The sequence below is a fragment of the Idiomarina loihiensis L2TR genome, assembly GCF_000008465.1.
Lineage (GTDB): Bacteria > Pseudomonadota > Gammaproteobacteria > Enterobacterales > Alteromonadaceae > Idiomarina > Idiomarina loihiensis.
Window position 1 is genome coordinate 2,131,911 of sequence record NC_006512.1, and the last position, 57,671, is coordinate 2,189,581.

Consider the following 57,671-nt stretch of genomic DNA (forward strand, 5'->3'; position numbering starts at 1 on the left):
GTCACTGGATAACGCCGTGCTCGGACTTGAGTTTTATCTGGTTCCCGACTTTTCAAAAATTGATGGTTCAGTAATCAACGGCGCATTATCACAGGCCTTTTTCTCGTTATCTCTCGGTATGGGCATTTTAATAACCTACGGCTCTTATTTCAGCCGCAGGGACGACATTGTGACCTCTGGAAAACTGGTTGCTTTAACAGATACAGCCGTTGCTTTTACCGCCGGTTTAATGACTCTGCCCGCGATATTCGCCATCAATCCCAATACCAACCCGGATTCATTGAGTGACTCCTCGGTTAGTATGATTTTCTCTTTCTTTCCGCAAATCTTTATCGCTCTGGAAGGCGTTGTCGGCTATGTTGGCGCAAGCATTGCCGCTACTATCTTTTTCCTGCTGACCTTTATTGCTGCTATTACATCTTTGGTTTCTATTCTTGAAGTACCAACCGCAGCGGTTATTGAGCAAGCGAAGATAAGCCGTAAAAAAGCCCTGCTGGTTATGGGTATCGCCGTTACTGTACTGACTCTTATTGCCGCGACCTCTTTTGGTTTTGTTCCGGCATTCACTGAGTTTACTTTCTACGCTGACACGCCTAAGTCAGTTTTTGATGTAATCTACGACGTTTTTTACGACACCATCTTGCCACTGAATGGCCTTTTGATTTGCTTGTTTGTCAGCTTCCACTGGCGCCGTAAAAACCTGGATGCAGAACTTGCTGAAGGCAACCCCGGTTATCCGAATACACTACTGGCCAAATATGTACGTCTATCTATCTGTACATTCATTCCCTTGATATTAGCGGCGGTATTTATTAATACAGTGTTAACTAAATTCTTCGCTTATCCTATTTTCTAAAATGGCAGAGCGCAGCGGTTACCGACAACTTCAACTGCTGCAAGATGCGAGCCTCTGGCGCGAATACTGCGAGGCTCGCTCTGAAAGTTCTATCTACTTATCAAACCTACAGACTCATGCCGATGCCGTACTCTCCCGTTACCGCGATTATCTGGGGCATGAGTTTGAACAAGTCTGGATAGACTGCCACGACGGTTTGCACGCCGACGCCATAGCAGCGCTTTGTGGCACCGTTACCGCCGGTGGTCTGTTGTCTATTTTACTCCCGGCTGAGAGCAACGCCATGAGTCACCGCATGGAGCGTTTTGCCGCAAAGCACTTTGCCGAATCAAACATCAAACCCTATTCATCGGTCAATAAAACTGAAACACGCTCAGCAAATGAGACGCTACAGCTAACGAATGAGCAGAACTCTATTTTTAACGCTCTTACACAAAGCACAGCAAAACCATACGAAACTCATATCATTACCGCCGAACGCGGCCGCGGTAAAAGTACCCTGTTAGGCCAGGCGCTTGCCCAAGCAAAAGAGCACCGCTCGATTATTGTGACGGCACCGCGAAAAGCCAATGCGAAAGTTTTACTACAGCAAGCGCCGGAAGCTCATTTCGTCGCCTGGGATAAGCTGCTGGAACAACCCGGTAATTCGGAAGTAACATTAATTATTGATGAAGCTGCGGGTCTGCCATTGTGGGCAACAGAACAGCTATGCCAAAAATTTAATCCCTGGTTGCTTGCCACAACCGTTGCTGGTTATGAAGGTTGTGGTCGTGGTTTTGCTGTGCACTTTACCGACTGGGCCAGGAAAACCTTGCCACAGGTATCTGTTCACCAGCTAACTCAACCATTACGCTGGCCCGCAAATGATCCATTAGAGCAGTGGCTGACCGAGACTTTTCTACTGAACGAGCAACCAGTAACACAATTCGGGAACCGGGAGTCCGGCACTTTTATTAAACACGCATCGGAACTTGAAGAAGCTTTGCTGCAACAATGTTTTCAACTTCTTCTCAGCGCACATTACCAAAGTAGCCCGAATGACCTTAACCTGCTGCTGACCGAACCCGGACATAAGCTCGCATATCAGTCCACAAACGGCGAAGTTACTGCGGTTGCCTGGCTTATGAGTGAGGGACCCATTTTATCGCCATTAAAAGAAGAAGTCAGACAAGGGCAAAGACGCCCCAAAGGAAATTTACTGCCTCAGGCCATAGGCTACTTTCTGCAACAAGACTGGGCTATGGATTTACATTGGCTAAGAGTTGCACGTATTGCGGTACCAGCTGCGAAAAGACGACGTAAAGCCGCCTCCGAATTGCTGGCTGAGATTTACCGGTGGGCACTGGACAACAATTACCAAATGCTGGGCACCAGTTTTGCCTGGTCACCGGGACTAGATAATTTCTGGAAGAAAAATGGCTATGCCCTTTGGCGCCTCAGTAGCCGTATAGACAGTGTGTCCGCACGGCCGGCGGCTATTTATGCACTCCCACTAACCAATGAATTCACTGAATTATACCGGGTATGTCAATTGCTCGGTCAGTGGGGACAAAACCAGCTACAATGGTTGTCAGGCGGTAAAGAAACTCTGCAGCTAACAGAAGAGCGCAATAAGATAAGAACAAGCCTTATTCAAGCCTATCGCAGTAAGACTATCCCGTTTGACGCGGCACATTTTGCCTTAGCTCAGTGGTTCTACTGGCAACATAGTAATCACCCTCTAACCGAACTGTTGTGTAACTCATCGACAACACTCAAACATCTGGGCGAGTATTGGGGTGGAGTATCTCAGCGTCAGGCGAATGAAAATCTCTGTAAAGAAGTATGCTTACTGCACTAATGTGACTTGTTGTTTTGACAGCAAATTCCTATGATCACCGCAGAACCTAAACAGGAAGCCCAACCATGACTCGTTATTCAGCTTTTATTCTTTGTTCAACTGTGTTGATACTGAGTGGCTGTAGCTCGTTTGAACAGGAAAAGGAACAACCTAAAGGCCCTTACCCCGAAACTAAAACCGTCGAGCAGCAAGATGATTATCACGGTACCCGGGTTGAAGATCCTTACCGCTGGCTAGAGCAGGACAATCAGGAAGTGTCTAATTGGGTGGATGCACAAAACCAGTTATCTACCCCTTTATTGCAAAATCTTCCGGCGTTCGCGGACATTAAAGACCGCATGACTGAACTGTGGAATTATGAAAAAGTCAGCACGCCTTTTCGCTATGCTGACCGGTATTTCTACTTCGCAAATGACGGCCTTCAAAATCAGTCCGTGCTATACACCATGACCGATTTAAACAGTGCGCCGGATATTCTGATTAATCCTAATAACTTCAGCGACGACGGAACCGTGTCGCTGGCACGTATTAACGTTTCTCCCGACGCTACCTATGTTGCTTATGCCACTTCTGACGGCGGCAGCGACTGGACGGAAATAAAAGTCCGTAATGTAGAGTCAGGAAAAGACACCCGCGACGTTATTGAAGGGGTTAAATTTACCGAAGTTGCCTGGCTACCAAATGAACGTGGTTTTTATTACAGCCGTTATCCTGAAAATAAAGACGGCAGCTTTGATGATACAAAACCCGTCAGTGTTTATTTTCATAAATTGGGAACCGAACAAAGTGACGATGAGCTGATTTTTGCTTTTGACAACCAGCCCGAACTAAACCCTTACGCCAAAGTATCAGACGACGGTAAATACTTACTTATTGATGTTTTTAAAGGCTACGACGCTAATGCCGTCTACCTGCGTCCGCTAGCACAGGAAAATGCACCTTTTAAAGGGCTTTTCACCAAGTGGGACGGCCAATATCAGTACGTTACCAGCCAAAAAGGCCTGCTGTATTTTAAGACTACTAATGAAGCGTCGACAGGTCGTGTCGTTGCCGTTGATCCTAAACAATCTGAACCTGAGAACTGGACAGAAATTATTGCTGCAAAAACTCATACACTGAAAGACGTACATGCAGTAAATGGTCAACTATTTGCGCATTATTTGCAGTCAGCGCGCTCGCGAGTGGCTATCTTTGATATAAAAGGAACCATGCTTCAGGAGCTGGCTTTACCCGGTATTGGCTCAATTAGCGGTTTTGAAGGCAGCCATAAAGCACCCGATGTATTCTTTTCCTTCAAAAGCTTTACCGAACCGGGAAAAATCTATCGCTACCAGCCTGACCAGCAACGTACCACCTTGTGGTATGAAACCAAAGTGCCAGCCGAATTAGATCAATATACAACTGAGCAAGTGGTATACAACAGTGCCGATGGCACCGAAGTTCCAATGTTTTTAGTGCACGACAAGAACATTGAGCTTAACGGCGAAAACCCAACGCTGTTATATGGTTATGGCGGTTTCAATATTTCTATTACGCCAGATTACGACACAACCCGTCTTGTCTGGTTAGAAATGGGCGGCGTACTAGCCATTCCAAATCTTCGCGGCGGCGGTGAATTTGGTGAAATGTGGCATCAACAAGGCACTAAAGAAAACAAGCAAAACGTCTTTGACGACTTTATTGCCGCGGCTGAATGGTTAATAAACAACAACTACACCAACAAGAACAAGCTGGCTATTCAGGGACGCAGTAACGGCGGTTTATTGGTCGGCGCTACCATGACTCAGCGTCCTGAGTTGTTTGCCGCAGCCCTTCCTGCCGTTGGTGTTATGGATATGCTGAGATACCAACTGCCCAGCGCCAATGCACGAGGCTGGGGTAGTGAATTTGGTTTAAGCGAAAATAAAAAGGACTTCAAAACTCTTTATGCTTATTCGCCGGTGCACAATACCGAGAGCGGCACCTGTTATCCGGCAACACTCATTACCACCGGTGACCACGATAATAGAGTGGTTCCATGGCACAGCTACAAGTTTGCGGCGGCATTACAACGTGACCAAAGTTGCGACCAGCCGATACTGTTAAACGTAGAGACTCGCGCTGGTCATGGAGCCGGTACGCCAACCTGGATGCGCATTGAAGAACACGCGGAAAACTGGGCCTTTTTATACAAGCATTTAGGTATGAACTCAGAGGTTGTACAAAGCAACGCTTCTGAATGATGATTTCATAAAAATATGCTATCTTTCGCAGCAACTTTATTAGTTAAAAGATTTCTGTGAAGGATAGCATTCATGTCTAAAGTTCTAATTATTGGTGCCGGCGGTGTTGCTGGCGTAGTCGTACAAAAATGTGCAGGCCTACCTGAAGTATTCTCTGAGATTCATCTTGCCAGCCGTACCCTTTCCAAATGTCAGGCTCTGCAGGAAAAAGCCGGTAAAGACCGCGTTGTAGGAGTGTATCAGGTAGACGCCGATGACTCTGCAGAAGTAGCTGAGCTTATTCGCGGCATTAACCCGTCACTGGTTATTAACGTTGCGCTTCCATACCAGGACTTACCTATCATGGATGCGTGCCTCGAAACCGGCGTGCACTACCTGGATACCGCAAACTACGAACCAAAAGACGAAGCTAAATTTGAATATTCGTGGCAGTGGGCTTATCAGGAACGCTTTAAAGAAAAAGGTTTAATGGCCTTGTTGGGTGCCGGTTTTGATCCGGGTGTGACCAACGTTTTTACCGCTTATGCCGCCAAGCACTACTTTGACGAAGTGCATTATCTGGACATTGTTGACTGCAACGGTGGTGACCACGGTCAGGCCTTTGCAACCAACTTTAACCCGGAAATTAATATTCGCGAAATTACCCAAAAAGGTAAGTATTGGGAAAACGGCGAATGGCACGAAACCGACCCTATCAGTGTGCGTAAAGATCTGGACTACCCTAATGTTGGTGTTCGCCCGTCTTACCTGTTGTTTCACGAAGAGTTGGAATCGCTGGTTAAGCACTTTCCAACCATTAAACGCGCGCGTTTCTGGATGACTTTCGGTGAGCAGTATCTGACTCACTTACGGGTACTTGAAAACGTTGGCATGACCTCTATCCAGCCGGTAGAGTTTGAAGGCAAAAAAATTGTACCGCTCGAGTTTCTGAAGGCGGTACTGCCTAACCCGGGTTCTCTGGCGGAAGGCTATACCGGAAAAACCTGTATTGGTACCTATGTCACAGGGCTGAAAGACGGTCAAGAGAAGACTATTTTCATCTACAACAACTGTGACCATGCCGAAACCAACAAAGAAGTTGGCGCCCAGGCAGTCTCGTACACCACCGGCGTACCGGCAATGATTGGCGCATCGATGATGTTGCAGGGTCATTGGATGGAACCAGGCGTCTGGAATATGGAGCAGTTTGACCCGGACGAGTTTATGGAGCGGCTAAACAAATATGGCCTTCCATGGCAAGTCCTGGAATGCGATAAGCCATTTGAGAAGTAACAGAGAAGACAACGCATGAGTCAATATACATCGCCGGAAATTCCGTCTCCTTGCTATGTGCTGGACGAAAAGCTGCTACGCAAGAACCTCGAGCTGATGCAAAAGGTACAGGAGCAAAGTGGTGCCGACATTATTCTGGCACTGAAAGGCTACGCCATGTGGTCAGCTTTTCCGCTTATTCGTCAGTATCTGAAAGGCTGCACAGCCAGTTCTGTCTGGGAGGCAAAGCTGGCAGCGGAGGAGTTTTCGCGCGAAGTTCATGCTTATGCGCCAGCTTATAAACAAGAAGACATCGACGAACTGCTGCCGTTAGTGAATCACTTGTCTTTCAACAGTGTCTCTCAATGGCACAAGTACCGTGAACAGACAGCTGATGCCGGAGTTTCCGTTGGTCTGCGTATTAACCCGGAGCATCAGGAAGCTGAAACTGAGCTTTATGATCCCAGCGCACCGGGCTCTCGTCTGGGTATTCGTGCCAGCGAACTTAATCAGCAGGACTTAACCGGCGTTGAAGGTTTGCACGTGCACAACCTGTGCGAGTGCGACTCTTTTGCCCTTGAGCGCACACTGGACGCCGTGGAAAACCGTTTTGGCGAACAGCTAAAACAAATGAAATGGTTGAATCTGGGTGGCGGACATCTCATGACCCGTCAGGGCTACGATGTTGATCATCTGATAAAACAGTTAAAGCGCCTGCGCGAAACCTACGACCTTCAAGTGATACTGGAGCCCGGCTCTGCCGTTGCCTGGCAAACCGGTCCGCTGGTCTGTGAAGTGGTGGATATTGTTGAGAACCAGGGGCAAATTGCTTTACTGGATATTTCAGCCACAGCGCATATGCCGGACGTGCTGGAAATGCCTTATCGCCCGGTCATTACCGGAGCAGGTTTACCAGCAGAAAAAGCCTTCAGTTATCGCTTAGGCGGCAACAGTTGCTTAGCCGGTGATGTTATCGGTGAGTACAGTTTTGATCAGCCGCTGGCTGTTGGCGACCGCCTGGTGTTTGAGGACATGATGCATTACACCATGGTGAAAACGTCTTTCTTTAACGGTGTTCAACACCCAGCCATTGGTATTTTGCGGGAGAATGGACAGTTCGATTGTGTACGACAATTTAGCTACGAAGATTTCCGCAATCGCTTGTCTTAAACACAAATAAGCTTTCGCAGTTCAAATCAAAGGCCACTTAGTCCTATATACTCTAATCAAGTGGCCTTTTTGCTTTCTCAACCACCGAAGGTGGCATTCTCTCAGCCAGCTTTGCAAGCTTCTGTTCAATATCCGCATAAGTCCGCTTATCAGCGGTAATTGAATTATGCAGCCAATGATAAGCTTTTTCATAATCATAAGGGCTGCCTTCATCGGCCAGCAGAATATCGGCAAAGCGTCGTTGCGCAGGCAAATTTCCTAACGATGCGGCTTCACGAAGGTACAGAATGGCACGCTCAATGTCTTTTTGCACCAAAACCCCTTCATGGTAATAGCGACCTAACTGCTCCAGAGCTTCCAGTAAGCCATGCTGAGCTGCTTTCTCCATATACAGCAGGCCAAGTTCGGGGTCACGGTCATAACACACACCCCAGGCCATCATGTCGCCATAAAGAAACTGATAAGTCGGTCGGCGCTCAAGCTCGGCCTGAGCTTCAATATCCTGTGCCAACTGGCAGCGATCGGTATCGCGTACCCGTTTCAGATGCGCATTAGTTGCAAACATCTCAACCAGTTCCGCGTCTGAATATAACTGTACCGCTTCAACATCCTGCGCCTGCGCCTTGTGCATAGCGGTCAATCCGGCTACAGCAATCAGCATTGGAATGACTATCTTCATAAAGTTGCCTGTGGTCTCTCTGAATATACCTAAAAGCTTAACTGTTTAGGTTATCGGCACAGAGTCGCAAACCCTTAAACAACAAATCGTCATAACGACAGAATTCAACCGACAAGGTTCGCATCAAATGCTCACCGTCACCACCGGTGACCACCACATCAAAAGGCTGGTCAGAAAAATAGCGGCCGGACAACTGAATCGCTTGTGCAATAGCACCGGTTAAAGCCGCTTCAGCCCCTTGGGTAATACCATCAAAAGTATCCAGCCCGGCAGCTAAACCATCACGCTCAATATCATTTACCGTAATGCCCTTTAAATTAGCCGTACCCTGACCCAAGGCATTTAGCATTAACTGTCGTCCGGGAACAATCCAGCCGCCAAGATGACGGCCATCAGCCATCAACCAGTCAATGGTCAGCGCAGTACCCGCATCGACAATCAGTGCGTTCTGTTTCACTTGCTCATGACAACCGAGTAAGGCCATCCAGCGATCCGAGCCGAGGCGCTCAGGTTCTTTAGTGTAACCATTAGTAACCCCTGCTTGCTGTGCTCTGGTTTTTTGCCAGAAAACTTTTATACCCAGTTCCGCCAGCGAGCTATTTAACGTATCCATCACCTGAACAGCGGCTACACTGCAACCAATGGCCTGTTGCTCTCGTTCTAGCTGGCGAGAGCTTACAACCTCAAGTAACAAATCTTTTAGCGGCTGACTTAAATCGTTTAGCCAGCTTTGATGAGGAATCGCACCCAGAATCTCAATTTTGTCGGTGTCAGCATCCCACCATGCAAATTTGCTGCGAGTATTGCCCGCATCAATTAGTAGCATCTTGCGCCCTCAATGAAACTTCACCACCAAAATAACGACGTACGCCCTGCTCATCTTCTACCAGTAACGCACCATTTTCGTCGATTCCACGACAGGTTCCTAAACAAACTCTCTGCCCCATAATGAGCTTCACCGGCTTGTCCAAAAAGCAGTCGTAGCGGCGCCAGCTTTGCTGAAACGCAGCCAGCCCGTGTTGCTCGTATTGCTGTAAAGCCGACAGTACAGAGGCACGTACCTGCGCCGCAATATGATTACGCGACATTGGCTGCGGCAATTCGGAGTTCAGATCCGTCCAGGCCTGATCAATGCTCGCACCAACATGCTCTGGCATGGTTAAATTAATGCCAATGCCAATAATGCTGTGCGCAGCGCCTTCCGGCGAGGTTTCAAGATCGACCAGTATTCCGGTCACTTTCTTCCCGCGAATATAAACATCGTTAGGCCATTTTACGCTAACGCCTTCAATACCCAGGTCGGTAAAACATTCCGCTAAGGCGACCCCAGCCGCAAGGCTTAACCCCATGGCGCCATGAATACCTTCATCCAAAGGCCAATACACACTAAAGTAAAGGTTATTGCCAAAGGGCGAAATCCATTTTTTTCCACGACGCCCACGTCCGGCGGTCTGAGCTTCGGCGAAAATAGAAAAACCCGCTTCTAAAGGCCCTTCTTTGGCCAGTTCTTTAACCCGGTCATTGCTGGAATCAACCACCGACTTCACTTCAAACTCCGGCGACTGCCGCCACTTTTCCGGGCTTTCATTTTCAATAACCCTGGCCTGCAAAAGCTCAATCGGCCAGGCAAGCTTATAGCCTCGCCCGGTAACCGAAAACAGCTCCAACCCAAGCTCTTCTAGTTTATGAATGTGCTGGTTTACCGCTGCCCGAGATATAGCCAGAGACTCACCAATAGCCTGCCCGGAATGAAACTCACCATTAGCCAGTAAAGTAATTAACTGATCAAGACGTTCCGCCTGCTTCATTTCTCTACCGCCAACTGCACAAGGCCATGTTGGCCCACCAGACGAACTTCAGGTTCCAGCATAATGCCACTGGCATCCGCCACTTGTTTCATAATTTTCAGTGCCAGTTGCGTAATATCACTGCCCGTGGCCTGTGCTTTATTAATCAGTACCAATGCCTGATGCGGGTTAACAGCAGCATCGCCGACAAACGCAGACTTCAGACCTAAATGCTCAATAAGCCACCCAGCCGCCACTTTCACATGGTTATCGGCTACCGGGAAATAGACCATGTCCGGCCATTTCTGCAACAGCCCATCAAGCTGCGCTTTGTTAATAACCGGGTTTTTAAAAAAGCTGCCTGCATTGGGTATAACTTTTGGGTCCGGCAGTTTTTTCTGACGCACTTCCACAACCGTATCGAAAATTTTCTGGGCACTCACATGCCCCTGAAGTTGGTTCAACGGAGCATAGTGAGTAACCGGTTGCCAGTCTTTGGGCAAGCGAAACACCACCGAAGTTATCAACCAACGCCCAGGGTGTTGCTTGAATACACTGTCGCGATACGCGAACTGGCAGGCTTCTTTATTCATAGAAACCCAGCACTTTTCTTTAATATCCCAGGCGGTTACCTGCTCAATAAAGGTTGACACCTCGACACCATATGCCCCGACATTCTGTACCGGAGCAGCACCAACTGAGCCCGGAACTAGCGCTAAGTTCTCCAGCCCGTCGATACTTCTTGCGCGTAAGTCAGCAACAAAGTTATGCCAGTTCTCGCCTGCTGCGGCAGTAATTAAATACGAGCTTTCCTGTTCTTCAATACAGACACCCAGTAGCCGGTTGCAAATGACGGTTCCATAAAAGTCATCAACAAATAAGGTGTTACTGCCCTCACCAAGCAAATAATAAGGTTCTTCAAATGCTAACTGCTCAACGTCGTCGCTGCTTTTCAGTTCAATTAACGCACGGCATTGTGCCGGGAGTTTAAATGAGTGTCGCTCGGCAAGCTCTATCAACTTCTGGCTCCTCCCGCCTTTCGGGTACTAATGTATTTTAAAAATGCTTTTAATGCGGCAGGTTTAGCGGGTTTAGGTAAAAACTGCAGCCCGCTTTTGCGGGCCGCCTGCTTCACGGCATCGTCACGCATCGCTGTCACCAAAGCAGCCGGTATCTGTTGCTGCCAAATATCACGTAGTTCCTGCGCCAACTGCAAGCCGTCACCGTCACCTAACTGGTAATCTAATAACAGTCCGTGCGGCGCTTTGTTCTGGCTGTGAGCCTTAGCATAGGCTAAAGCTTTGCTATAACGATTAAATGTCAGGGCTTCGCACCCCCACTTATTCAGCAGCGCACTCAACGCACTTAAATTTTCATTGTCGTCATCGACCACAATAAGCTGTAAAGGATCAGATAAAGCATCTTCCAGTTGTTTTTTCGGTCGGCTGACAACCTGAGCAGCATTGCCTAACGGCACTCGTACCGAAAAACACGAGCCTTTACCTTCAACCGACTCAACCTGTACGTCACAGTTTAACTGCTCACCCATACGTTGCGCGACACTTAATCCAAGGCCGACACCGTCTACGGTTTGGTTCTGCACTCGATAAAATGCATCAAATACCTTATTTTGCTGCTGCGCTGCAATGCCCGGCCCGGTATCCCACACGGCTATCTGAAGCTCATCTCCGCGTTTGCGCACGCCCAACAGCACGCTGCCCCTTTGGGTGTATTTTATGGCATTAGACAAAAAGTTCTGCACAATTCGGCGCAAATACGTTGGGTCGGTATACACCGGCCGGTCTTTATAGAACGCACGAAAATCCAGCTTTCGTTGCTCTGCCAGCACTGCATATTCTTCAACCAAAGGCTCCAATAATGAGCTAAGTTGCACATGCCGGAACTGCGGTTTTAAAGCCCCCTGATCCATTTTTGCTATCGACAATAAAGTAGAGAGTAAATGCTCTGTTGAACCAAGCGCGGTGTCCAGCTTGCCAACCAGAGACAAATTCCGCTCCGAAAGTTCTTTCTCCTGAATAGCCGAAAGGTACAACCGCGCCGCATTAAGAGGCTGCAAAATATCATGACTGGCCAACGCCAGAAAACGTGTTTTAGAAGCATTAGTCGCTTCCGCTTCAGCCTTGGCTTTTTTCAGCTCGTCCTCAACTTGCCGGCGCCTGTCTATTTCCGCTGTCAGCTCCTGGTTTATCTCGCGTATTTCCTGGGTCCGAACGTCAACCCGCTGTTCCAGATCAATATTGGCATCTTCCAGTGCCTGCTGGGTTTCAACGTGCGAAGTAATGTCGGTAAAGCTGGTAACGAAGCCTCCGGTCGGCAAAGGGTTACCTACCATTTCTATAACCCGGCCATCGGCGCGCCGGCGAATAAACCGGTGTGCCGATCCCAGCTGCATATAGCGCAAACGCTTATTCACCAACCCGTCAACGTCACCGGGACCACATTCTCCGCGCTCTGCGTTATAACGAATAAGGGTCGCTATGGGCTGTCCGGGTTTCACCATGCCCTCAGGGTACTGGAATAAATCCATATAGCGTTTATTCCAGGCCACCAGCCTCAGCTCCGCGTCAACAACACTAATGCCCTGAGCCAGGTTCTCCAGTGAGCTAAACAAAATAGATTGCTGAGTTTGCAGAGCTTGCGTTGTATCGTCAAAGAAGTGAACAACTTCTTCTAAATTTAGCTGCTTATCGCGCAGTGCAGCATCGACAAGAGAGCGCGCCGTGGCAGAGCCAAGTACACCAGCTATCGCTCTTTCCACAAAACTGATAAAGGTTTTTTCAGCCACACCTTCCAGCGGAAGCTCAGTGTTTTCCGGACGCTGATAATACTGCATTAACTGCTGAGCCCGTTCCGCCCCTAAAAAGGTCCTTAACAGCAACAACATATCGGCATTGGTAGCACTGTCGTTTTTGTTGAAATGCAAATCGGGTAAAGCGGCTCGGGGTTTAACAAAAGCCGTTGCCTGAATACGATCAACCAGACGTGGTTTTGCCAACAATGAAAATACAATGAACCCGAAGCAATTTAAGGCTAAAGAAACCACAGTACCGCGGGTTATTATTTCCACATCGGTCAGTTGCAAGTCGGTGTAAAGTGGTATTAGTACCGCTAAAACCCAGCCGACTGAACCTGCAGCCAACCCGGCGTAAACACCCCGCGCGTGGCCTTTACGCCAATACAGAGCGGCCAGCAACGCCGGCAGCAACTGCAACACCAACGAGAACGCCAACAAACCAATACTGACCAGGTTAGTCCGGGCTGCCCAGAAGTAATAACACAAGAACGACAGCACCATAGTAACGGCAATAGCCACACGCCGAATTAATAGTAAGGCCCGGTCGTATTCACGACGCCGATGTTTTAGCGGCAAGCGCGACTCGCGCTGCAGCAAAATGGGCATGATAACGTCGTTAGTTATCATGGTGCTTAAGGTTACGGACGCGATAATCACCATGGCTGTTGCTGCGGATATACCACCAATAAAAATAACCAGTGATAACCAAAGCTGGTCTTTGAGTAACGGCAGTTGCAGCGCAAACGTTGAACCGTCGGTGGTTGCTGACAAATAGAAAGTTCCTGCAATAGCAATGGGGACAATTGCGGCAGCGGTCAGCGCCAGATACAGAGGAAAGCCCCAACGAGCCGTGCGTAAATGCCGGACATCAACATTGTCCACTACCGCCACATGAAACTGTCTGGGTAAACACAAAATTGCCCCGGCCGCCATCAGGGTTTGTACAATGAACTCAAACTCGCCAAAGGCTGCAAATGACCACTGAGGTTTCGTTGCGTCACTGAATGAACTGAATAAGTCCGATTGCGCGTCTCCCTGAATCAGGAACCAGGCAAAAACACCAGCTGCCAGCAATGCAACCAGTTTGATCATCGACTCAACAGCAATAGCCAGTATCATGCCACTGCGATATTCAGTGACTTCGACGTGGCGGGTACCAAACAACATAGCAAAAATTGCCATTAGCGCAGCAGCACCCAGTTCTTTTATCGAAAACTGTGCCATCACTCCAGAGCTTTCAGTCAGAACCGCAAAGCTAATGCCCACAGCTTTTAACTGAAGCGCAATGTAAGGAATAATAGCAACGGCAGCAATGGCGGTAACAGCCACGGCAAGCCGGCGGCGTTTACCAAAGCGGGAAGAAATAAAGTCGGCTATTGAAGTAATATTTTGTTGTTTACTAACCGAAACCAGCTTTTCCAGAATTCGGATACCAAACAAGAACAGCAAAATTGGCCCGAGCAAAATAGGAAAGAACGCCCAACCGTCAACTGCTGCATTACCCACAGCGCCGTAATACGTCCAGGACGTGCAGTAGATGGCCAGCGACATAGAGTAGACAACTGGCTTGTGACTGATTTTATTCGCCCACGAGCCTAAACGGTCGCCCCAGGTGGCAACTGCGAAGAGGAAAATCACATAAGCCAGCGAGGCAAATATCAGTAACCAGGTCATAATTGCAGACGTTCAGCCACCAAAACTGCCTGGGTACGACTGTACACTCCCAGTTTGCGGAAAATTGCCGTAATGTGTGCTTTGACTGTTGCTTCAGTAATGCCCAGTTGATAGGCAATTTGTTTGTTCAGCAAGCCTTCATGAAGAAAGTGCAAAACCCGGTACTGCTGCGGGGTAAGCTCCGAAACCTTTTGTGCAAGCTGCTGATCTTCGTCCGAAATCACATCGAGACGTTCTCTGTTTTCTTTCGGAACCCAGGTGTCGCCCTGCAGGATGGTATCTATTGCTTCGGCTATTTCTGCAGAGGGTAATGATTTTGGAATAAAGCCCAAAGCCCCAAAGCCAATGCACTTGGCCACAATCGAGGAATCCTCACTACCGGAGATGATGGCAACAGGAAGCAGCGGATAGTCTTCTCTGACACGAATAAGACCATACAAGTCACCACTGCCGGGCATGTGTAAGTCCAGCAGCAATAAATCGACATCGTCGTCGTTATTCAGTGCAGTCAGAGTTGAGTCTAAGTCTTCAGCTTCGCGTAAGGTCAGCTCAGAAAAGTGATTCGCGAGAGCGCCCTGCAGCGCCTCGCGAAACAATGGGTGGTCATCTGCGATTAAAAATTTCGCCATGAGATTCCAGATTAAGTGACATTATTTATTCATTCGATTCTCTATCAAAGAATCTACCACACTTGGATCGGCAAGCGTAGAGGTGTCACCAAGGTTTTCGTACTCATTAGCGGCAATTTTACGCAGAATACGACGCATAATTTTACCGGAGCGGGTTTTTGGTAAGCCTGTAGTCCAGTGAATTAAGTCTGGAGTTGCAATTGGGCTAAGTTCAGAGCGAACCCAGTTACGAACTTCTTTAGTCAGCTCATCAGTAACTTCAACACCTTCAACCGGCGTGACATAAACGTAGATGCCCTGACCTTTTAAGTCGTGCGGATATCCGACAACAGCTGCTTCGGCTACCGCTTTATGCGAAACCAGAGCACTTTCAATTTCAGCGGTACCCAGGCGATGGCCGGAAACGTTCAGTACATCGTCCATACGACCGGTTATCCAGTAATAGCCATCGGCATCGCGGCGTGCGCCGTCGCCACTAAAGTACATACCTTTAAAGGTAGAGAAGTAGGTTTGCTCAAAGCGCTCATGGTCACCCCATAATGTGCGCATTTGACCCGGCCAGGAGTCTTTAATAACCAACCCGCCTTCGGCTTCACCTTCCTGAATGTTGCCTTCGCTATCAACCAGCGCGGGCTGAATACCGAAGAAAGGACGAGTTGCAGAACCCGGCTTCAAATCCGTGGCGCCCGGCAGCGGAGTAATCAAAATACCGCCGTTCTCGGTCTGCCACCAAGTATCCATAATTGGGCACTTACCGTTACCAATAGCGCGGTGATACCACTCCCAGGCTTCAGGGTTAATCGGCTCGCCCACGCTGCCCAAAATACGCAAGCTTTCGCGGGTTGAGGTTTTGGCCGCTTCGTCGCCTTTAGCCATTAACGCGCGAATAGCGGTTGGCGCCGTATAAAGAATATTCACTTTGTGTTTATCGACAATTTCGCCAATACGACCAACACCGGGATAAGTAGGCACACCTTCAAACATCAGGGTCGTTGCGCCGTTTGCTAATGGTCCGTAAACAATATAAGAATGGCCTGTAATCCAGCCAACGTCCGCTGCACACCAATAGACTTCGTCTTCATGATAATCAAAAACATACTCGTGGGTCATGGATGCGTACACCATATAACCACCGGTGGTGTGCACAACCCCTTTAGGTTTTCCGGTTGAACCCGAGGTATAAAGAATGAATAGCGGATCTTCGGCATTCATCACTTCTGCCTGACACTCGTCGCTGACGTTGCCAACCAGCTCGTGCCACCAAACATCACGACCCTCAGTCCAGTCAACATCACCCTCTGTTACACGGCACACAATGCTGTGCTCCAGCGTTGGACAAGCATCGTCAGCAATGGCTTTATCAACATTAGCTTTCAAACCAATGGTGCCGCCACCACGACGACCTTCATCAGCGGTAATAATGGCTTTTGCCTGACAGTCGTTAATACGGTCAGCAATGGCGTTCGGAGAAAAGCCACCGAAGATAACCGAGTGAACCGCACCAATGCGCGCACAAGCCAACATGGCATAAGCCGCTTCCGGCACCATTGGCATGTAAATAGCAACGCGGTCACCTTTGCTTATACCTAGTTTTTTCAGGCCATTAGCAAAACGGGATACCTCTTTATGTAGCTCGCGGTAGGTGATGTGTTTGTCTACACTAGGGTCGTCGCCTTCCCAGATAATCGCGGTTTTATCGGCTTTATCAGCAAGGTGACGGTCGACACAGTTGTAACAGGCGTTTAGAGTGCCGTCTTCGTACCACTTAACACTGACTTTACCCGGTTCGAAACTGGTATTTTTAACTTTGGTGTAAGGTGTGAACCAAGTAATTCGCTGTCCGTGTTCACTCCAGAAACCTTCAGGATCGTCTACTGACTGTTGGTAAAGTTTCTTATAACCGTCATTATCGATTTTGGCTTTAGCTTTGATATGTTCAGGAACTGAATACAGTTGCGACATTACCTCTTCCTCCTTATTCGCAAGATGGTATCTGTTGTACGTTTTAAAGGGCTTAAACACTATTAGACCATAGTCTAGATTGATAAAAATTGACCAGTTAACGAGAATTAACAGCGTTTATCTTTGGCATAACAATAAAATGCACGATCAAAACGAACACTTGGCTTACAGGGGAGAACACCATGGCTAAAGCAAGTATCGCAAAGAAATTCACCGTATCAGCAGCAAGCGCTGCCGTACTCGGTGTTATGAGCTTAGGAGCTCAGGCAAACGAAACTGACATCGATTTTGGTGGTTTTGTTAAACTGGACATGATGGTATCGGACTACACCGATGGTCAGGCACCTTCAAGCGGCAGTATCGCTCGGCAACAGTATATTCCAAGCCTCACCCCTGTGGGTGGTGAAGGCGACGACATGGTCACCGATTTTCACGCACGTCAGTCGCGTTTTTTCCTTACCACCGACACTGAGTTAGATAATGGTGAAACGCTGACCGGCCATATCGAAATGGATTTTATGTTGACCCCTGACGGTGACCAACGTATTTCAAACTCTTATAATCCGCGTCTACGTCACGCATTTTTAAAATATGGGAAATGGACTTTTGGTCAAACCTGGTCTAACTTTCAGGACCTAAACATTCTGGCTGAATCCGTCGACTTTATCGGCATCACCGATGGCATTATCTTCAACCGCCAGGCACAAATTCGTTACACCTCCGGTGGCTTTAGCGCCTCAATTGAAAACCCTGAAACAACCGTAACACCGGTTGGTGGCGGTCGTATTATTTCCAGTGACGGTTTTGCACCGGACGTAACCTTTAAATATACCGGTAAAACTGACAACTTAACCTGGCAGGCTTCCGCACTTTTACGCCAATTAACGTACGATGTCAGTCAAACTGGCGATGATGAAACCACCTTTGGTTACGGTGTCAGCTTTGGCGCTAAATACACCTTCGGCATGGATGATATCCGCGCATCAGTTACCACAGGTTCAGGTTTAGGTCGTTATTTAGGTCTAAACACCTGGAATGGTGCTTATATTGACAGCAATGGTGAGTTAGAAGCCATTGACTCAACCGGTGTATCCTTTGCTTATCGCCACTTCTGGTCAGAGAAATTACGTTCTAACGTGGTTTACTCGCGTGGCTGGGCAGATAACGATGAAGAGTTATTAGCATCTGTCAACCCAGCGACTTACACTGAATACACGCAACGTCTGGCATTTAACCTGATGTATTCACCAGCGTCTAACCTGACTTTTGGTGCTGAAATTTCACAAGCGAACCGTGAAACTGAAGCCAATGTCGACGGTGACTTAAACCGTTTACAGCTGATGGCTATGTATAAGTTTTAATCAATAAAATAAATACGGGCGCACAAAGAAATGTATTTTATTTTGTGCGCCTGCTGTTTTCAGCAGACTAGCAGTTCATAACCTAATTTCTGCATAACGTTGGCCTCGGACTCAAGTTGCATAGTAAGCACTGAATCCTCTTTAGCAGAGCCTTTCAGCTGCAGTTTCAACGCCCCGTCTTCAATAACAGCCTTATCCAATGAGCTCGAGTTTTGTCTATCGCTGTTTAAAATAACGCCCAGACGCATAATTATCAGCATTTTAATAAGCTGATTCTGGCTAAACAAAATCAAGTCAGGAAATTCTGCGGTTTGTATTTTTTTACGAAAGTACCGGACAATGGTCGATAGAAAACGCTGCTCTTCGGCATTAAACCCTGGCATATAAGCGTGAGCTAAAATATAACCAGAATGCTTTTGTACACCACTGGCACTAATACTAAGTCCCACCTCGTGTAACTTAGCTGCCCCCTCTAATAACACTTCCAAATCTTGTCCGGTGAGTCCCCAGTTTTCAGCTACGCTCCCCCAAATTTGCTGAACCGTAGATAACACCCGCTGAGCTTGAGCTGAATCAACCGAGTAGCGTTGCGCTAAACTGTTAATAGTGCGCTCACGTACGTCCTGGTGCAGCAAGACTTCACCTGCCAGTTCATACAACACGCCCTCTCTTAACGCGGAGTCGTGAGGAACCAGACGTTCGATTCCCAGTTCTTCGAAAATACCCAACAGCACCGCAACACCACCGGCAATAGATTCTCTGCGCTCGGGCGAAACCCATTCTTTATTCAGTTTTTTTAACGACTCAGCAGCAATAAGGTCTGTTCGGCACCCCTGAAGCTGGGAATAAGTTATGCCCAAAGGTTGTTCACCATCGCGTTTCACAATCCACTGATAAATAGCCTTAATGGTTCCCGACGTACCGAAAACACTTTCTACCTGGTGCTCCGCCAAATAGTTAGCTATTGGCTCAACATGCTGACGAGCGGATACAACCGCCTTATCAAAGCGTTTGGGGGTAATTTTCCCTGATGAAAAAAACTCTTTTGAAAAAGCCAGGCTTCCAATACTGCGGGAGCTTAAGAACTTCGGTTGGCGATTTTTTCCAATAGCGAATTCAGTACTGCCCCCGCCAATATCAATAACCAGCTGAGAACCGGTAGATTCGGAACTGGTTTCCGCTACGCCACGAAAAATTAACCGGGCTTCTTCCCTGCCTGAAATGATTTCGATAGGGAAAGGTAACACTTTGGCGGCTTCAGCCAGAAATCGCTTACGATTCTTAGCTTTTCGCAAGGTGTGTGTAGCCACAACTTTCACGGTATCGCGATGGAAACCTTCCAGCCGAACAGCGCATTGCCGGAGTGCTTCAACACCACGGTAAAGCGCAGCATCACTCAGGTGCCGGTTAGAGAGGCCTTCTCCCAGCTGTACGGGTTGCTTGAATTTGAAAATAGGCTGAAGCTGACCTTCCACTAAACGCGCAATAATTAAATGAAAGCTATTGGAGCCAATATCCAAAGCAGCAAATTGCTTCGGGTCATTATTAGAGGTCTTTTTGTTGGCTTTCATAATCTCTCTTACGTCGCTTAAGATATCGGTGAATAGCGACTTGTGAAGGCACCAGCGAACGGCCTTTAGGAGGAGCCAGTCGATCCGACTCAAAACAGTATTTGTTCCGTTGTTCCGCATCAATAAAGCGTGACTTGGCTTTATCCTGCCACTGCAAGTTCATAATTTTCAAAATATCAGTTTTCACCTCATCATCATAGATGGGTGCGGCAACTTCCACACGATGATCTAAGTTACGTGTCATTAAGTCGGCCGAAGCAATAAAGACTTCTTTCTTGCCGGCGTGCTCAAAAACGTACACCCGGGCATGCTCCAGATAGCGGTCAACAATACTACGAATTTCAATGTTCTCGCTGAGATTTTCGATTCCAGGGCGCAAAGAACACATGCCTCGCACTATGCCTCTAATTTTAACACCGGCGCGCGACGCTCTATAAAGTTGCACAATCAGGCTTTCGTCTTCTAAGTTATTCACTTTAAAAAACAATTCGGCAGGTTTACCGGCTTTGGCCTGGTCTATCTCGAACTCGATAAGATCATTTATTCTCTGGCGCATGTTGACCGGCGCCACCATTAAATGACGAAACTTATGTGCCCGGTAAGGTTGCTCAAGGTAATGAAATACCGATTCAACATCGGTACAAACATCCGGCTGACAGGTAAATAAACTAAAGTCAGTATAAATTTGTGCCGTTCCCTCATGAAAGTTACCGGTTCCAATTACCGCGTACCGTCGGTCGAGGCTACCCTCACTGCGATGAACTAGCACCAGCTTTGAGTGCACTTTAAGCCCGTGAATGCCAAAACTGACACGAACACCTGAGTCGGTTAATTCTTTAGCCCATTCAATGTTTGCTTCTTCATCGAACCGAGCCTGAAGCTCAACCATAACAGTCACATGCTTACCGTTTTGTACCGCGTCCATCAACGAGCGAACCACCCGAGAGTTAGGCGCCACACGATAAATACACATTGAGATTCGGGTAACTTTAGGATCGTAAGCGGCCTGCCGGACAAACTCCGTAAAATGCGAAAACCTATGATACGGGTAATACAAGGCAATATCGCTTTTCTGAATGGCATCAAACACATTATCAAAATGCGAAAATTTTGGATGAAACAGTGCAGGCAGAGCTTTGTGCGTCAGTGATTTTTTGCCCAAATGCGGAAATTTAACGAAATCTCGTGTGTTACGATAACGGCCGCCAGCGACAAAGGAATCAAACTGGGTTAACTGCAGCTTTTCACTCAAAAAAGAGAGCATATCTTCAGGCATTGCGCGATCATAGACCAAACGCACAGGATCAGCCTTTACTCTTTGCTTTAAGCCTTCTTCCATACGTTCAAGCAAGCTTTGTTCAATATCATCTGAAGGACGGTATTCGGCGTCTCTGGTGGTCTTAAATGAAAAAGCCCGCAGCTGCTTAAACGGAATAATTCCCTTAAACAGTACTTCTAAATTCAGTTGCAGAATGTCATCTAAAAACAAAAGCTTGTGCTTTTTACTGCGCCCCTTAGCAGGCAACTTAATAAAGCGATCCATTTGATCAGATGGCACTTCCAGCAGCGCATACTGTTTGCCGTCAGCGTTAATAATTTCAACACAAAGATAGGTTTCATCTTCGCGGATAATATTAGAAAGGTTCCCTTTACCATTAACCCATATAGGCACAATAAAACGCTGTACTTTTTCCGTGAAAAAACGCTTCAGCCTTTGCTTTTCTTCCTCGTTCAGCTGGTCAATGCTTAGTAGTGAAATACCATTTTTTCTTAAGGTTTCTAAGACTTCTTCCAGTACTTCATCAAAGCGTTTTTGCAGCAACACAACTTTTTTTTGCAACTGTGCCATCAACTGCTCATATTGTTCACGCTCTTCTGTCCCCTGGCTAAAGAAAATACGGCGCTTTACGTCAGCCACGCGCACCTGAAAAAACTCATCCATATTACTGGAAAAAATTCCGAGAAAGCGAATTCGTTCAATTGCCGGAACCGTGCTGTCAGCAGCTTCTTGCAACACTCGTTCGTTAAAGGAAAGCCAGCTTAGTTCTTTATTAAAAAATTTCATAGCGTAGACATGGCAACAGATACATCATGCCACTAGCCTAGCGTACTCGGACTGTATTTTTATGACAGTAATATGACAGTCGCGTTATAAAACGCGACTGTCGGAGGGAACTTACAAAGAGGGATTATTTAACGACTTTTATTAGCTGCTTGCCAATATCAGTATTGTCCATATAGCCACCGAAGTTCTCGCTATACGGGCCGTCGGCGAAGACAGGAACATCAACGCCGGTGTGTCCGCTGGTTGTCCAGCCAGTGCCGGTAATATCGCCCGTTATATAGACCAATGCCTGATGCAGAGCCTCCTGCTGCTCTTCACCTTCTTTTTCAGCAGCAATAGCAAGTTCATCAAGATACTCCTGAGTCAGCTCAAAGTTAACTTTGTCAGCTACATACTCCGCCCAGCTATCCGTATCCATGGTCAGCATTTCCTTACTCATGGACGCAATAGAGCTTTTAATTTTCATAACACGGTCAGAATGCCAGGCATACTCGCCGTCACGCCCTAGTGTCAGACCGCCAGTTGAGTGATCAGCCGTCATAACAATTAAGGTATTGGGGTTGTTTTCGCGGTATTCACTCACCACTTTCAAGGCGCGGTTTAGCCCGTCCATTTCGTGTACGGCACAAGCAATGTCGTTAGCATGACCACACCAGTCAATTTCGCTGCCTTCAATCATTAAAGCAAACGGCTGCTGCTTTTTATCCAATAAGCGCAAAGCGGTACGTGTCATATTGGCCAACGCATCAACATCGCCATCAATAGCAAACGGCAGACCTTTTTCTGCAAAAAGCCCCATTACAGGCGTAGAGTCAACCGAGTTTAGCTTTTGCATATCGGTTACTACCTGCATGCCATGCTCTGGCAATACATCCAGCCAGTTTTTGTCGTCACGGTTAAAATAGCTTTGTCCGCCACCTAGCATGACGTCAAAAGACGGCTTACCTTCAACCACCTGAGTCGCAATTTTGTCGGCTATTTGATTATATTCGTAGCGCGACGGGTGATGAGTGAAAAACGATGCCGGTGTTGCATGATTAACTTGTGATGTCGATACCGAACCCGTTGACCAGCCATTTTCACGAGCCAGTTCCATGATACTCTGCAGCGGATATTTATCTGAATCGACCGCAATAGCGCCATTGTAACTTTTAACGCCTGTAGCCAGAGCGGTTGCACCCGCAGCTGAGTCAGTAACCCAGGTATTATCATCAGGATAGGTTGTTGCGGCGCCTTTCAGCATGGCATCAAACTCAGTTTCAGCAATCGTTTTGCTGTCTAAATCAGACATGGCATAACGGTACGCGCTAATATATTCAAATCCCATACCGTCACCAATAATATAAATAATATTGGGTTTCTGTTCTTCTGCCTGCACCATTGTAGATGCCAACGCCAGTCCAATACCGGCTGCCAGTGCTTTGAGTTTCATACCACGACTCCTTTGTGAATAACCTAGTCAGTATAACAAAGCGCGAATGTCAGGAATATGACAATAGCCGCAGAATCATTGCCGTTTAGCGGTAATATTACCGTCAGCCAGACGAACTTCTATTGATTCACCCACAGTCACTTGCTTCTCGCTACGAACCACATCACCCTTTTCTGTACGGACAATAGCGTAGCCCCTTTCCAGAGTATTCAAAGGACTGACAAGGTTCAGAGCCTGCATCAACTGTTGCTGCTGAGTTCGCTTGTCTTTTAAAACTCGTTGCATAACCTGCGGTAATCGTTGCTGCTGCGTCTGAAGTTTTTGCTGCAAACGCTGTAACTCTTTTTGCGGATGCATTGCCTGCAGGCGCCCATGTAAATATGACACTTGCTGCTTCTGCCGCGCCAGCCGGTTCTGCAAAGCCCGGTTAGCTCGGGCTTGCAGTTCATCGGCTAATTGCGACTGTTGTTGCAATTGTCGTTGCGGGTGCTGCTGTTGCAGCCGGGTTTGTAAAAATTGCCAACGTTGCTGTAAACGCTGCAGCAATCTTTGCTGCGCCAGCCCTAAGCGCTGTTGCAGTGCCTGCGCTTTTTGCTGTTGTTGTTGTTGATCTCTGGTAACTAACTCAGCGGCTGCGGAAGGTGTAGGAGCGCGGACATCGGCAACAAAGTCGGCAATAGTGAAATCAATCTCATGACCTACAGCGCTAATGGTTGGCATGGGCGCGGTTGCCAAAAGACGCGCAAAAGTCTCATCGTTAAAACACCACAAGTCTTCCAGAGAGCCACCGCCACGGCTGACTAACAGTACATCCACTTCATTACGTTCAAATGCCGTTTTTAGCATAGCCTGCAACTGCGGAACCGCTGCCTCTCCCTGTACCGCGCTCGGATAAATAATCACTTCGACGCCGGGGTCGCGGCGTTTCATCACCGCCAGAATGTCTTTGATAGCAGCGCCGGTGGGTGAGGTCAGCACGCCGACTTTGCGAATATGGTCGGGTAGTAAGCGCTTGCGTTCTGCCGCAAATAACCCTTCGGCTGACAATTTCTCTTTTAGCTGTTCATAACGCTGCTGTAAAAGCCCCTGACCAGCGTCTTCAACCTGCTCAATAATCAGTTGGTAGTCGCCCCGCGGTTCATAAACCGTGACTTTGGCTCTTACCAGTACCTGCATACCATTTTGCGGCCGAACCTTTGCACGCTGATTCGCATTGCGGAACATAGCGCAGCGAACCTGAGCCCGCTCGTCTTTTAAAGTGAAATACCAGTGTCCTGAACCCGGCGCTGCAAAATTTGAGATTTCTCCAACCAGGCTTATTTGACCAAAGCCTTGCTCTAACAGTTGTCGAATCTCAGTATTTAACTGTCTGACCGAATACACCATGGGCATCACTCTTATTTTGAAATGAAAGATAAATCATACCATATTCCGCTCGCACTCAAATACGCCCAGCCAATTTGGACGTCTAAATGTCTTGACGTCCTGATATCTATTTATTACAGTCAAAACCTCACTCAGAATATTGAGGTTAACTATGGTTCAGCCAGTTGCCCGCAGTTTTTATGCAAACACTCCGTTCGCACGTCTTAAAGGTTATCGCTATGGCGATCCTGATAAACCGGTCGTTGTTGTTCAGGGCGGGATCAGTGCCAGTGGCCAAATCTGGAAAGCTGATGAAAGTGGCTGGTGGCAGTCGCTGCATCCGCTCTTTTCAGAGCTGACTGATGTGCAAGTCATCAGCTTCGATTACCCCGGCGGCATAGGAGGATCAGAGTGTCCGTCGGTGCCTTTAACGGTGCAGCAACACAGTGAAGCCATACGACACGCACTTAAACAGGAAACCGACAACTTACAGGCATGGATCGGGGGGTCTTTCGGTGGCGTTCTGGGACTTCAGTATGCCGCTGACCACCCAACTGAGTTGCCACGTTTAAGTGCTATTGGCGCCGCTCATAAGCCGTCAGTACATTCAGCGTTACTGCGCTACTTTCAGCAAGCGCTCATTCAACGATGCGATGATAAACAGTCAGGCATTATTCTGGCGCGGGCGCTGGCCATGCTGAGTTATCGCACCGCGGAAGAATTCGAACAACGTTTTAATCATGCGGACGATGCCTTTGAATACTTACTGTATCAGGGCGAAAAACTCTTGAAGCAAAACGGCAATGGCTGCCGCAGCTTATTTACGCACCTTACGCCAATACTCAATGATTACAGTATTAATCCAACCCGCGTGCAGGCAAAAGTGCAGCTAGTCGACTTTAACAACGACGCTATTGCCCCGCCCAGCCTGGTGAATGAACTGGAAAGCTTACTTCCCAACCCATTTGGCCGGGTCACTATTGAAACGCCGTTCGGCCACGACGGGTTTATCAAGAATGTTGAACAGTACCAATCGGCTTTAACGCATTTTTTAACTGAATCTGAACTGGAGTCCGTATGAAAGACGAAACATTGGCCATCCACCACGGCTATGAAACTGACCCAACGACTAAGTCAGTAGCTACTCCCATTTACCAAACCGTTTCCTACGAGTTTGATAACGCACAGCATGGCGCTGACCTGTTTGACCTGGCAGTTGAAGGGAATATTTATACCCGCATTATGAACCCGACCAACGATGTTCTGGAAAAACGTGTCGCAGAACTTGAACATGGTGTCGCCGCACTTGCCGTAGCCTCAGGCATGGCAGCCATTGAGTACGCATTAATTACGCTTGCCCGTCAGGGCGATAACATAGTGACGACACCACAACTCTACGGCGGAACCTACACACTATTCCAGCATATGTTGCCTTCATTTGGCATTGAAGTCCGTTTTGCCGAATCGGATAAAGCGGAAGACATAGGCAAACTTATAGACGGTAAAACTAAAGCCGTATTCTGTGAAAGTATTGGCAACCCGGCGGGAAACATCGCCGATTTAGAAGGCTATGCTGAGGTCGCTCACCAGCATGGAGTTCCACTGGTCGTGGACAACACGGTTGCTACACCGATACTTTGCAAACCCATTGATTTTGGCGCTGACATTGTGGTGCATTCACTAACCAAATACATTGGGGGTCATGGCAATTCAGTTGGCGGATTAATAGTCGATAGCGGAGGGTTTGACTGGGTTAAACAAAAACAACGCTTTCCTCAGTTTAGCTCACCGGAGCCAGCTTATCACGGCGTAGTCTATACCGACGCTTTTGGTCCGGCGGCTTTCATAGCCCGCGTTCGTACTGTCGCTTTGCGTAATACCGGTGCTTGCTTGTCACCCTTTAACGCCTTCCTGTTACTGCAGGGTTTGGAGACTTTACCTTTGCGTATTGAGCGCCACTGCGAAAACGCGCTGAAAGTGGCTGAATACTTACAGTCGCACCCAAGCGTAGACTGGGTAAACTTTGCAGCGCTGCCAGAGCACACTAACTACGAGCGAGCGAAAAAGTATATTAAAAATGGGGTTCCTGCGTCGCTGTTAACTTTTGGCGTTAAAGGCGGCTACGATGCTGGCGTTGAGTTTTACGATAAGCTGAAACTGTTTAAACGCCTGGTCAACATTGGTGACGCAAAGTCACTGGCCTGCCACCCGGCCTCCACAACTCACCGGCAGTTGTCTGCTGGCGAACAGGCCGCGGTTGGCGTAAAACCAGAAGCTATTCGTTTATGTGTTGGCATTGAAAATGCGGAAGATATTATTGCCGATATCTCTCAGGCACTCGCTTGAGCACCCACAAAAAAGGCCACTGTTGAAGTGGCCTTTTGTCAGAACAACAATACGTTAGTCGTCTTTTTTCAGGTGAACGTCCATTTGGGGAAAGGGAATACCAATGCCCTCCTCATCCAGACGGTCTTTAATTCGCTCTAGTAAATCCCAGCGGGTCGGCCAGTAGTCCTCATTTTTCGTCCACGGGCGAACATTAAAGTCGACCGACGAATCGCCAAGGTTGGTCACCGTAACAACAGGTTCAGGATCTTTTAATACCCGCTCATCGCTGGTAATCACATCCATCAGTGCTTTCTTCGTCTGCTGTAGATTCGCACTGTAACTTACACCAATAACCAGGTCGATACGGCGCAATTCTTCTCGGTTATAGTTAACAATAGGGCCACCGATAATTTCAGAGTTAGGCACAAAAACCACCTTACGGTCAGGGGTTTTCATAATGGTCTGAAAGATATTAATTTGCTCAACGGTTCCTGAAACACCACCAGCATCAACATATTCACCCGCACGAATTGGACGGAACATAATAAGCAGAACGCCCGATGCGATATTAGACAGGGAGCCCTGCAACGCCAGACCAATTGCCAGACCTGCGGCACCTAGTATGGCAATGAAGGAAGTAGTTTCAACGCCCACATGCGACAGTGCCATCATGATAGCGGCAATGAATATCACCGTTTTTAAAATTGCACCGACAAAGCTGATAACAGCACCGTCGACCTGACGCTTTTTCATGCCTTTGGTCATTACACCTGTCACGGTGTTAGCGACGATTTTACCGACAATTAGTATCGCAATAGCGATGACAAATTTAATCGAGAAACCTATCAGCATGTCCTGATTATCATTAATCCACTGGACGATGTTATCCATACAAATTATTCCTTATTCCGCAGAGACTTTAATTAGTGACTTATTATTACAGTAATCATAAACGTTTATGCCCGCAAGTGGGATCACAAGCGAAATGAGTAACGTCCGCGCGAATCCGGCGTTCCCATGTATTCCATCATTTTAGCCAGCCCTTCAGGTGTTTCCAGATTCGGCTTCACTGTGCCTTCAGCATTGAAACTCTGGCTGTTAATGCTGCCCTGAAAGTCTAACCCTAAACTGTTATTACCATTCATGGCTAAGCCCACCGAGTTATCGTCGTTACAGCTAAGTTCTACCGGAAAATCTCCCAGCGACTGCCATTGATTATTAACCAACACCCGAATCTGCTCGCCCCGGGCCTGACCTTTCAACTCGTCGCACCAACGTACCGGGCCGGGCGCAGTAACGACAAAACTGTCTAAGGACAAACGCCAGTTACCTCCGGTTTTTAAAGGCAAGCGGGTGTTTGCCAACTGCAGCAGAGCATTAACATCACCACTGGCTGTTATATTTTTGGCTCCAACTTTGGTGGACCCTGCCAGTAAGCGTCCATTCAGCGCAAACGGGTTACTTTTGGCAGGCAAGTTAACATCCATGACCAACTCTCCCAGAAATACAGAAGACACCTGCCAGTTCCAGCTAAGATTATTCAGTACGATATCGTCAACTGCGACCTGCCCGGCAACGCCATTCCATAAGCTTCCGCTGACCTGAGAGAGCCTGATGTTATCCGGTAAAGGAAACCAGTAAATAACCCTTGCCGGTAACATCACCAGCATGGCAACCAGATACACGACCACTAACCAGGGTATCCAGCGTTTTAAGTTCATGAAGCCTCACTTACTAATAGTTTACGTAAACGCACCTGTCCGGGCGTATTTAATTTCGCAATATCAACAGCTTTTAGTGATAACCCCTGGCGTTGCTCCAGTTCGGCTAAAAAGCTTAATAAATCAGAAAAAGCCACCTCATCAACACTTAACAGATACTCCTGCCCCTGAGGCTGCAAACGCGCGATTTGAATATCCTGCGCAGCTGCAGCACGGTTGATACGTTGACTGACAGAGCCTGATGCACTTTGTTGTTCAGAGCTGCTCTCTTCCAGTTTTTTATAGCGCGCTATTGCCTGCTGAACCCATTGGTATTGCTGCTGTTGAGCTGCAAGCTGACGCTCTGCATTGGCTACTGCCTGGGAGCTGGGCTGCCAAATGACAAAGTACAGAAAAGCAATAAACAGTACTCCTGCCAAAACAGCTAACAAGCTCTGCTCGCGCTGGTTAAACTGTTGCCAGCGTTGCTTGCCTAAGTCCAGATAAGGCATTAACTGACGAGTAATTCTGTTCATGACTGCGCTCCCTGACCATCAAGCTGCACGGTTAAAGAACCCGAAACTTGTTCACCACGGTTACTCATTGAACCCGCTTCAACAGTTAGCCCTTCGGCTTTCGCCGCCTGTTGGAAAGCCTCAAATTGAGAAAAGCTACTGGCAGTTGCCTGTAAGCGCAACTCGTTGTTCTGAAAGCGCAGTAACTCAAGCTGCAGTTCAGGCTGCGACTTAAACGCCGGAGCCAGTTGCTGCAAAACCGCAAGCACTGAAGCTTCATCCGCACTGCCTAGTCCAAGGCTTTCCAATTGTCGTTGCAACTGTACTTTTAAATTCACAATACGAGTCTGACCCGGAAAGGCATCACGATAAAGTTGCTCAGCCTGAGCTTTTAAAGCGCCCCGCTGAGACTCCAGTTGCCAATAGCGTACGCCGTTTAACAACACGGCCAAAACAAAGAGTACACTCGCAGCAGTAGCCAGCCCCTTCCAGGGTAAATCAACTGAACGTTTTGCCCGTTGTGAGCGATAAGCCCCCTGCCTTAAGTTAATACGATTTCCTGTCGCGATACTTTGCACCGCGATAGTAAAAGGCACTTCAATATCAGCAGGGATTAAAGGTGCTGGCGATTGCGGCCAGTTTAGCGCGCCATAGTGAATAATTTCTGTTGGACTGTTCTGTTCAGCAGCAAAAGCTGGTGCTAACTGAGCAAACTGCTCTTTTTCTATGGTAAAGCCCTGCCACTCACCAGTTCTGACAATAACACTGTCGGCAAGCTCAATGGCCTGCCAGGTATCGTTCTGATGCGGCAACAAGAAGCAGTCGGGTACCCAGAAAGCAGAATCAATGCCGGCTTCGGTTAATACCTGCAGCCAATAATTCATTCGTTCTTTGGCGACTACAGCAACTGGCAATTCTGTGTTTTTTAGATCCGGCCAGGCAAAGTGCAGTTGCTCAATGTCTGTCGCCAGCTCTTCTTCCAGAGCATAAGGAATAATGCGCTGCAGATGCCTTTTTGTGCCTGCGGGCAAAGTCACTCTTGTCATCGAAACATCTTGCCCGGGCAAGGCCACAATGACTTCGCAACGGTTGGCCTTATCTTTTAACTGAACAAGCTCTGCTACCGAACTCAGCTCTCCACTGGCTATTAACTCTTGCTGCCCTTTATGCCAGACCAACCAGGGTATGGGTTCTTCGGTACCATAAGCCGGTAACCGCAGAATCAGTGTTTCATGCATAAACTAATCTCCCATCGCCCGGTACAGGGTTTGTACTCGACCTTCGTTTAAATGTAATACCGAGCGCGCTCTCATTTCTACCTCGCCCCACTGAATCATCGCAACCAGCTGAAAATACTCACTACTCACGGTCAGTTCCGGCAACTCACCTTCTAATTCCGACCTCACTCCCGAAAGCTCAGCCAACTCAGCGAGTTCCTCATCGGATTCGTAGCCTTGAGGCGGCCGGTTATTCAACAAAGCCATAGCATCAGCAAGTGCTAGCTTACCTTCGGTAACCCCGGTTAAAACCGCAGCCTGATCCTGTTCCAGAGTATTAATATTAATTTTTAAGTCTGTCTCATTGGGAATAACGCAAGCAACAGAGTTTAAAGAATTGACAACTTTAGCGCTGTATCCACGCACCATTCTTAGTTCACTCATCTCAAGTAGTTGACTGTTTGCGGCCAAATAAGGCTTAGGTAGACTCTCGTAATCAGGGTCTTCGGCACCGTTACTGCCCGACAACTGACTGTCTTCATCCAGCCAGTCTACCAGACTGTCGGTTAAAATTTCGGCCTGATAGTTATCAATTTCCAGTGCTTCCAGCAGCGCTTTGTATTGTCGTTTGCGCTTTTCCAGAGTTCCGGGATCTTCTGCATCGGTAACCAGGCTATTAAGGTTAAAGCAACTGTATAAATCCCTGACTTTCGCGGCAATCTGCCCACCTTCTACCGGAAAAGGTCCGCTGCGCTGAGCCCAGTTTTGCTCTTTGTGCGCAACTCCATCGTTCTCTTCCAGCTCAGTTTGCAGCACTTCTTTTAGCACATCCTCTGCGCTTAACCACATCCAGTAGCTTTGTTCAGCTTGCTGCAAGTTGCCCATACGGGTTATTTGCAACTGCAGTTTGCCGCCTAAATTCACTGCAATAACCGACACAATAGCAATAACCAGCAAGACGGTTATCAGTGCCGCTCCGGCTTGTGATGACTTACGCGGGCTAATTGGCACGTTGCAGCCCTCCGCTATTACTTTCCACTTGCTGTCCTACTGCGGCTATCAAAAACACGCGTCTGATGGTGCCAAAGTTTTTGCTACGAATGGTCACTTCAACGGCTTGAGGCAAATCACCTGCGCTTTCCCAGTTGTCGCTCCAGCCTTGTTCTAACCCCTGATTCGCGTTACTCACGCCATCACTGCGGTAAAACCGAAAAGACAGTTCTTCAACGCCTTCTAATAAGGTCTGAACGGATGGCTCTGAGGAGCGATCGTTAACGAAAGTCTCGGTTACCCGTTGCAAATTCCCATCCCATAAACGGTAAACTACCGGCTGCAATTCGCTGCGGGGCATCATGTTACCGGGGTTATCAAAACCACTTCTGACAAAGGCCAGCACACCGCCGTCAGAATCGAAGTAACTCGGATCATTACTCAGGTATTGATGAGTCACTTCGACACCCGATGGTCGTGTTGGTTTAGCGACCATTTGCCGAATATCCTGCTGTATCAGCAACTGGCTAAACTGCAAACGTTCCAGTTGCTCGCGCTGTTTTTGAGATTGCTCTTCGGTATTGACCATTTGGTTCAGAACCTGAAAGCTGGCAATACCGATAATGGCAAATATCACCATGGTCACCAGCACTTCTACTAAGGTAAAACCCTTGTTTGCGGAGTTAACGACCATTGCTCGTTCCTCCCGCTGAATCCGGTTTACGCACATAGCGGGTTAGCCGAAAGTGCTCACGACCGTCCTCGTTTTTCATCACTTTCACCGTCACTGCAACAACATTCGGCGTGACGGTTTCAGTCACTTGTTGCTGCCAGTACCAGGTAACATCGGCCTGTTCCTGCTGGCCGCTCCGTTTATCTTCAAGTGGCCACTTTTGTTCAAGCGACAATTCTGCGAGGCGGTTAGAAGCTACGTACTGAGCAAAGGTTTTATCCTGCAAAGCACTTAACCCGGTCAGATGCCCACTAGCGGCCTGTAGTGCAGCAAGTGCCGCCAGACTGAACACCGACAAGGCAACCATCACTTCAATTAAGGTAAAGCCACGCACCCACCGCATAGTTACTCCGGAGCCTCGGCAGAAATACTGACTTGCCAGCTGTTTTCAGCAATAAGCCAACGTTCAGCATCGGGGTCGTTTAAATGCTCAATATGAACTTCAAATAGTGTCATTTCACCACTAGGTAGAATCAGAATATCGGGAATGATGCTGTCTTCGTCACTTTCCTCAGCAAACAACCCGCTACTCAGCGATTCGTTTTGTTCCAATATCTTCAGCCCCCGGCTAGTAAACTGCCAGCGTAGTGGCCATTCTGTTTCCTGCGCCCGCAAACCACGAGCGTTTTGTTCGCGCCATTGCTCATCTTTCCAGAATAAGAAACGATAGCCATCTTCTTGAAACTTTAATCCGAGAGGTTGTTGTCGAACCATGGCGTATTCGCGTGCATAGTTTAGCTGTTGACGTAAACTCACGGCCGCATTTTGAGGAGAGTCCTGCCCACGATCACCACCGGGCAGTGTAAACATGACAGCGCTGGCGATGAGACCAAGAATGGCCATCACCAGCATGACTTCAATTAAAGTAAAACCAACTGAACAACGCTTATTGATCACGATTGTTGTTGCCAATCATCCAGTTGCCAAAATCATCATCTGTTCCGGGCTGACCGTCCGGGCCCGGGGAAAAAATATCAACATCATCGTACTGACCCGGGTTCAGGAGTAAATAGTCATTGCCGTAAGGATCCTGCGGTAAACGACGAATATAACCGCCGCTGCGGTAGCTGCGAGGCTGCGGATCCATGTTCGGTTCATTGACTAAAGCCTCAAGTCCCTGCTCGGTCGTTGGAAACATACCGTTGTCTAAGTGATACTGAGCCAGTGCGTTTTCTAAAGCGACAATATCGGCTATCACTTTTTGCTCGTTGGCCTTTTCCTGATTACCCAGTACATTTGGTAACACCATAGTGGCCAAAATACCGATAATGGCAATAACCACCATTACTTCGACCAATGAAAAACCTTGTTGATTACGTCTCATACCTAAAGCCCTACACTATTATTTAATTGTAAAATGGGTTGAATGATAGACAGCACAATAAAGAAGACGATACCTGCCATCGTCACTATCAACACCGGCTCAAATACTTTTAAGCTGACCGACACCAAGTTTTCAAATTCTTTGTCCTGATTATCGGCTGAACGTTTTAACATTTGTTCCAGTTCACCGGACTTCTCACCTGCCGCTATCATGTGCAGCATCATTGGTGGGAACAACCCCGTTTCCTGCAACGCACCGCGCATTGACGCCCCTTCGCGAACGCGTCCGGCCGCTTCATCTACCGCCTGGCGTATGGCCAAATTACCGATAACTGATGAAGTAATACGTAGTCCATCAAGCAAAGGAACCGCCGAGGACGTCAGTATACTTAAAGTCCGGGCAAAACGGGCGGTACTCACACCTCTTATGACCTTACCCAGCATGGGAAGTTTTAACAGCCTTCGATGATATTTCAGGCGGTTCTTTTCATTTCTCAACCACTGGTTAAAGGCCACCAGTACCAAAGCAATACCAATAAGTAACCACAGCCCCCAGTTTTGCAAGAATTCACTAATGGCTATCATCGCCAGAGTGGTTGGCGGCAAGTCCTGGCCCATGGTTGAAAAGTTATCCACTATTTGCGGCACAATAGAAACCAACAGAAAAACCACAATGCCAATGGCAACCAAAGTCAGCATAAGCGGATAAATTAGCGCCTGAGTCAACTGGCTTTTCATGTGCTGCCGCTGCTCGGTATAGTTTGCCAGCTCATCCAGTACGGTGTCTAAATGGCCGGATTTTTCACCTGCAGCGACCATTGCGGTATATAAAGAATCAAAAACACCGGGAAACTCCGACATAGCTTCGGCAAGGCCATAACCTTCAACCACTTTACTGCGTACCGACATCAGTAACTTTTTCAGGCGCGGCTTTTCGGTTTGATCAGCAACCGCTAACAATGCCTGCTCAATGGGCAACGCTGAACCTACTAAGGTGGATAACTGACGGGTAATTAATGCCAAGTCCTGCGCTTTAACCTTACGCTGTGGAAGCCCAAATCGGGGCTGTAAGGTTTTCTTTCTGTCTTGATCAGCGGCAGGTTCAATGGTTAAAGGCATTAAGCCTTTTTCACGCAATAACTGACGTACCTGTCGCTCAGTATCGGCTTCCAGTACACCTTTTTTCTTTCTGCCATTAGCTTCAACGGCTTGGTACTCAAATGCTGCCACCCTCTACTCCTCGCGGGTAACCCGCAGCACTTCTTCCAGCGTTGTTTTGCCTTTCAGTACTTTTGCTAAGCCGTCCTGGCGAATACCTGGGGTCGACTGCCGAATATACTTTTCAATAGACTGCTCACCGTGACCGTTATGGACTAACTCACGTACGTGGTCATCCACCAGCAGCAGTTCGTGAATACCGGTTCGTCCACGATAACCGGTGTGATTGCATCGTTCACAACTCCCTGCACGATAAATCACACTCGTATCTGAAGCATCAAGGCCCAGCATATTCTTTTCTTCGTCATCAGGCTGGTGCGGCTGTTTGCACTCGCTACAGAGTGTCCGCACCAGGCGCTGTGATAACACCGCCAATAAGCTCGATGAAAGCAGGAAAGGTTCTACGCCCATGTCTTCCAGACGAGTAATAGCGCCGGCGGCTGTATTGGTGTGCAATGTAGACAAGACCAGGTGACCGGTGAGCGACGCCTGCACAGCAATCTGCGCGGTTTCGACATCACGTATCTCACCAACCATCACTACGTCCGGGTCCTGGCGCAAAATAGCGCGTAAGCCGCGGGCGAAGGTCATATCCACCCGAGGGTTAACCTGAGTCTGCCCAATGCCATCAATGGCGTATTCTATAGGGTCTTCGACGGTCAGAATATTACGGTCTTTAGAATTAATTTCGCTAAGCCCGGCATACAACGTCGTACTTTTACCTGAGCCCGTCGGGCCGGTTACCAAAATAATGCCGTGGGGTTTGTAAATCAGTTCCTGGAAAATTTTTCGGTTCCCGTCAGTCATTCCCAGTTCAGTCAAGTTAAGCCTTGCGTTGTTCTTATCCAGCAAACGCAGTACCACCCGCTCGCCATGATTAGACGGCATGGTAGAAACCCGTACATCCACTGCCCGACCGGCAATCAACAAAGAAATACGACCATCCTGTGGAACACGCTTTTCGGCGATATCCAGCTGCGCCATTACTTTTATGCGCGACACCAGCAGCGATGACAACTTACGGTTTGGTCGTAACACTTCACGTAAAACACCATCTATGCGAAAACGTATAAGCAAAGCTTTCTCAAAAGTCTCAATATGAATATCTGAGGCGCCTTCTTTTATCGCTTCACTCAACATCGCATTAATTAGCTTAATAATAGGCGCGTCGTCTTCGCTTTCGAGCAAATCTTCGGTCTGCGGCAGCTCATCAGCAAGAGAGAATAAATCGGACTCATTGCCAATGTCTTCCATTAACTGCTGGGCTTCCGATGAGTCTCGTTGATAAGCACGAGTTAACAGGCTTTCAAAGTCGCTTGCGGCATGCTCCTGAAGAGTGACAGGTTGACCCAACGCGCGCCTAACTTCTTTTAACGCAGCAGCCGAAATACCTGCACGGCAATGCAAAATTAACGGCTCACCCTGCTCAACCACCACGCCAAAGCGTTTAGCAAAGCTGAAAGGAAGGCGAGCTGTTGCAATGGCACTGGCTTCAGTCATTTTGCTGCTCTTCATTTTGTTCGCCGATTTCTTTATCGCTTTCTTCGCTATTCTTCTTGTCGCTCTTCTCGCTACCTTGTTTTTTCAGATATTCGTCAAAGCCCGGCGGTAACGTCAGTTCACTGTCCCAGTCGTTAAGCAACGGTGAATCCTCAGAAGGCATTAGAGAGATACCGCGCGAACGTTCATCCAATTGCAGTGCCCGCATATAATTGTACTTTGCCGAACTTAACTCACGCATACGGTTACCGTCACGGACTATGGTTGGACGGATAAAAACCATCAGGTTGCGCTTTTGTTTAGAGGTTGACGTAGAGCTGAATAATTTACCTAAAATTGGTATGTCGCCTAATAAAGGAACTTTAGAGACCGACTCCTGCACGTCTTCGTCAATTAGACCGCCCAGTACAATGGTCTCGCCGTCGTCAGCCATAACCGTGGTTTTCAGTTCCCGCTTATTAATAATCACGTCAACCGCAGTGGCACCGCTTAAACTGGACACTTCCTGTTCTATCGTCATTTGCACGGCGTCCCCCTCGTTAATTTGAGGCGTTACCTTTAACTTAATACCTATCTCGGTGCGATCAACCGTCTGAAAAGGGTTGTCATTGTTATCCCCCGTAGTAGAGCCACTAATCGTAGGGACTTCCTGACCGACCAGGAAGCTCGCTTCTTCGTTGTCGACGGTAACAATACTTGGCGTGGCCAGAATATTTGAGCGAGTATCCTGAGTAACGGCCTGAACCACCGCTGCCCAGTCGTTCTGAATGGTGCCGAACATCATGCCGTTTACCGAGCCCAGTAAATTCGCCAGCAACGAGACATCACCAGGCTCATCCGGTTCTGTCGTCGTCACCTCGACTCCTCCATCTGTTATCCGGGTCGTCGTTGTACCTTCCCTTTCACGTGCTTGATAAGCACCCGCGGCCAAACTCCCGATAGGTACCTGATTACCATTATTATATTGAACCATACCGCCGTCTTCACTGATCCACTGCACGCCAAAGTCAACGTTATCGCCTTCCATAATTTCGACAATAATAGCTTCAACCTGAACCTGAGCACGGCGAATGTCTAAGTCCCTAATCACTTTTTCCAGCGACGCCAGCATGTCTTTTTGAGCGGTAATGACCACCGAGTTTGTCGGCTCATGCGGGCTGATACTGACCGTTTCATCACCTCCGGTACGACGGCGCTGAGTTGCATTACCGGTACCGGACTGTTGCTCGACTTCGGCCTGAATAGAACGGCTGACATCTTTCAACACCTCAACTACTTCAGGTGCTTTCGCATATTTTAAGTAGAAAACACGAGTGTTACCTTCGGTTTTTAAGTCCTGATCAAGCTGTTTAATCAACTTAACGACGCGGGCACGGGCACGGGGCTCACCGCTAACAATAACGCTATTACTGCGCTCATCAGCAACAATTTTAGGAATAAGTAACGCCGGTACGCCTTCATTATTTTTCTCGAACAGCGACTGAGCTATACGAACAATTTCACTGGCTGACGCATACTCCAGACTAATCATATCAACATCTTGATCGCCAGCCCGATCCACCCGCTCAATAATCTCTACTAAACGCTGCACGGTTTCAGCGCGCCCGGTCATCATGATCACATTTGATGGGTCATAACTGACGACCATACCGCCACCGCTTTGGTCATTTAGCTGACGCAATAAAGGAGCAAGCTCCCTTACGGAGACATTCTCTACCGGCACAACCCGGGTCACCATTGTGTCGCCCAGCATTTTTGTGTCACTACCAATAACAGGCAACGAAGAGGTTTTTGCGTCTTTATCACGAATGACTTTCAGGACACCGGACTCCATTTCAACAGTGGCAAATCCGTAGACCTCAAGAACATTAAGAAAAAACTGATAGTACTGCTCTTCATCCATCACATCATAGCTGCGCACATCTATTTTGCCCCGCACGTTAGGGTCGATAATGATGGTTTTACCTAAGTTTCGGCCGACAACCTGAATAAACTCGTTAATATCAGTATTTTTAAAACTGGCGGCATATTCTTCGCTGCTTAATGGTGAACTCATCAGTGTTAATGCCAAACCGAGAGCTCCCAACCATGCTTTTAAGCCACTCTTTGCCACTGTCATATCAATTATCCTGTTTTACCGGTAGCTCAAACGACAGTTCCATCCTTTCACCGCCGCGCTCAATTTCTATGGTGACTCGCTCTTGTTCCGACAGTTCCTGACTAGCAAGCATGGCCTGCTCCATGTCGGTCAAATCGTAGCCGTTAATAGCCACTGCAAGATCACCATTCTGGAATCCAGCATCCCGAAATAACTCGGGGTTCTTGCCTGAATTCAGTTTGTATCCTTTTAACTCGCCATTAATTTGTACTGGCGAAATATTCACGTAATCGAGTAACGACGAAGGATTATCAGCAACCTGGGCCAACTGTTGTTCAACAGTCGCATCATCATTAACCGGATTGCTGTCATCACTATCGACAGGTACCAGCGCACCAGAGTTATCTGAGTCACCTACAATTAAAGACAGTGCAGGCCTGTCCTCACCAATGTCTTCCATTTTCAACGTTTCTAATCGGCCGTTATTATCAAGAATAACGCGATCGGCATGAATCTCTTCTACAGTCACCGATGAACTGCCCAGGCTCTCACCAATAATGTAGGTTTGTTGCTTGCTGCCTTGCTGAATAATAGCTGCTGAACGTTCAGGGTTAGAGCTGGCAGAGACGCCTATCAGACGGACGTTTAATGATGTTTTCGGCGCATTTTGAACGCTTTTAGGACGGTTCCCCCGCTCTGCTGCTCCGAAAAGATTCAGCGTCGTTAAAGTCTCTAAATTCATCGAGCCAGTTGCAGTAGAATCAACCGTAACTATAGGTAACACCGCGCTGTCGTCGGGCTCTGCAGGGTTAATCAGTGACCAGGTAAACCGAGCCAGCAATACCGCAACCAAAAACCATGCGAAAGCCGTTAGCGCTTGCATTAAGCGGCGCCACATTTGAGTATCTTTAAATATTTGTTGGAGTCGGGCAGTCACTTTATTCTTATTCTTGTTACACTGACAAAAGGCGATTCATGCATTCTAGCGCAGGCGACATGAGTCAACAATCGGTTAACACAAAGTTTATAACGAATTCGTTGCGGTTTTATGACAAAAACTCGAAAAGAAAGTCCCATTCGTCTGGATAAATGGCTGTGGGCTGCAAGATTCTACAAAACCAGAGCACTTGCCCGACAAATGATTCAGTCAGGCAAAGTACATTATGATGGGCAGCGTAGCAAGCCTTCTAAGGTTGTTCAGCTTGGCGCTATTATCACTTTGCGTCAGGGCTTCGATACAAAAGAAGTTGAAGTCATGGAATTAAGTGAACAACGCCGCGGTGCCAGCGAGGCGCAATTACTCTATAGGGAAACCCCTGAGAGCATAGAAAAGCGCGAAAAAAATGCGGAAGCAAGAAAGCTTAATGCGTTGTATAATCCGCACCCGGATGGACGGCCAGACAAAAAGCAGCGCCGTCAACTTATCAGAATGAAAGACAGCGGTGAGTAAACCGCTTGTTGTCGATAAACAGGAGTGCCCATGGAATACCCAACTGATCAATTGTCACGCTACACCTTTGAAGAGCACGATGTGCGGGGTGAGCTCGTTCAATTGACCAGCAGCTACCAAACTTTGCTCCGTGGCCATGACTATCCTGCGCCAGTTCAGGAGTTGCTTGGGCAAATGATGGCTGCAGTATCATTATTAACTGCCACTTTAAAATTTGAAGGTCATATTGCAGTGCAACTTCAGGGCGATGGACCACTTAACTTTATAGCAGTTAATGGCAACCATAATCAGGAACTTCGGGGTATAGCCCGGTTAAGAGCCGAAATTGACAGCGCTGATTTGCAATCAATGATAGGCAAAGGCCAACTCATTATAACCCTGACTCCCGATACCGGTGAGCGTTATCAGGGCGTTGTCAGTGCCAGCGCCGATTCAATTGCAGCCATGCTGGAAGACTATTTTGAACAGTCAGAACAGCTACACACTCGGGTCTGGCTGCACGCCGACGGCGAACATGCAGCAGGAATGCTGTTACAGCGCCTGCCTGCAACCGGCATGGACTTAACCGGGTTCGAACATCTGGCCACTTTAACCAACACCATTACAGCCAAAGAAATTTTCACACTACCGGCTGAAGAGCTATTGCATCGTCTTTATCATGAAGAGCAAGTGCATCTGTATCCGTCACAGGAAGTCACTTTTGTTTGCGGCTGTTCACGTGAGCGCACGCTGGAGGCACTGGCCTCAGTAAGCCCGGAAGAAATTCAGGAAATTTTAGCCGAGGAAGGCGAAATTATGATGACCTGTGATTACTGCCTGACCGAGTACCGTTTTAGCCCCTCAGACTTTAATTAATAGATAAAGAAAAGCCTGCTCAATTAGCAGGCTTTCTCGTTTAAAACTATTTTTTCTTCTTCAGAAACTTCATCAAGCGTCTGCGTTTTCGCTGCTGCGACAAAGTAAGTTGGTTTTTCTTACCTTCATAAGGGTTAACCGGTTCACGGAATTCTACTTTTATTGGCGTACCCATAACGCCCAGAGATTTCCGGAAGTAGTTAATTAAATAGCGCTGATAAGCCCCCGGTAAATCCTTTACCTGGTTGCCGTGAATAATAATACGTGGTGGATTATAGCCACCTGCGTGCGCATATTTAAGTTTCACCCGGCGACCGCTTACCAGTGGCGGCTGATGCTCTTCCTGCGCCATTTCCATTATTTTCGTCAGCTTAGAGGTACTAATGCGTTGCGTTGCGCTGGCATAAGCCTCTTCAACCGACTCAAATAAATGACCAACACCTGTACCGTGCAGCGCTGAAATAAAATGCAAACGGGCGAAGTCAACGAAGCCTAAGCGTCTATCCAGCTCGCGCTTTATCTCTTCTTTGTGGTCGTTTTGCAAACCATCCCACTTATTCACCGCAATAACAATTGAACGACCGGCATTTAATGCAAAGCCAATTAAGTTGAGATCCTGATCACTAATGGTTTCACGTGCATCAACCACAATAAGGACAACGTTTGCGTCCTCAATTGCCTGCAGGGTCTTAACCACCGAAAACTTCTCGATAGCCTCACCAATACGCCCACGACGACGGACTCCTGCGGTATCAATCAGAACATATTCCCGCTCGTTCCGCTGCATAGGAATATACACGGAATCGCGAGTAGTGCCTGGCATGTCATAAACGACAACCCGCTCTTCACCTAATATGCGATTGATTAAAGTTGATTTACCGACGTTCGGACGACCAACAATAGCCAGTTTAAGTGGCAGCTTATCGTAGTCAATTTCATCATGCTCCAGCTCTTCAGAGGCAACGTCCTTGGGCACGATAACATCGGGGTATTCTTCCGCTATTGGCTTAAAGCAAATTTCCAGTAACTGCTCAACACCACGGCCATGAGCCGCCGCAATACCGTAAAGTTCGCCTAAAGATAACGAATAGAAGTCGGCCATTGCCGAATGGGCATCAATACCGTCAATTTTGTTACAGACCAGGTAAACTTTCTTATTCTGCTTACGCAAATGGTCAGCAATGGCTTGATCACCAACGGTAACACCGTCACGCGCGTCCACCATGAAAAGAACCACATCGGCTTCGTCAACAGCAAGCAGCGACTGCTTTGCCATTTCTTCGTCAATGCCTTCTTCATCACCATGAATACCACCGGTATCAATAACAATAAATTGATAACCGTCGTAATTTGCCTGACCGTATTTACGATCCCGGGTTAACCCGGGAAAGTCCGCTACCAGTGCGTCGCGAGTTCGCGTTAAACGATTAAAAAGCGTGGATTTCCCCACATTTGGGCGCCCGACGAGCGCGACAACAGGTAACATCTCTTATTCATTTCCTGATTGAGTATCGAGCGCGATGATATCACCGTCCCGAGTTTGTACATACATAATGTTGTTATCCACGACAGGAGCAACATAGACTCCATCGCCGCCAACGTCGTAACGACCAACAATGTTGCCGGTTTCACTGTCCAGCCAATGCAAGTAGCCATCAAAGTCACCAACAACAATATTACCGCGATGCCATGCGGGCGCGCTTAGCTTACGCCCAAACAGCTCGGTGTTACTCCAACGCTCAATACCACCGCTCTGGTCAAGTGAGTAAACGTGGCTGTTCACATCGGTTAAGAAAATTCGGCCACTAGTCACCAACATGTTTTCAAATGCTTTGTAGTCGCGTTTCCAGCGTACTTCGCCACTCATGAGTTCAAGCGCGACCAGCTCTCCGTTAAACGCAACCATATACAGGGTAGTTCCCTGCGTAGCGGGTTTTGCGTCAACGTCGGCTAAACGTTCCAGTTCTGTACTTCCACTGGGCTTACCAATAGGCTGACTCCAGGCTTGCTGCCCACTGTCTGCAATTAGTACCATACCAGAACCGTTGCTATCACCAACGACAACACCACCACTAATAATCGCCGGAGCGGAGGCACCACGAACAGTCAGCATGGGTGTCTGATATTCATATTCCCATTGCTCTTCACCGGTTTCGGCGTCCAGACTAATAACTTTCCCACCACCAGTGTGAACGACGACACGGCCTTCGCCGACGGCTGGGTCTGACATGACCTCGTTGTTCACCTCGGTATGCCAAACAAGATCGCCAGTTTCAGCATCCAGAGCAACAACATCACCATTTTCAGTGCCCAAAAAGACACGATCATACTGAGCAACTAAGCCACCAGATATGCGCGCCGGGAAAGGGCTAGCAAATAAGCCGCTGAACCAACCTTCATCCGTAGCTTCATCAAATGTAATACGCTGACGCAAATCAATTCGCCAAAGGCGTTCACCTGTGGACTTATCAAATGCGCTGACGATGCCATTTCGGTCGGCGGCGAAAACCTTGCCATATTCAACCACAGGATTCAGTCGGGAGAAGTGCTCACCTATACCGCTTCCAACTGAGGCGTCCCATAAAACTTTTGCTTGTACTTGCTCGGAAATAGGCTGAAGTACAGCAAACTTAGGCTCTTCATCATCGTCGCCGAATATAGAGCAACCACTAACAAGAACTGCAGCAGTCAATAACAAACTGCCTTTGGTAAAGCGTTTAATCAATTGCATTATGACTTAACCAGGCTGTTGAGTTTCATTTGCAGCGCCGGAGTCAATGACTCACCAGCCTGCAATGCGCGTTCGTATGCGGCACGAGCTTCTTCGGTATTACCCTGCTCAGCCAAAATGTCGCCTTCAAGCTCTGCGGCAAAGCCCGCATAAGCTTCTGGCAACGGTTTCTTAACCAGACTTAAAGCAGCGTCAAGCTGTTCCTGAGCAATTAATACCCGAGCTAACCGGATACTGGCTAAGGCCGACATGTTTTCGTCTTCAGCGCTGTCGACTACCGACTGTAACGCAGTAACCGCTGTTGCTAAGTCAGCGCGCTCCACCGAGTGCTGAGCCAACTGCAAAGCCACCAACTGCGCGTAAACATTTTTGGGGTTCTCGCTGACAAACTCTTGCGCTTCCAGTACCGCGTTCTCGCTACCTTCAGAGAGTTCGGCCGTCAATTGCTCGTAATTTGCTGAAGCACGCTGCTGAGTTTCCAGCGTATGCTGGTCATAATAACGCCAGCCATAAAACAAACCAAAGCCAATAACCACGCCGGCAACAATACCTTTACCGTGTTCTTTCCAAAACTCTTTTAAACGTTCTACTTGTTGTTCTTCGGTATTATCCACCTGACTACCCTCTTGTCAGCGGCTGCAGAAACTCAATAAGTGCCTGCCAGCCCAGAGTTTGTTGTTCTTCAGCAGTGCGTAACGGTTTTACGGTTACCAGCTGCTGAGCGATTTCATCTGCACCGATAATGAGTGCCACTTGTGCACCCGACTTATCGGCTTTTTTCATTTGTTTCTTCATAGAACCGCCACCACAGTGGCTTACCAGTCGCAGTTCCGGTAATTCATTTCTCAGCTGTTCGGCAATTCGCGGGGCATTTAGTTCCGCTTCTTCGCCTAGCGGCATTAAGTAAGCATCAACCACTCGTCTTGGGGTGAGCTTACCTTGTTCCTGTAGCAACAGCACCAAACGTTCCATGCCCATGGCAAAACCGACTGCAGGCGTAGCCTTACCGCCTAATTGTTCAACCAGACCGTCATAACGACCACCGGCACAAACGGTACCCTGAGCGCCCAGAGCCGTGGTGACCCATTCAAACACGGTACGGTTGTAATAATCCAGACCACGAACCAAACGTTCGTTTAAAGTATATGAAATACCAGCCGCTTCCAGACGAGCCGTTAATTGCTCAAAGTGCTCTTTCGATTCAGCGTCCCAGTATTCGGATAGACTAGGCGCACCTTCCAGAATCTTCTGAGTCTTTTCGTCTTTACTATCCAGAATACGCAACGGATTGCTTTCAAGCCGGCGTTTACTGTCGTCATCCAGCTCGCTTTCATAGTCAGACAAGTAAGCTTTTAACGCATCACGGTAATTCGCCCGAGCTTCATTAGATCCCAGAGAGTTCAGTTGCAGCTCGACCTGATCGGCAAGACCAAACTCGCGCCATAATCTGGCTGAAAGCAGAATGACTTCCGCATCGGCATCGGCACTTTCTAAACCAAAGGTTTCAATGCCAAATTGATGGAACTGACGATAACGCCCCTTTTGTGGGCGTTCGTAACGGAACATAGGCCCCATATACCACAAACGCTGAATTTGGTTGTACAACAAACCGTGCTGATTACCCGCGCGCACGCAGCTTGCTGTCCCTTCCGGACGCAAGGTTACGCTTTCGCCATTGCGGTCATCAAAGGTATACATTTCTTTTTCGACAATATCGGTAACTTCACCAATAGAGCGTTTAAACAGTTGTGTGCTTTCCAGCACCGGCATACGGATTTCGCTATACCCGTAGCTTGCAGCAACGCGTCGTATTACTGCTTCAACCTGTTGCCAGGCCGGACTCTGCTCTGGCAACAAATCATTCATGCCACGAATTGCTTGGATTGTATTCGCCACGGAACCTTCTCGTCTGGTTATCGATACAGAAAATAAGCGGGTATTATAGGGACTTTGTCGATGCGGGTAAAATCAACCGTTAATTTCTTTTACATCAATTTTATTAGCTTCAATGAACTTAACCTGCTCGCGAATTTGGGCTTCCAGTTCATCCACTAAATTCTGGTTATCCAGTCGGAGTTTTTGACGTGCTCCGCCAATGTACAAACCACTTTTGTTTTTTGCGCCGGCAAGACCGACATGCGATACCAGAGCTTCGCCCGGACCATTCACCACACAGCCTATTATTGAAACATCCATTGGAATAGTAATATCTTCCAGGCGCTCCTCTAAAGCATTAACAGTGTTAATAACATCGAATTCTTGTCTGGAACAACTTGGGCAGGCAATAAAGTTGATACCCCGCGCGCGAATACGCAGTGACTTTAATATATCAAAACCCACTTTAATTTCTTCAACCGGATCGGCAGCAAGGGACACCCGCAACGTGTCGCCAATACCTTCAGCCAGCAACATGCCTAAACCAACTGACGACTTCACCGCACCGCTGCGCTTACCACCGGCTTCTGTAATGCCTAAGTGCAAAGGCTGATCAATTTTTTGTGCCAGTAAGCGATACGATTCAACGGCTAAAAATACATCGGAAGCTTTAACGCTGACTTTAAAATCGTAAAAGTCCAGCTTATAGAGAATATTGACATGCCGCATTGCGGATTCAACTAACGCCTCAGCTGTCGGTTCTCCGTATTTTTCTTGCAGATCTTTTTCTAGTGAACCGCCATTAACCCCAATACGAATTGGAATGTTACGTTCACGTGCTGCATCGACTACGGCTTTAATTCTGTCTTCGTGACCAATATTGCCCGGATTAATACGTAGGCAATCCGCGCCATATTCGGCAACTTTAAGCGCAATACGGTAATCAAAATGAATGTCAGTAACTAAAGGCACTGGGCTGCGCTGCTTTATTTGCTTAAAAGCTTCGGCGGCTTCCATTGTTGGTACAGACACACGAACAATATCGGCACCAGCTTGAGCCAGCGCTTCGATTTGCGCTACGGTCGCATCAACATCGGTTGTTTCAGTATTTGTCATGGACTGCACAGCAATCGGTGCGCCATCGCCAATAGGCACATTACCTACATACAAGCGGCGTGAAGGACGGCGTTTAATTGGATTTTCGTGCATCATAACCTTAAATTGACCTCTACTGCTCTTCTGACGGTACGGTAAAGCGCGCGACACGACCAGTCCGGAACTGGTCCATATTAAAGGCATTACCGTTAAAGCTGACATTAACAGCTTCAGGTTTACACAGTGTTACTGAAAAAGGCGCTTCGCCAGGGACTGGCATACGGTAGCCTGCAGCTTTTACACCAACAGCCTGAGTTTCACCGGAAGCATCATCAATTTTAACCCAGCATTCTTCATTAAACTCTAACACCAGGCTGGCTGAAACCGCTTCTGGTTGCGGCGACGGCTCAACAGCTTCTGACTCGACCGAAGTTTCAGCTTGGTTATCTGTCTGCTCGGCAGTTTCAGTTGGTAACTCTTGGGTATCGTTAACATCATTAGCCGCCGAATCAGTGTTAGCGGCCTGCGATTCGTCGTTATTCTCGTTGTCATTCTCGCCGCTTTCACTAACGGGTTCTTGTACCGACTCGACCGCAACATTCGTGTCATCAGCTTCAACTTCTGACTCTAATATAGCTTCATCTTCATTCGGCGCAATTTGTGGCTCTGTCGGCTGGTTTGAAATTTCAATATCACCGACGTTATCAGCTTCATCATCAGTATTTACCGGAGAAACTTCTGAACTTTCCTGCGTGCCAGTTTCGCCTTCACTAAAACCAAGATCCGGCTCTTGCCACCACCAAATAACCAAGGCCACAACAATAATGATAACCACATAAGTAATTAACATTAAGCGGTTGTCGCTTTCTTCATGCTTTTTACGTCTTGAGAAGCTCTGCATCTGGCTGCTTTCAACTTCTTTATAGCCTCTGGCTTTATAAGCCTCAAACAGCTCGGTATCGTCTAAATCAAGCAGTTTGGCGTAAGAGCGTAAATAACCTTTAATAAAGGTTGCCGTAGAGAAAGTTGAATAATCATCGGCTTCCAGTAATTCAATAATCTGCTTTCGCAAACGCAACTGGTCTGCAACCTCGCGTTGCTCTAAACCTTTAGCTTCACGGGCTTCTCTCAGAATTTCACCAGGACCTTTACTCGGCTTTTGCTCTGTTTCTTGTGCCGCTTCCGATTCTGGCTTTTTGTTATCTTGTGTTGATTCGTTTTCAGCAGTCATGATTGTAAGGGGTTTCCCTGTTATGGTTGAGCTGCGTCGTGACCTACCCGAGCCAGACATTCGGCTTTATTGGCCTCAGCTCTGGCATGATGTGGATACACTGGATCCAATGTCACTTTATCAAAATACCTGAGTGCTTTTTCCCAGTCACCAGCCACACACAGTGCAACCGCATAGTTATTGTACAATGCACCGCTCATAGGTTGCCATGATAATGTCTGTTGGTAAAGTGACAAAGCAGAATCAACGTCATTTGTCGCTAAATACCATTGCCCTAAGGCAAGATTGGCATCCAGAGACCGGGGATTGTTCGTCAATGCGGTTTGCAAATGCGGATGCGCAAGCTTCAATTTCCCTTGCGCCAAATAAGCAAGTCCAAGCTGCAACCGTACATCATTACCCACAGATACCGACTGTTCAGGGTTAGCGGTACAACCATATAGCGCTGCGGCTATCAATAATAAAGCGGTTCGCATTATCACACTCCTTGTGCCTGCGATTCTGTTAATTTACGTGGTCTTTACAGCTATTGCTTCCCCACCACGCTGTTTCTGCTGACGTTTCAGTATACGTTTTGTACGATCGATGACATCGCCCACTAATTGCCCGCAAGCTGCATCGATATCATCCCCACGAGTCTTCCGTACCATTACCGTCAAACCGTACTCCATAAGCACTTTGGCAAAACGGTCAATTCGCGAGTTACTGGAGCGTCCGTAGTCCGAACCCGGGAAAGGATTAAATGGAATAAGATTAATTTTACTCGGGGTATCTTTTAAGGTTTTTGCCAGCGCATGTGCCTGATCGGTTGAATCGTTCACATGGTCCAGCATGACATACTCTACCGTTACTTTACGCTGAGCTTTTGACTGCTCAACATAACGACGGCTGGATGCCAGAAATTCTTCAATATTGTACTTCTTATTAATAGGTACAATCTCGTTGCGCAACTCATCGTCTGGCGCGTGCAACGAAATAGCCAACATCACATCAATGCGTTCACGCAGTTTTTCCAACGCAGGAACAACACCTGAAGTACTTAACGTAACGCGGCGTTTGGATAAACCGAAACCCAGGTCATCTAACATTAGCTCCATTGCCGGAACTACATTGTTTAAGTTAAGCAAAGGTTCCCCCATGCCCATCATAACCACGTTCGTTACGGGTTTAATTCCGGTCTTGCCATAAGCCCCTAACAGCTGATTCACCCGCCATACCTGACCGATGATTTCTGCCACACTGAGGTTACGGTTAAAGCCTTGAGCCCCGGTTGAGCAGAAAGTGCATTCTAATGCACAACCAACCTGAGAAGACACGCACAAAGTAGCGCGATCACCCTCGGGTATCCATACTGTTTCCACGTCCTGACCGTCAAACAGGGTCATGGCGAACTTAATCGTACCGTCCGATGACTGCTGCTGTTCGCGAACTTCAGGCGCGCGTATTTCAGCGACTTGCTTGAGCTTTTCACGCAAGGCTTTATTAAGATTGGTCATCTCATCAAAGTCATCGACACAAAAGTGATACAGCCACTTCATTACTTGTTCAGCACGAAATGGTTTCTCACCCATTTCACGAAAGAACTCTTTAATTCCCTCACGATTCAGGTCGAGTAAGTTCACTTTTTTATCTATTGCGTTGGTCATAAAGCTCCGGTTTTCTGATGCAGCCTGACGTTTCCGTCAGGCTCTCACCTGATGCAATAGCATCAGGCTACATTCGAATACAGTCTTAGCGAGTGCGCTGGCAAACTTCTTCGTCGCTGAAGAAGTAAGAGATTTCACGTGCAGCAGATTCAGTTGCATCTGAACCATGTACCGCATTTTCGTCTATAGTTTCAGCATAGTCGGCACGAATAGTTCCTGCCAGTGCTTCTGCAGGATTCGTAGCACCCATGATGTCGCGGTTCTTACGTACAGCGTCTTCACCTTCAAGAACCTGAACAACGATAGGGCCTGAAGTCATGAATTCAACCAAAGCGCCAAAGAAAGGACGTTCTTTGTGTTCTGCGTAGAAACCTTCTGCCTGTTCTTTGCTTAAGTGCATCATTTTAGCACCAACAATGCGAAGACCAGCAGATTCAAAACGGTTATAGATAGCGCCGATTAAGTTTTTTGCAACTGCATCAGGCTTGATAATTGATAGAGTGCGCTCTAAAGCCATGGTTATAAACTCCAATAAAATTAAGGGATAAATCAGTCGCGCGGATTATACGTGAGATCGGCGCAGAAATCGAATACCCAGTGATTGTTTTTTCATTCATTCTCAGCTAGGATGAGAGAACTTATATAGCCATATAGACGTCTATTTGACGATAAGGAGTTCTGACATGGCGAACAATGAATATGAACAAGCCACTCTTGGTGGGGGTTGCTTCTGGTGTGTTGAGTCAGCCTTCCTTCAGGTAAAAGGCATTCAGTCGGTTAAATCGGGCTACACTGGCGGGCATACCATCGATCCAACTTACGAGCAGGTTTGCAGTGGCGAAACAGGACATGCCGAAGTTGCACAACTCCAGTACGATCCAGAGCAGATCTCTTACCGTCAAATCTTAGAAATCTTTTTCACTTTGCACGATCCAACTCAGGTGAATCGTCAGGGTAACGATGTGGGTACTCAATATCGCACATCAATTTTTTATCATAACGACGCGCAAAAACGTGAAGCGGAAAGTATTATTGCGGAACTTGAAGCCGATGCAGCATTTGCAGCTCCTATCGTAACGGAAGTGACTGAGTTAGGGACTTTTTACCCGGCAGAGAATTACCACGAAAACTACTACGCCAGAAACCCGGAAAACCCGTATTGTCAGGCGGTAATTTCACCGAAGCTGGCTAAGTTCCGTAAAACCTTTGCTGGCCTGCTTAAGGACTAAGCAGCGCCTCTTAAGGTTCCGATAGTGCGGTGGATAAGCTCTACCGCACTATCGATATCTGCTTCGGACGTGTAACGCCCAATACTAAAGCGCAATGAACTCATTGCCAGCTCATGTTCAACGCCTAATGCTCTTAACACATACGAGGGTTCAACACTGGCCGACGTACAGGCCGAGCCCGATGAGAGCGCAAGATCTTTTAACGCCATTAGCAACAGTTCACCATCAACTCCGGCAAAACTGATGTTAGTAATATGCGGAACCCGTTGCTGGTCAGAGCCATTCAAAGTTACACCTTCTAACTGGCTAACCCCTTTCCATAGTCGCTGACGCAAGTTTTCAATTCGTGCGGGCTCCAGTTCCAGCTCGTTAAGAGCCAGTTCCGCCGCTACACCCATACCGACAATTTGGTGAGTTGGTAACGTGCCTGAGCGCATGCCACGCTCATGACCCCCGCCATGCATTTGCGCCAGCAGCCGAACTCGCGGAGTGCGGCGTACATACAATGCGCCAATACCTTTAGGGCCATACATCTTGTGCGCAGAAAGTGACATTAAATCAACAGGTAACGTGACCATATTCATCGGAAGTTTTCCGGCGGCCTGTGCAGCATCAACATGAAATATTGTGCCATTTTCACGGCACAATTGACCTATAGTGGTTATATCCTGAAGCACACCTATTTCGTTATTAACCAGCATTACGCTCACTAACACCGTATCTTCGCGCAAGGCTGAGCGGAACAAATCCATATCCAGCAAGCCGTCTGTTCCGACATCCAGATACGTCACTTCAAAGCCTTCTTTTTCCAGCTGCGCACAGGTATCTAAAACCGCTTTGTGCTCGGTTTTAAGTGTAATAACGTGTTTGCCTTTATCTGAGTAATACTGAGCTGCGCCTTTTATGGCGAGGTTATCTGACTCAGTCGCACCTGAGGTAAAAACAATTTCGCGCGCGTCGGCATTAATAAGGTCAGCAACCTGATTCCGGGCAATATCGACAGCTTCTTCTGCCTGCCAGCCGTACTTATGCGAACGCGATGCCGGGTTACCAAACAAGCCATCCTGCGTTAAACATCCCATCATTTTTTCTGCTACAACAGGGTCTACCGGCGTGGTTGCAGCATAATCAAAATAAAGAGGTAACTTAGACACTTGCTTGCTCCTGACAACTTAAAGGCAATATTATAGGTGAGAGTTTAACTTAATCTCTTCTTCACTGTGGTTATGCAACGCATTCTGCCTATTCAGAACGTCACCGACGTCCTCTTTCTTCATCAACTCGGCCAGCGTAATACCGTCGAGAAAGTCGGATATTCTGTCGCTTAACCCTTCCCACAAAGAGTGGGTCAAACAACGTTCGCCGCCCTGACAGTTAGCTTTACCCTGACAACGTGTTGCATCAATTGACTCGTCTACCGCGTGAATAACGGCACCAACAGAAATATCGTTTGCGGCACAGCCCAGACGATAACCACCACCGGGACCTCGCACACTGTCCACCAACCCATGCTTACGTAAGCGCGAAAACAACTGCTCTAAATACGACAGAGATATTCCCTGACGCTCAGAAATATCCGCTAACGGCACGGGACCATTTGCCGTAAAAAGCGCAACGTCCAGCATAGCTGTTACTGCGTATCGACCTTTTGACGTCAGGCGCATGGTGGTTTCCTCTGCTGTTTAATTCATCGTTAATGTATTGAGATTCTACATTCCCGACTATTTTAGTCAAGTATTACCCGTTGATTTGTCCACAGAGGCTAAGATGCCACGTAAAATATTAATTTCATTTTCTTCCGGGCGGGCTCGGTTAAATAAACGACGCAATTTCGTCATGACTTGTCCGGGGTGCTGAGGAACAATGAACCCAGTCTGACCCAGAGTCTTTTCAAGATGCTCATAAAACCGTTCTAAATCTTCAGCGCGCGGGTACTCCGGTAAATTTTCCGGAGCGCGTTGTTTCGATTCAAGCCACTGCATGCGTAATTCATAACTCACAGTCTGCACCGCCATAGCCAGATTCAGTGAACTGTAATCGGGGTTAGTTGGTATGTGTAAGTGAAACTGACTTTGCTGTAGCTCTTCGTTGGTTAATCCACTGTTTTCACGGCCAAATACCAGAGCAACCTGATGCTGGCTGGTCTCCTCCAATACTTTTGCCGCACACTCTCGCGGGCCTAGCAGCGGCCAGTCTAAAGTTCGATTCCGGGCACTGGTGGCAATAACCAGACCACAGTCGGCAATCGCCTCCTGCAAAGTATCCACAATAGTCGCCGACGCCAGAATATCGGTTGCGCCAGCGGCCAACGCCGATGCGTGACTGTCAGGCTCCTGCACAGGGTCGACTAAGGTTAGTTTAGACAACCCCATAGTCTTCATGGCACGGGCGACAGAGCCTATGTTTCCGGTATGAGACGTATTCACCAGAACAATACGAATGTTATCAAGCATGGCGTTTCCCTTGAGTTTTTCTCGGCTTATGGAAAAGTTTGGCATGATACCGTAACACTGGTATGATCCGCGACCGAAAATTGTTCTTTTACAGCACAGGTAATTGGTATGCATCCGATGTTAAATATTGCGGTGCGCGCAGCGCGTGCGGCCGGCAAAATTTTAGTTAAAAATTTCGACCAGGGCAGTCCTGTTGAAGCCGAATCAAAAGGTTTGAACGACTGGGTTACTGATATGGATAAAGCCGCAGAGCAGGCTATTATCAACACCATCAAAAAGTCTTACCCTGATCACGGCATCATCGCAGAAGAAAGCGGTACTCAGGCTGGAAAAGAAAACGACTTCCAGTGGGTTATTGATCCGCTAGACGGCACGACCAATTACATGCGCGGTATCCCCCATTTTTGTATCTCTATAGCGTTGCTTCACAAAGGCTCTGTTCAACAGGCCGTTGTTTATGATCCTATGCGCGAAGAATTATTTACCGCTACCCGCGGCGCCGGTGCGCAGCTAAATGGTCGTCGTTTACGTATTTCACCTAAAGTGGAATTAAAAGGCGCTATTTTAGCAACGGGTTTCCCGTTCAAAATGAAAAACCGTTTACCGGAATACCTGGAAATGTTCAGCAAGTTGTTTGAGCACTGTGCCGACGTTCGTCGCGCAGGCGCAGCAGCACTAGATTTAGCTTATGTTGCGGCAGCACGCCACGATGCATTCTGGGAAATGGGTCTTAAGCCCTGGGATATGTTGGCTGGCGAATTATTGGTTCGCGAAGCCGGTGGCATAGTCAGTGACTTTCAGGGTGGCCACAACTACATTCAGTCGGGCAATATAGCAGCCGGTGCGCCAAAAGCATTAAAACAAATGCTGGCACAAATTCGCTAAGCTCTTTCTAAAAACAAGAGCAGTAAGCCCAAAAGCAAAACGCCGTCTGAGCTAACCCAGACGGCGTTCTTTTTTATAGTTCGATTTCTTCTAAATCGAGTTCAAGCGAGTAATCCATATCAGAGAGTTCTTCCCGCAACCGGTACTTCTCTTTTAGTTGTTCTATTTCACGCCATTTACGTTTTGCCGCGCGACCCTTACCAGACTTGTCATTAACCTTTTGCAGTTCTTCTGAATGATCCATGTTATGACCCTCTGCTTTTTTGATACAACTTTTTTAATTATGGTATTTAGCGCTGCAGTTAATCTGTTTGTTAACAAAAAAACCACAACTCATAAGTACCACACACCAGGCCACATTAAAAGAACTTTGTTACGCTTTTGTTAACAAATGATGGCGAAGGTGTGAAGAATTAGGTGAGCAATTCAACTTGCGGATAATGCGTTTTGAAAAATTCGCGGACTGAACCGAGCTGCTGAATGGGGAATAGATGGTCACTCGAGACTTGATAATTAAAAGGGAACTGTAAAATAGCGTATTCCTCGTCGTATTCGCCCACCGCTACGCGTTTCAGCTTTTTATTGGGGACTTGTTCCAACCCAACACGTAACTTTTCACCATTAACATCCAACAAAGTCATGATATTTTTAACTTTGTTCTGCTCTCGATCTCTGGGGCTAATGAGCGACGCAGAGGCAACGATTACGGCTACGAACAAAACTGCAAATCCCTGGCCGATAAAGTGCAAGACCATAAAGTAACTAAGGTAAATGGTTAATAACCAGAGCCAAGCAGGAATGCCTTTGGTTTTCCGGGCCAGCCTCGCCCTAACGGTTTGTTCTTTATACATCTTTCAGCTCGTCATTTGTTTAAGTTCTATTAATTGTTGAACGACTTTCTCAACATTTGACGGTGCCCGTTTGGGCTGATAATTCAAAATATACTCGACCAATCCTTTACGTTCAAGAACGGGAACGCTGGGAGGTGAAGACAGCTTAACCCGTGCGCTGCGGTGTGAGAAAAACACAACGCCGTCTATCCATATAGATGCGCGGTTTTTCTTCAAATGCTCTGCCAATACATGTATTTGCTTTTTTAACTGCTTTATTGGATTCCGAACTTTGGCTGTATACCGGCCACCTTTGCGGCCCACTTTATGGGCTATCCAATTAGGAGATTGCTCATCTCCCGTTACTTTTGAGTTGTTGTTTTTCACTTCCACAACAAACACACCGTTAGGGCCCACCACGATTAAATCCAGCTCAGTAAAGCCTCGTTTTGCTCGTGGGTTGGGTACGTCAACCTGGTTAAACAAAATATAGCTATCAGGGAGCTTCTCTAAAAGCTGCAGTGTTTTTAATTCGCCTCTGGCACCCGAACGCCTAGTAGATGCCGCCCCAATAATACTGAAGAGGTAAATTAGCCCGACAATCCACCAGAAGTTTGGTAATTTGTACATTAAAAAGCCCGCAATAGGTGCGCCAATAATAGCGACCCATACGCGGGCTTTATTCACTTCTTGCGAAAGACGATTTTTGGTTATGTACTGCGTGTCGGCCATGACAATTTGACTGCTTTTCCTTGCGAATTAGGGGATATATTAAACCACCAAAGCCGTCATTCGTCAGCTTCAATTCTTAGTTATCGGCAGGCTCCTTAAGGAGAATAAAATGTTCTACCAAACGAATCATCAACTCTTTTTGGTTTGGTAAGCTCTCGGCTACTAATAGTGCCAAAGCCACTAGCGTGTTGTCGTTAATCAATTTTTCAACGGGCTTAGCTAACAAGTGCTGATTTAATCGCAAATACCACAAAAATAGGAAAGAGCCCGAGCGTTTATTACCGTCTGCTAAGGGGTGATTCTTGATAACAAAGTACAACAGATGGGCAGCTCGGCTTGCTATGTTGGGGTAAAACAACTCACCCGCAAAACCTTGCTCTATTGTAGCCAATGCCGAAGAAAGCCCGTTGCCACGAACCTGTCCGAATAACTCAGTGGCTTCGCCTTTAGTTATAAGTGTTTTTCTAAGCTGTTGAATGGCATCGGTTGCGTTATCCGGATCCAGAGCCTGCATACCATTTTGTCTGGTACCTATTTCCGCTAAAACTTGCTCGTCATAACCTTGCAGCAGTGACCAGGAACGAGCGTACTCACTTATAACCTGAGCAACGGCTTCACCAGCTTCAGATACCAAGCCTTGGTTACTCAGTGTACGACTGAGTAGATTTAGAGCCTGCTCAAACTCAACGCCCCGCTCTTGCAGCCGACGTTGGTTTAGAGTGTAGCCTTCAACCAGGTGCTCTTTTAATATTCGCGTTGCCCATTGGCGGAACTGTGTCGCGCGTTTAGAGCTCACGCGGTAGCCCACAGAAATAATGGCATCAAGGTTGTAATGTTTTACGCGACGGCGGACTTGTCGTTTACCTTCTTGCCGAACTACCGAGAAATCCTCGGTAGTTGCCATTGCTTCCAATTCACCTTCCCTATAAATATTCTTCAGGTGCAAACCAATGTTATCAGTCGAGGTATTGAATAGTAATGACATCTGAGTCTGGTTCAGCCAAACCGTATCCTGTTCCAAAGCCACTTCCAGTTGTGCCTGCCCATCCTGACTCTCAAATATCTGAACTTGCTTGTTGTTCATGCTTCGTTTCTCATCCTTGAGCTTGATGTTTTCACTAAACGTTCCAGCATAGTCAGCATTTCTTCTTTCGGCCACAATGATTTCATTAAACCACCAAAGCCGTCATTCGTCAGCTTTAATCCCTTACTGCTTTTGCCTTATTGCCTCAATCAGTTCGTCTTTTGTCATTTCGCTGCGGTTAGCAATATCAAGCTGTTGCGCCCTATTGTATAACTCATCTTTGGTGCGCTCTTCCAGCCGGGTATTGGGGTTACCTGTCCCCTGAGTAGTGGTGTTATCGGTAAGCCCCTCTTCGCGTCGCTGCTTATTCACAGTGCGGCTGGCAATTTCCTCTGCTTCATCTTCACTTTTTCCGTCATCCAGCTGAGACTGCTTAATATGCTGATACATACGCTCGTCTTTGTCGCGCCAAACGTCTGGCATGGTTGCCTCCTTTCTCAGTCAGTCGTTAATTACTGAGAGTCCCGGCCACGTTGCTCTGGGGCTATCTGCTTATCTTTCTGCGAGTGAGTGTCATGAGTTGAATTTGGCCGACGGTGGTCTTCACGGCTCTGGTTTTCTTTGTCCTGCTGTGATTGCAGCTTCCGCTTTTCTTCTTCGCTAAGATCTTGCTCGTCTTTTTTAATTTTCGGATTCATTGGCCCAGTCATAAAGCCTCCTTAATCGTTAAAATGTCAGTGCGTTTTCTCAACTTCTTCATTATCAAGTGTAGTACAGCACATCTTAAAATAAAGATACGCGGGGCATCTTTACGGTTTGTAGAATAGAGTCGGTGTAGCCGTAAAGATCTGATCCACAAAGGCTAACGTAATTCAGTAAAAGACATTAAGTAGCCTGTTTATGAACCTGACTGAATCTGAAGTATCACGCGTTATTGAAATGGCGTGGGAAGACCGCACGCCATTTGAAGCTATTGAAGAACAATTTGGCCTGCAGGAAAAGCAGGTTATTAAGTTTATGCGTTCGCAACTTAAGCCGGGCAGCTTCCGCTTGTGGCGGGAACGTGTATCGGGGCGCAATACTAAACATCGTAAACTGCGCCCCGCGGAAGTGTCGCGCGGCTACTGCCCAACACAATATAAACAGCGTTAGGCAATAACCTACTAAAGCATACTTTTCAGAACCGTGTCCTTGCGAATAAAGTGATGATGCAAGGCAGCTGCAACATGCAAAGCAACCAGTGCCATAAGAGCTATTGCCAGCCAGCCGTGCAGTTCCCGGAATATGGCATAGTTCTCAATATTGACAGTAAGTGCCGACGGTAAGCGGAACCA

At 47.6% G+C, this 57,671-nt stretch carries 56 protein-coding genes (2 of these 56 cut by a window edge); 13 read left to right on the forward strand and 43 right to left on the reverse strand.

What is annotated here, in order from left to right; translation table 11 throughout:
• The 5 genes from IL_RS10260 to nspC all read left to right on the forward strand — a co-directional run.
• Positions 1–856 carry the 3' portion of a sodium-dependent transporter gene (locus IL_RS10260; protein ID WP_011235224.1) on the forward strand. Its footprint begins 563 nt before the window's first position, so only the last 856 of its 1,419 coding nucleotides appear in the window; its start codon lies off the left edge, out of view; its stop codon occupies positions 854–856.
• Position 857: 1 nt separating this feature from the next.
• Positions 858–2,696, forward strand: a complete 1,839-nt coding sequence (locus tag IL_RS10265) for a tRNA cytosine(34) acetyltransferase TmcA (RefSeq protein ID WP_011235225.1) — start codon at positions 858–860, stop codon at positions 2,694–2,696.
• 65 nt (positions 2,697–2,761) lie between these two features.
• On the forward strand, positions 2,762–4,918 hold the full coding sequence (locus IL_RS10270) for a prolyl oligopeptidase family serine peptidase (protein ID WP_011235226.1): 2,157 nt from the start codon (positions 2,762–2,764) through the stop codon (positions 4,916–4,918).
• Positions 4,919–4,990: 72 nt separating this feature from the next.
• The gene (locus IL_RS10275; RefSeq protein ID WP_011235227.1) at positions 4,991–6,190 is read left to right on the forward strand and encodes a saccharopine dehydrogenase family protein; all 1,200 of its coding nucleotides are present in this window, start codon (positions 4,991–4,993) and stop codon (positions 6,188–6,190) included.
• Between the two features lie 15 nt (positions 6,191–6,205).
• Positions 6,206–7,339, forward strand: coding sequence for a carboxynorspermidine decarboxylase (nspC, locus tag IL_RS10280; RefSeq protein WP_011235228.1), 1,134 nt, complete (start codon positions 6,206–6,208; stop codon positions 7,337–7,339).
• 52 nt (positions 7,340–7,391) lie between these two features.
• Here nspC and IL_RS10285 read toward each other — a convergent pair whose 3' ends face one another.
• The 7 genes from IL_RS10285 to acs are packed head-to-tail and all read right to left on the reverse strand — an operon-like array spanning position 7,392 to position 16,885.
• On the reverse strand, positions 7,392–8,018 hold the full coding sequence (locus IL_RS10285; RefSeq protein ID WP_011235229.1) for a tetratricopeptide repeat protein: 627 nt from the start codon (positions 8,016–8,018) through the stop codon (positions 7,392–7,394).
• A 37-nt stretch (positions 8,019–8,055) separates the two neighbouring features.
• Complete coding sequence (locus tag IL_RS10290) at positions 8,056–8,844, reverse strand: type III pantothenate kinase (protein WP_011235230.1); 789 nt, start codon at positions 8,842–8,844, stop codon at positions 8,056–8,058.
• Complete coding sequence (gene birA / locus IL_RS10295; protein WP_011235231.1) at positions 8,831–9,826, reverse strand: bifunctional biotin--[acetyl-CoA-carboxylase] ligase/biotin operon repressor BirA; 996 nt, start codon at positions 9,824–9,826, stop codon at positions 8,831–8,833. The genes IL_RS10290 and birA overlap by 14 nt, the downstream gene beginning before the upstream one ends.
• Positions 9,823–10,824, reverse strand: coding sequence for a UDP-N-acetylmuramate dehydrogenase (gene murB, locus IL_RS10300; protein WP_011235232.1), 1,002 nt, complete (start codon positions 10,822–10,824; stop codon positions 9,823–9,825). Before murB ends, birA begins: the two co-directional genes overlap by 4 nt.
• Positions 10,821–14,294 (reverse strand): PAS domain-containing hybrid sensor histidine kinase/response regulator, encoded by a 3,474-nt coding sequence (locus IL_RS10305; RefSeq protein ID WP_011235233.1) that lies wholly within the window; start codon positions 14,292–14,294, stop codon positions 10,821–10,823. The genes murB and IL_RS10305 overlap by 4 nt, the downstream gene beginning before the upstream one ends.
• A complete protein-coding gene (locus IL_RS10310) occupies positions 14,291–14,923 on the reverse strand; it encodes a response regulator transcription factor (RefSeq protein WP_011235234.1) in 633 nt (210 codons plus the stop codon). The genes IL_RS10305 and IL_RS10310 overlap by 4 nt, the downstream gene beginning before the upstream one ends.
• A gap of 21 nt (positions 14,924–14,944) precedes the next feature.
• Positions 14,945–16,885 (reverse strand): acetate--CoA ligase, encoded by a 1,941-nt coding sequence (acs, locus tag IL_RS10315; RefSeq protein WP_011235235.1) that lies wholly within the window; start codon positions 16,883–16,885, stop codon positions 14,945–14,947.
• 182 nt (positions 16,886–17,067) lie between these two features.
• Between acs and IL_RS10320 the strand changes: the two genes are divergently transcribed.
• On the forward strand, positions 17,068–18,246 hold the full coding sequence (locus IL_RS10320; protein WP_011235236.1) for a DcaP family trimeric outer membrane transporter: 1,179 nt from the start codon (positions 17,068–17,070) through the stop codon (positions 18,244–18,246).
• A 59-nt stretch (positions 18,247–18,305) separates the two neighbouring features.
• On the opposite strand, the gene IL_RS10325 is transcribed toward IL_RS10320, so the two are convergent.
• The 4 genes from IL_RS10325 to xseA form a co-directional block, all read right to left on the reverse strand.
• Positions 18,306–19,817 (reverse strand): exopolyphosphatase, encoded by a 1,512-nt coding sequence (locus IL_RS10325; protein ID WP_011235237.1) that lies wholly within the window; start codon positions 19,815–19,817, stop codon positions 18,306–18,308.
• A complete protein-coding gene (ppk1, locus tag IL_RS10330; RefSeq protein WP_011235238.1) occupies positions 19,792–21,882 on the reverse strand; it encodes a polyphosphate kinase 1 in 2,091 nt (696 codons plus the stop codon). The genes IL_RS10325 and ppk1 overlap by 26 nt, the downstream gene beginning before the upstream one ends.
• Before the next feature lie 124 nt (positions 21,883–22,006).
• Positions 22,007–23,314, reverse strand: a complete 1,308-nt coding sequence (locus IL_RS10335) for an alkaline phosphatase (protein ID WP_011235239.1) — start codon at positions 23,312–23,314, stop codon at positions 22,007–22,009.
• A gap of 75 nt (positions 23,315–23,389) precedes the next feature.
• Positions 23,390–24,700 carry an exodeoxyribonuclease VII large subunit gene (xseA, locus tag IL_RS10340; RefSeq protein WP_011235240.1) on the reverse strand — a complete coding sequence of 437 codons (1,311 nt, stop codon included), beginning with the start codon at positions 24,698–24,700 and terminating at the stop codon, positions 23,390–23,392.
• Between the two features lie 151 nt (positions 24,701–24,851).
• On the opposite strand from xseA, the gene IL_RS10345 reads away from it, so the two are divergent.
• Both IL_RS10345 and IL_RS10350 read left to right on the forward strand, forming a co-directional pair.
• Positions 24,852–25,760, forward strand: a complete 909-nt coding sequence (locus IL_RS10345) for an alpha/beta fold hydrolase (protein ID WP_011235241.1) — start codon at positions 24,852–24,854, stop codon at positions 25,758–25,760.
• Positions 25,757–27,025 (forward strand): O-acetylhomoserine aminocarboxypropyltransferase/cysteine synthase family protein, encoded by a 1,269-nt coding sequence (locus tag IL_RS10350; protein ID WP_011235242.1) that lies wholly within the window; start codon positions 25,757–25,759, stop codon positions 27,023–27,025. The genes IL_RS10345 and IL_RS10350 overlap by 4 nt, the downstream gene beginning before the upstream one ends.
• A gap of 54 nt (positions 27,026–27,079) precedes the next feature.
• On the opposite strand, the gene IL_RS10355 is transcribed toward IL_RS10350, so the two are convergent.
• From IL_RS10355 to gspC, 13 genes are all read right to left on the reverse strand, one after another.
• Positions 27,080–27,898, reverse strand: a complete 819-nt coding sequence (locus IL_RS10355) for a mechanosensitive ion channel domain-containing protein (protein WP_011235243.1) — start codon at positions 27,896–27,898, stop codon at positions 27,080–27,082.
• Between the two features lie 83 nt (positions 27,899–27,981).
• A complete protein-coding gene (locus IL_RS10360; RefSeq protein ID WP_011235244.1) occupies positions 27,982–28,728 on the reverse strand; it encodes a type II secretion system protein N in 747 nt (248 codons plus the stop codon).
• Positions 28,725–29,243 (reverse strand): type II secretion system protein M, encoded by a 519-nt coding sequence (locus IL_RS10365; RefSeq protein WP_011235245.1) that lies wholly within the window; start codon positions 29,241–29,243, stop codon positions 28,725–28,727. The genes IL_RS10360 and IL_RS10365 overlap by 4 nt, the downstream gene beginning before the upstream one ends.
• Entirely contained in the window at positions 29,240–30,460 is a 1,221-nt protein-coding gene (gspL, locus tag IL_RS10370) for a type II secretion system protein GspL (RefSeq protein ID WP_011235246.1), read from the reverse strand. The genes IL_RS10365 and gspL overlap by 4 nt, the downstream gene beginning before the upstream one ends.
• A gap of 3 nt (positions 30,461–30,463) precedes the next feature.
• The gene (gspK, locus tag IL_RS10375; protein ID WP_011235247.1) at positions 30,464–31,450 is read right to left on the reverse strand and encodes a type II secretion system minor pseudopilin GspK; all 987 of its coding nucleotides are present in this window, start codon (positions 31,448–31,450) and stop codon (positions 30,464–30,466) included.
• The gene (gspJ, locus tag IL_RS10380) at positions 31,440–32,123 is read right to left on the reverse strand and encodes a type II secretion system minor pseudopilin GspJ (RefSeq protein WP_011235248.1); all 684 of its coding nucleotides are present in this window, start codon (positions 32,121–32,123) and stop codon (positions 31,440–31,442) included. The genes gspK and gspJ overlap by 11 nt, the downstream gene beginning before the upstream one ends.
• On the reverse strand, positions 32,113–32,505 hold the full coding sequence (gene gspI / locus IL_RS10385; RefSeq protein ID WP_011235249.1) for a type II secretion system minor pseudopilin GspI: 393 nt from the start codon (positions 32,503–32,505) through the stop codon (positions 32,113–32,115). Before gspI ends, gspJ begins: the two co-directional genes overlap by 11 nt.
• A gap of 2 nt (positions 32,506–32,507) precedes the next feature.
• The gene (gene gspH, locus IL_RS10390) at positions 32,508–33,074 is read right to left on the reverse strand and encodes a type II secretion system minor pseudopilin GspH (RefSeq protein ID WP_231378587.1); all 567 of its coding nucleotides are present in this window, start codon (positions 33,072–33,074) and stop codon (positions 32,508–32,510) included.
• Entirely contained in the window at positions 33,049–33,486 is a 438-nt protein-coding gene (gspG, locus tag IL_RS10395; RefSeq protein ID WP_011235251.1) for a type II secretion system major pseudopilin GspG, read from the reverse strand. The genes gspH and gspG overlap by 26 nt, the downstream gene beginning before the upstream one ends.
• 2 nt (positions 33,487–33,488) lie before the next feature.
• Positions 33,489–34,715, reverse strand: coding sequence for a type II secretion system inner membrane protein GspF (gene gspF / locus IL_RS10400; protein ID WP_011235252.1), 1,227 nt, complete (start codon positions 34,713–34,715; stop codon positions 33,489–33,491).
• Between the two features lie 3 nt (positions 34,716–34,718).
• On the reverse strand, positions 34,719–36,203 hold the full coding sequence (gene gspE / locus IL_RS10405; RefSeq protein WP_011235253.1) for a type II secretion system ATPase GspE: 1,485 nt from the start codon (positions 36,201–36,203) through the stop codon (positions 34,719–34,721).
• Positions 36,196–38,322, reverse strand: coding sequence for a type II secretion system secretin GspD (gene gspD, locus IL_RS10410; RefSeq protein WP_011235254.1), 2,127 nt, complete (start codon positions 38,320–38,322; stop codon positions 36,196–36,198). The genes gspE and gspD overlap by 8 nt, the downstream gene beginning before the upstream one ends.
• 1 nt (position 38,323) lies before the next feature.
• Positions 38,324–39,199 (reverse strand): type II secretion system protein GspC, encoded by an 876-nt coding sequence (gene gspC, locus IL_RS10415; protein ID WP_011235255.1) that lies wholly within the window; start codon positions 39,197–39,199, stop codon positions 38,324–38,326.
• A gap of 150 nt (positions 39,200–39,349) precedes the next feature.
• On the opposite strand from gspC, the gene hslR reads away from it, so the two are divergent.
• Positions 39,350–39,751 carry a ribosome-associated heat shock protein Hsp15 gene (gene hslR / locus IL_RS10420; protein ID WP_011235256.1) on the forward strand — a complete coding sequence of 134 codons (402 nt, stop codon included), beginning with the start codon at positions 39,350–39,352 and terminating at the stop codon, positions 39,749–39,751.
• 30 nt (positions 39,752–39,781) lie between these two features.
• Entirely contained in the window at positions 39,782–40,606 is an 825-nt protein-coding gene (hslO, locus tag IL_RS10425; RefSeq protein ID WP_011235257.1) for an Hsp33 family molecular chaperone HslO, read from the forward strand.
• Positions 40,607–40,652: 46 nt separating this feature from the next.
• Here hslO and der read toward each other — a convergent pair whose 3' ends face one another.
• The 9 genes from der to ndk all read right to left on the reverse strand — a co-directional run bounded on the left by der (position 40,653) and on the right by ndk (position 49,701).
• Positions 40,653–42,092 (reverse strand): ribosome biogenesis GTPase Der, encoded by a 1,440-nt coding sequence (der, locus tag IL_RS10430; protein ID WP_011235258.1) that lies wholly within the window; start codon positions 42,090–42,092, stop codon positions 40,653–40,655.
• 3 nt (positions 42,093–42,095) lie between these two features.
• Positions 42,096–43,337 carry an outer membrane protein assembly factor BamB gene (bamB, locus tag IL_RS10435; protein ID WP_011235259.1) on the reverse strand — a complete coding sequence of 414 codons (1,242 nt, stop codon included), beginning with the start codon at positions 43,335–43,337 and terminating at the stop codon, positions 42,096–42,098.
• On the reverse strand, positions 43,337–43,951 hold the full coding sequence (locus IL_RS10440) for a YfgM family protein (protein ID WP_011235260.1): 615 nt from the start codon (positions 43,949–43,951) through the stop codon (positions 43,337–43,339). Before IL_RS10440 ends, bamB begins: the two co-directional genes overlap by 1 nt.
• A gap of 4 nt (positions 43,952–43,955) precedes the next feature.
• Positions 43,956–45,233, reverse strand: a complete 1,278-nt coding sequence (gene hisS / locus IL_RS10445) for a histidine--tRNA ligase (RefSeq protein ID WP_016341386.1) — start codon at positions 45,231–45,233, stop codon at positions 43,956–43,958.
• Positions 45,234–45,305: 72 nt separating this feature from the next.
• A complete protein-coding gene (gene ispG, locus IL_RS10450) occupies positions 45,306–46,424 on the reverse strand; it encodes a flavodoxin-dependent (E)-4-hydroxy-3-methylbut-2-enyl-diphosphate synthase (RefSeq protein WP_011235262.1) in 1,119 nt (372 codons plus the stop codon).
• A gap of 16 nt (positions 46,425–46,440) precedes the next feature.
• Positions 46,441–47,538, reverse strand: a complete 1,098-nt coding sequence (locus IL_RS10455; protein ID WP_011235263.1) for a RodZ domain-containing protein — start codon at positions 47,536–47,538, stop codon at positions 46,441–46,443.
• A 20-nt stretch (positions 47,539–47,558) separates the two neighbouring features.
• Positions 47,559–48,014, reverse strand: coding sequence for a tetratricopeptide repeat protein (locus tag IL_RS10460; protein WP_011235264.1), 456 nt, complete (start codon positions 48,012–48,014; stop codon positions 47,559–47,561).
• A 33-nt stretch (positions 48,015–48,047) separates the two neighbouring features.
• Positions 48,048–49,184 carry a bifunctional tRNA (adenosine(37)-C2)-methyltransferase TrmG/ribosomal RNA large subunit methyltransferase RlmN gene (locus tag IL_RS10465; protein ID WP_011235265.1) on the reverse strand — a complete coding sequence of 379 codons (1,137 nt, stop codon included), beginning with the start codon at positions 49,182–49,184 and terminating at the stop codon, positions 48,048–48,050.
• Between the two features lie 85 nt (positions 49,185–49,269).
• The gene (gene ndk, locus IL_RS10470) at positions 49,270–49,701 is read right to left on the reverse strand and encodes a nucleoside-diphosphate kinase (RefSeq protein ID WP_011235266.1); all 432 of its coding nucleotides are present in this window, start codon (positions 49,699–49,701) and stop codon (positions 49,270–49,272) included.
• Positions 49,702–49,867: 166 nt separating this feature from the next.
• Here ndk and msrA point away from each other — a divergent pair, with 166 nt between their 5' ends.
• Positions 49,868–50,413, forward strand: coding sequence for a peptide-methionine (S)-S-oxide reductase MsrA (gene msrA, locus IL_RS10475; protein WP_011235267.1), 546 nt, complete (start codon positions 49,868–49,870; stop codon positions 50,411–50,413).
• Here msrA and IL_RS10480 read toward each other — a convergent pair.
• The 3 genes from IL_RS10480 to trmJ form a co-directional block, all read right to left on the reverse strand.
• Positions 50,410–51,567 carry an IscS subfamily cysteine desulfurase gene (locus IL_RS10480; protein WP_011235268.1) on the reverse strand — a complete coding sequence of 386 codons (1,158 nt, stop codon included), beginning with the start codon at positions 51,565–51,567 and terminating at the stop codon, positions 50,410–50,412. The genes msrA and IL_RS10480 overlap by 4 nt on opposite strands.
• A 30-nt stretch (positions 51,568–51,597) precedes the next feature.
• On the reverse strand, positions 51,598–52,077 hold the full coding sequence (iscR, locus tag IL_RS10485; RefSeq protein WP_011235269.1) for a Fe-S cluster assembly transcriptional regulator IscR: 480 nt from the start codon (positions 52,075–52,077) through the stop codon (positions 51,598–51,600).
• A gap of 66 nt (positions 52,078–52,143) precedes the next feature.
• Positions 52,144–52,866 carry a tRNA (cytosine(32)/uridine(32)-2'-O)-methyltransferase TrmJ gene (gene trmJ, locus IL_RS10490; RefSeq protein WP_011235270.1) on the reverse strand — a complete coding sequence of 241 codons (723 nt, stop codon included), beginning with the start codon at positions 52,864–52,866 and terminating at the stop codon, positions 52,144–52,146.
• A gap of 108 nt (positions 52,867–52,974) precedes the next feature.
• On the opposite strand from trmJ, the gene suhB reads away from it, so the two are divergent.
• Entirely contained in the window at positions 52,975–53,751 is a 777-nt protein-coding gene (gene suhB / locus IL_RS10495; protein ID WP_011235271.1) for an inositol-1-monophosphatase, read from the forward strand.
• Between the two features lie 73 nt (positions 53,752–53,824).
• On the opposite strand, the gene IL_RS13665 is transcribed toward suhB, so the two are convergent.
• The 6 genes from IL_RS13665 to IL_RS10520 all read right to left on the reverse strand — a co-directional run bounded on the left by IL_RS13665 (position 53,825) and on the right by IL_RS10520 (position 57,047).
• The gene (locus IL_RS13665) at positions 53,825–53,995 is read right to left on the reverse strand and encodes a DUF3545 family protein (RefSeq protein WP_011235272.1); all 171 of its coding nucleotides are present in this window, start codon (positions 53,993–53,995) and stop codon (positions 53,825–53,827) included.
• Between the two features lie 169 nt (positions 53,996–54,164).
• On the reverse strand, positions 54,165–54,602 hold the full coding sequence (locus IL_RS10500; protein WP_011235273.1) for a hypothetical protein: 438 nt from the start codon (positions 54,600–54,602) through the stop codon (positions 54,165–54,167).
• 3 nt (positions 54,603–54,605) lie between these two features.
• On the reverse strand, positions 54,606–55,313 hold the full coding sequence (locus IL_RS10505; protein WP_011235274.1) for a nuclease-related domain-containing protein: 708 nt from the start codon (positions 55,311–55,313) through the stop codon (positions 54,606–54,608).
• Between the two features lie 76 nt (positions 55,314–55,389).
• Positions 55,390–56,397, reverse strand: a complete 1,008-nt coding sequence (gene rhuM / locus IL_RS10510; RefSeq protein ID WP_011235275.1) for a virulence protein RhuM/Fic/DOC family protein — start codon at positions 56,395–56,397, stop codon at positions 55,390–55,392.
• A 123-nt stretch (positions 56,398–56,520) separates the two neighbouring features.
• Positions 56,521–56,820: a Rho termination factor N-terminal domain-containing protein gene (locus tag IL_RS10515; RefSeq protein ID WP_011235276.1), complete on the reverse strand. Its 300-nt coding sequence runs from the start codon at positions 56,818–56,820 to the stop codon at positions 56,521–56,523.
• 29 nt (positions 56,821–56,849) lie between these two features.
• Complete coding sequence (locus IL_RS10520; protein WP_011235277.1) at positions 56,850–57,047, reverse strand: hypothetical protein; 198 nt, start codon at positions 57,045–57,047, stop codon at positions 56,850–56,852.
• Positions 57,048–57,237: 190 nt separating this feature from the next.
• On the opposite strand from IL_RS10520, the gene IL_RS10525 reads away from it, so the two are divergent.
• Positions 57,238–57,489 carry a TIGR03643 family protein gene (locus IL_RS10525; RefSeq protein ID WP_011235278.1) on the forward strand — a complete coding sequence of 84 codons (252 nt, stop codon included), beginning with the start codon at positions 57,238–57,240 and terminating at the stop codon, positions 57,487–57,489.
• A gap of 11 nt (positions 57,490–57,500) precedes the next feature.
• Here the strand turns inward: IL_RS10525 and IL_RS10530 are convergent, their stop codons facing one another.
• Positions 57,501–57,671 carry the end of a cytochrome b gene (locus IL_RS10530; protein WP_011235279.1) on the reverse strand. Its footprint extends 354 nt past the window's final position, so the window shows 171 of its 525 coding nt (coding positions 355–525); its start codon lies off the right edge, out of view; it ends in the stop codon at positions 57,501–57,503.

Coding starts and splice junctions, on each gene's coding strand:
- suhB (WP_011235271.1), top strand. CDS start 52,975: ATGCATCCGATGTTAAATATTGCGGTGCGCGCAGCGCGTGCGGCCGGC.
- IL_RS10505 (WP_011235274.1), bottom strand. CDS start 55,313: ATGGCCGACACGCAGTACATAACCAAAAATCGTCTTTCGCAAGAAGTG.
- IL_RS10320 (WP_011235236.1), top strand. CDS start 17,068: ATGGCTAAAGCAAGTATCGCAAAGAAATTCACCGTATCAGCAGCAAGC.
- birA (WP_011235231.1), bottom strand. CDS start 9,826: ATGAAGCAGGCGGAACGTCTTGATCAGTTAATTACTTTACTGGCTAAT.
- der (WP_011235258.1), bottom strand. CDS start 42,092: ATGTTACCTGTTGTCGCGCTCGTCGGGCGCCCAAATGTGGGGAAATCC.
- IL_RS10465 (WP_011235265.1), bottom strand. CDS start 49,184: ATGACCAACGCAATAGATAAAAAAGTGAACTTACTCGACCTGAATCGT.
- IL_RS10355 (WP_011235243.1), bottom strand. CDS start 27,898: ATGGATAACATCGTCCAGTGGATTAATGATAATCAGGACATGCTGATA.
- IL_RS10345 (WP_011235241.1), top strand. CDS start 24,852: ATGGTTCAGCCAGTTGCCCGCAGTTTTTATGCAAACACTCCGTTCGCA.
- gspI (WP_011235249.1), bottom strand. CDS start 32,505: ATGCGGTGGGTGCGTGGCTTTACCTTAATTGAAGTGATGGTTGCCTTG.
- IL_RS10365 (WP_011235245.1), bottom strand. CDS start 29,243: ATGAACAGAATTACTCGTCAGTTAATGCCTTATCTGGACTTAGGCAAG.
- msrA (WP_011235267.1), top strand. CDS start 49,868: ATGGCGAACAATGAATATGAACAAGCCACTCTTGGTGGGGGTTGCTTC.
- IL_RS10460 (WP_011235264.1), bottom strand. CDS start 48,014: ATGCGAACCGCTTTATTATTGATAGCCGCAGCGCTATATGGTTGTACC.
- IL_RS10285 (WP_011235229.1), bottom strand. CDS start 8,018: ATGAAGATAGTCATTCCAATGCTGATTGCTGTAGCCGGATTGACCGCT.
- IL_RS10515 (WP_011235276.1), bottom strand. CDS start 56,820: ATGCCAGACGTTTGGCGCGACAAAGACGAGCGTATGTATCAGCATATT.
- IL_RS10350 (WP_011235242.1), top strand. CDS start 25,757: ATGAAAGACGAAACATTGGCCATCCACCACGGCTATGAAACTGACCCA.
- gspG (WP_011235251.1), bottom strand. CDS start 33,486: ATGAGACGTAATCAACAAGGTTTTTCATTGGTCGAAGTAATGGTGGTT.
- ispG (WP_011235262.1), bottom strand. CDS start 46,424: ATGATGCACGAAAATCCAATTAAACGCCGTCCTTCACGCCGCTTGTAT.
- IL_RS10335 (WP_011235239.1), bottom strand. CDS start 23,314: ATGAAACTCAAAGCACTGGCAGCCGGTATTGGACTGGCGTTGGCATCT.
- rhuM (WP_011235275.1), bottom strand. CDS start 56,397: ATGAACAACAAGCAAGTTCAGATATTTGAGAGTCAGGATGGGCAGGCA.
- IL_RS13665 (WP_011235272.1), bottom strand. CDS start 53,995: ATGGATCATTCAGAAGAACTGCAAAAGGTTAATGACAAGTCTGGTAAG.
- IL_RS10265 (WP_011235225.1), top strand. CDS start 858: ATGGCAGAGCGCAGCGGTTACCGACAACTTCAACTGCTGCAAGATGCG.
- IL_RS10310 (WP_011235234.1), bottom strand. CDS start 14,923: ATGGCGAAATTTTTAATCGCAGATGACCACCCATTGTTTCGCGAGGCG.
- hslO (WP_011235257.1), top strand. CDS start 39,782: ATGGAATACCCAACTGATCAATTGTCACGCTACACCTTTGAAGAGCAC.
- gspL (WP_011235246.1), bottom strand. CDS start 30,460: ATGCATGAAACACTGATTCTGCGGTTACCGGCTTATGGTACCGAAGAA.
- IL_RS10275 (WP_011235227.1), top strand. CDS start 4,991: ATGTCTAAAGTTCTAATTATTGGTGCCGGCGGTGTTGCTGGCGTAGTC.
- iscR (WP_011235269.1), bottom strand. CDS start 52,077: ATGCGCCTGACGTCAAAAGGTCGATACGCAGTAACAGCTATGCTGGAC.
- gspC (WP_011235255.1), bottom strand. CDS start 39,199: ATGTGGCGCCGCTTAATGCAAGCGCTAACGGCTTTCGCATGGTTTTTG.
- gspJ (WP_011235248.1), bottom strand. CDS start 32,123: ATGGTCGTTAACTCCGCAAACAAGGGTTTTACCTTAGTAGAAGTGCTG.
- IL_RS10360 (WP_011235244.1), bottom strand. CDS start 28,728: ATGAACTTAAAACGCTGGATACCCTGGTTAGTGGTCGTGTATCTGGTT.
- IL_RS10455 (WP_011235263.1), bottom strand. CDS start 47,538: ATGACTGCTGAAAACGAATCAACACAAGATAACAAAAAGCCAGAATCG.
- ppk1 (WP_011235238.1), bottom strand. CDS start 21,882: ATGAAATTTTTTAATAAAGAACTAAGCTGGCTTTCCTTTAACGAACGA.
- IL_RS10270 (WP_011235226.1), top strand. CDS start 2,762: ATGACTCGTTATTCAGCTTTTATTCTTTGTTCAACTGTGTTGATACTG.
- IL_RS10305 (WP_011235233.1), bottom strand. CDS start 14,294: ATGACCTGGTTACTGATATTTGCCTCGCTGGCTTATGTGATTTTCCTC.
- gspD (WP_011235254.1), bottom strand. CDS start 38,322: ATGACAGTGGCAAAGAGTGGCTTAAAAGCATGGTTGGGAGCTCTCGGT.
- xseA (WP_011235240.1), bottom strand. CDS start 24,700: ATGGTGTATTCGGTCAGACAGTTAAATACTGAGATTCGACAACTGTTA.
- IL_RS10500 (WP_011235273.1), bottom strand. CDS start 54,602: ATGTATAAAGAACAAACCGTTAGGGCGAGGCTGGCCCGGAAAACCAAA.
- nspC (WP_011235228.1), top strand. CDS start 6,206: ATGAGTCAATATACATCGCCGGAAATTCCGTCTCCTTGCTATGTGCTG.
- hslR (WP_011235256.1), top strand. CDS start 39,350: ATGACAAAAACTCGAAAAGAAAGTCCCATTCGTCTGGATAAATGGCTG.
- IL_RS10290 (WP_011235230.1), bottom strand. CDS start 8,844: ATGCTACTAATTGATGCGGGCAATACTCGCAGCAAATTTGCATGGTGG.
- gspE (WP_011235253.1), bottom strand. CDS start 36,203: ATGACTGAAGCCAGTGCCATTGCAACAGCTCGCCTTCCTTTCAGCTTT.
- bamB (WP_011235259.1), bottom strand. CDS start 43,337: ATGCAATTGATTAAACGCTTTACCAAAGGCAGTTTGTTATTGACTGCT.
- IL_RS10525 (WP_011235278.1), top strand. CDS start 57,238: ATGAACCTGACTGAATCTGAAGTATCACGCGTTATTGAAATGGCGTGG.
- trmJ (WP_011235270.1), bottom strand. CDS start 52,866: ATGCTTGATAACATTCGTATTGTTCTGGTGAATACGTCTCATACCGGA.
- IL_RS10325 (WP_011235237.1), bottom strand. CDS start 19,817: ATGAAAGCCAACAAAAAGACCTCTAATAATGACCCGAAGCAATTTGCT.
- ndk (WP_011235266.1), bottom strand. CDS start 49,701: ATGGCTTTAGAGCGCACTCTATCAATTATCAAGCCTGATGCAGTTGCA.
- IL_RS10520 (WP_011235277.1), bottom strand. CDS start 57,047: ATGACTGGGCCAATGAATCCGAAAATTAAAAAAGACGAGCAAGATCTT.
- acs (WP_011235235.1), bottom strand. CDS start 16,885: ATGTCGCAACTGTATTCAGTTCCTGAACATATCAAAGCTAAAGCCAAA.